Here is a 57,671-nt window from a genome sequence, read left to right as displayed (position 1 = left end):
TTACCAGGCTCTATTGGCAATCTAAGCAAACTTACTAGTATTGAGCTGTATGCCAATGAATCATTGAAGGCTTTACCTGATAGTATTGGAAATTTAACAAACCTTGAAAAACTAGAGATACGTGCTTCTGATCTCAAAACCCTGCCAAGTTCTATAGGCAATCTACATCAATTAAAAAGTCTTGGGCTCTATCATAATGGCCTACAAAGTTTGCCTGATAGTGTTACCAATCTAAAAGCATTGGAAGAAATTGATGTTAAGGGGAATCCTCTTTCAGATGTATCAGAAGCTGTCAGTCGATTTTTGGGTAGTGTGGGTGGTAACTAGCTTGAACTGAGAGAATACGACAATGAAAATATGAAACTACATTCCCGAAATTAAAGAACGCGCCGTTCGCATGTTGATTGAAGCGGCATGCGACTATCCATCCAACTGGTCAGCTATTAAAGCCATCGCCCTAAGATTGGCTGCACACCTGAAACCCTACGATCATGGCATAAAAAGCACATCGATCAAATCATTCCTGCATCGGTATAAGCGCAAAGTAACAAAGAGCGTATCAAAGATGCTTGAACGTGAGAAAAAACAGCTCAAGCAAACCAACGAGATTATACATAAGGCTACCGCTTTTTTCGCCCAGGCAGAGCTCGACCACTGACTAAACCATGATTCAATTCATCGAAGATAACAATCATATTTATGGGGTCGATCTGATCTGCAAATAAAAGTTTATCAAATTGTTTTAGATGTTTACTAATGTTAAAATTCATTACTTATTATTACTGCTATGTAAGTATTAATCAGTACAAAATTTGACGTAAGTAATACCGGCAATTATAAGAATCTAAGCCAATTAATAATCCAATGCTGCTTTATCAAGCCCTATTATTACTAGGGATTCAGGAGAGATATTTTGAAAAAGTTTTTACCTTGGCTAGTTGGGTTATTCGTTATATTTGCAATCTATCTTTATGCATCCCCCTATCTTGTTCTAAATAATATTAAAAATGCTGCTCAACAAGGAGATGCCGATAAACTTTCAGGCTATATTGATTTCCCTAGCGTTAAGCAGAGTATGAAAGATCAAGTCAAGGCCGCTATGGTTAAAGAGCTTGCTTCCAGTAAGGAGCAAGATGGCTTTGAAGCTTTAGGCACCATGTTAGGCGCTGCTATGATAGATCCACTTATTGATGGTTTAGTAACGCCAGATGGTGTAGCACTCATGCTCCAAGGGCAAAAACTAGATTTTGACTTAAATAATGACACGCCTGAAGATAAGCCTAAAGCCAAAAACGAGGATATCGATTATAAAGCCGGCTACCTGTCCTTTAATCGATTCAAAGTTCAGATTATTGATGCAAATGATCCGGATGAATCATTAGATGTGATCATGCATAGAGATTGGCTAAGCTGGAAAGTCACAAGAATTAATTTTTCTTTAGACTCAAAGGATAAAAAATATAACAACAAAGTCGCAGAATCATCTGTCGCTGATTTAGATTGGGCTGAAGAAGAGGATACAAGTGAAACCTACGATGATGTATTCCAAAATCTAGGTGAACAGCAGGATACTGATACTACATCAGATGTAAGTGAAGTTACTTCTGATACTGTGAATGACGAGGACTACTATAATAATGGAACAGGTGCTAATGCTGTAGAAGTAACCGGACCACTAATACCCGCACAAGCAGCACATATTGACTATCTTGTTGACAATGAAATTGAAGCGCCACAATACATGATAGATTTATTGAATGATTTTACACTTGGTGGCGGCACAGAGGCTGATTTACGTAAATTTATTATTGAACGTTCAGGTTATGACGATGGGTATGATGGATTGAAAGACTGTCGTAACCCAGACTTAACCGAAGCACAGTATATGAACAACTGTACTTAGTGAATAGTAGATGGGTCATAGCTCCAGTAAAAAAATCAAGCCACCTTGCCATACGCTAAGGTGGCTTATTTGATTGATAATGGATTATAAGCAATGACTACCCAATCTGACATTAAGAAACTGGCCGAGCAAATGGCTGGTAGCATGAACAGCTTTGATGACATCAAAGACTTTCAAAAGCAGCTCATGCAGTCGTTTATCGACACTGCACTAGAAGCTGAGATGGAAGACCATCTCGGCTATCCTAAGCATGAAAAGAAAGCCTCACTACTCTTTATATGAGCGGTGAGGCTTTTTTTTGTCCAACTTTCAAGGCTTGTAACGTTTTTCAGCATGAGCTATTCAGTCTAATTGCTAAGTTTAACTACTCAATCAAAAAGCTCGTTTTCGGTGCAGTGCCCATTTGGTGCCCAAACCGTGCCCTACTTCTAAAACTAAAAGCTCGTTTCAACCGTTAAAGTTATAGTACTATTAGAGTTGACTGTCACTACAGTCCATTCTAATTAACGACAGATTGAGCCATTCATGAACTTTATAGACGTTGAACCCACGCTAGAAAACTACTGGCGAGCGATTATTTTGTTTGGTAAAAATACAGCTTCTTATAAATTCGCGCTTGCCAAAGCTCTGATCGACGTTAGCTTAGAAAGAGATTCTGATTTAATTTCATTAGAAGACTTGGCACTGCCCTACGCCATGCATCTGTGTGAACATCTAAAACACAGTCCTAAACAAAGCACTTTTGGTAGGGGTAAGTTTATCAATGCTTGCATTCAATTCAACCATCATCAGATTAGCGAAGACGAACTCATTGATATCACGAATAAAGAAGGATTTAAATACGTTTTGGACGCATTTCATGTGGTCAATACTAAAGCGGTGCAAGAACGGTTTTATGATGTGATTGATGAAGAGTTTTTTATTGATGAGCGTAAACATAATAAAGGTATACGTTTAACAGATAACTTATTTAAATTATTCTATGTGTTTGATCACTCGGCTGAAAATTTGAATTTTGAGACAGAATCACGTTGGAATTTGGTGGAAAAAGCATGGGAGCTCAATATTGGTAAAGGTTTAATTGCGGTCGAATTTGACCAAGATACCAAACAGCTATTTACTCAAGATACTAAACATCGCCGCATCGATATCACCAGCTCAAGAGGTGCCCTAAATGGTTATCAAAAGAGCAGATGCTTTTACTGTTTTAAAGAAATCAGTATTGCTTCTAATGACCCGATGCTAGCAGACGTTGACCACTTTTTTCCGCACACTTTAAAACCCCAAGTAGCAACCGCTGGTTGCTGTCGTCCCGTTAATGTCGATGGCGTTTGGAATCTAGTGCTTGCTTGCTCTGATTGCAACCGTGGTATAGACGGTAAATCTGCTCAAGTACCTAATATTGAATTATTAACAAGACTGCACACACGCAACGAATATTTGATTGGCAGTCAACACCCCTTACGTGAGACCTTAATCAATCAAACGGGTAGAAATGAGAAGATGCGTCAACAGTTTTTGCAAAAGTCCTTTAACTTCTCAAAAGAAGGTTTGATTCATGTTTGGCAACCTAAACAACAAGGCTGTAGTCTTTTCTGATAATAAACAGCGATATATAACCTATGATAGATCAATCAAACACCCTAGCCTTTTATAATAGTAATGCACACTCATTCATCGAGCAAACCATCGATGTGAATATGCGTCTGCTATATCAACCCTTTATAGATAATCTACCTGTCAGACCAATAAGCAAGCAAAATATACTAGACTTAGGCTGCGGTTCAGGTCGTGACAGTATGCATTTTGCCAACTTAGGCTTTAATGTTACTGCTATTGATAGTAGCTCGGCATTACTTGACCTTGCAAAAGCGGCTGCTCAAAAGCGCATGGACTATCAAGATACGATTGAGTGGCACTGCGCTACTTTTCAAGATATTATCCAAAAAAACTGGCAACGTCAATTTACCGCTATTTGGGCATGCGCCTCATTACTCCATGTACCTTATAAGGAGCTGCCTGAATTAATAGATGGGTTACTACACATGCTAACAGACGATGGTGTGTTTTATGCATCATTTAAATACGGTAATAGTGAGCGCGTGAAAGATGGTCGCTTTTTTTGTGATATGAATGAAAAATGCTGGGAAGCTATCAAGCAAAAAACCAACCATGAATTCAAAGACGAAATTTGGCTTACCAATGACCAAAGAGTAGATAGAGATGAAAAGTGGTTTAATATTATGATTAAGCGATAACAAACTTAAATTCTCACACAGTCTATTTTTGAATTAGGCTTCTCATTTATTTTGATAGCTTATATAGTGACTATGAGCTTAAAGATTTGCTTATGGACTACTATAGCTATTATCATATAAGTGAAGTATTTTACAAAACAAAAAGACAATAACCTCAATCGGAGTAAATAATGATTACCCATGTACCTGATGTGACTTTTAAAACCCGTGTTCGTGATGAATCTATCGGAGGAGACAACCCATTTAAATGGCAAGACTTAACCACAGATGAGTTATTTGCCAATAAAAAAGTGGTTGTGTTCTCGCTACCAGGTGCCTTTACACCAACGTGTTCGACCAGCCATCTACCTCGCTATGAAGAGCTTTACAATGAGTTTAAGGCGTTAGGCGTAGATGAAATCGTTTGTATTTCTGTCAATGATGCCTTCGTCATGTATCAATGGGGCTTAAAGCAAAACCGTGAAAATGTTTTCTTGCTTCCTGATGGTAATGGTGAGTTCACTCGTAAAATGGGCATGCTGGTTGATAAGAGCAATCTTGGCTTTGGTATGCGCTCATGGCGTTATTCGATGTATGTCGACAATAAAGCAATCAAAAAAGTATTTAAAGAAGCTGGTTTTGACGACAACTGCCCAACAGACCCGTTTGAAGTATCAGATGCAGACACCATGTTAGCGTATTTGAAAAGTAATGCTTAACAGCATTGACGCTTGACTGTTGTCATCAAGTGTTATCGGGCGTCTATAGATGCTCACATACGGATATTTAAAACTGTAGAACTGCTTAGCTCTTAAATATAAGGGCTAAGCAGTTTTTTTATGGTTTTTATAAAAATTTCTATCGCTGAGCGGTGTTGTTTTTAGGGATAGTGATAATGTGAGCATGATTTTTGGCAAACAGATAAGTATTAACCGTAAAAAAAGCCAGACAGCTTAAGTTGTCTGGCTTTTTGTATATCATCTATTAAAAACAGCTCAAAGCTTTTATGCCATTACAGACTCTAACGCTTACGTCCTATAAAGCACTTTAACCACATGCCAGCCAAACTTGGTTTTCACTAAATGTGGGGTGAAGAGTTCACCATTGAAGCAGACTTTATCAAATGCTGGTACCATTTGACCTTGTTTAAACTCACCTAAGCTGCCGCCTTTTTTACCTGATGGGCAGGTTGAGTGTTTCTTAGCCAACACATCAAACTGGGCACCTTTTTTAAGCTTGGCAATAATGTCGTCAGCCACCTCTTTGTCTTTTACTAAAATGTGTAATGCGCTAGCGGTACGAGCCATAATGTAAACCCTTTATAAAATATCGATTATCGGGGCATTATATCACTACTCTCTTTGGTTGCTGGCCTAACTTGACTACGCTACTGCATCAAAAGTCATTATCCACACAGGCGCTACTCTTTGGATGAGAATTGGTGCCTTTTGAGTGGCGCTGCCACTATCTATCAATCTATCGTTTTGAGGACCGCGAAGAACCTCGACCTTTTGCAGGGCGCTTGCCATTTGCAGCAGGTTTGCCTTTGCCAGCAGGCTTCTTGCTATCACCAAAAGGACGCCTGTCTTTACCTTTAGAACCCGCTGGTTTTCTAGCACCATCTTTGGGATGTTTAGCTTTTTCCTTTGCTGCGCCTGTTGGTTTTGAAGATTCTTTTGACTTTGACGAAGTATCTGTACGAGGTTTTTTTCGTGGCGCCTTACGAGATTTCTTAGCAGCAGTACTGTCTTCTGAAGAGGAGTCTTCTATAGATTTCAGTAAAACAGCCATCTCTTTTGGGGTTAAATCTCGCCAGTCTCCAACGGGAAGACCCTTAAGACTCACATTCATAATACGTGTGCGCTCAAGCTTCACGACTTCATAGCCAAAATGCTCACACATACGGCGAATTTGACGGTTTAAACCTTGCACTAGCGTGATGTTAAACACGTTAGGCGACACCTTAGTGACCGGACATTTTTTTGTCATCCTGCCCAAAATAGGTACGCCACCGGCTAAACCTTCAATAAAACTATCCGTTATCGGCTTATTTACCGTCACCACATAATCTTTCTCATGGTTATTACCCGCACGTAACACCTTATTAACCAAATCGCCATTGCTCGTTAAAAAGATTAAACCTTGGGAATCTTTATCCAAACGCCCAATCGGGAAAATACGTACGCTATGTCTCACAAAATCAACGATATTGTTTTTCTCAGAGCTTTCCGTGGTGCTCACAATGCCTACTGGTTTATTCAACGCAATAAAAACGAAATCATCTGCTTCCCGTGGCTCAATAAGCTGGCCATTAACTTTTACTACATCTCCAGCAACTACTTGCACGCCTACTTGAGCACGCTTGCCATTGACGTACACATTACCTTGTTCAATAAAGCGATCAGCGTCGCGCCTGGAGCAAATACCGCTTTCGCTAATGTATTTATTTAAGCGAGTCGAAGAAGCGTTAAACATAAAGCACCGTTTTTACCTAATAAAAAGTCTTTCTTGCTAAGAAAAAGACCTCAACTGAATGGATTATCAACAACGAGATGGCTGACATTATATAGTAAATTCAGTGCCCGTTTCAGGAGAGATGGGCAAAAACCTATTGCTCATTGTTTATTGCTCATTGTTTAAAGTTACAAGTAGTCTCATGGCCGTGACCATTACTTCGCTTAAGTTATAGTAATAAACGTTAATCGATGTCAGTTTAGAGAGATTCTGATTTAATTTCACTAGAAAACTTCGCCCCACCCTACGCCATGCATCTTTGTGAGCATCTAAAACGCAGTTCAAATTTAGTATGACAGTACCCTATCACTTGTTATAGTAATCCTCTAAAATAGATGCCATTTGTGTAAACCATCAATGTATTACCGTTCAGCTTACTGCAAACCCTTATTGCACAACAAGTACTAATTAGATAGCATGTGCTACTTGATACTTATCACACCAGCAGTAAGTGACTGTCCGCCACACCAACGTAAGGCTAATCATAATGACCCCAATAATTAGAGTCGCCATCGCCGGTTACGGCAACCTTGGCCGCGGCGCGCAAGCCGCCATCAAACAAAGCCCAGACATGCAGTTAGTCTGTGTATTCAGCCGCCGAGACCCTGCCTCCGTCACCCTGATTGACGACAGCGTGCCCGTGTACGCCATGGACGATATTGCCCAATATAAAGACGAGATAGATGTGCTGATATTATGTGGCGGCTCTAAGTCTGATTTGCCTGAGCAAGGTCCAGCGTTGGCTGGTTTATTTAATATCGTTGACAGTTTCGATACTCACGCTAAGATTCCTGAGTACTTTGCAGCACTTGATACACCGGCCAAGAAAGCTAACAAAGTTGCTATGCTATCTGTCGGTTGGGATCCCGGTTTGTTTTCCATCAACCGCTTATACGGCGAAGCCATTTTACCGGTTGGCGAAACCTATACCTTTTGGGGCAAGGGCTTAAGTCAGGGCCACTCAGATGCGGTACGCCGCGTAGACGGCGTGAAGTCAGGCGTGCAATATACCATTCCGTCAGAACCTGCCATGGCACGGGTACGAAATGGCGAGCAGCCAACACTAAGCACCCGCGATAAACATACCCGCGAATGCTATATCGTGCTAGCAGATGGCGCAGATGCCGATACCGTACGCAACACCATCGTCACCATGCCGGACTACTTTGCCGACTACGATACCAAGGTGCACTTTATCGACCAACCAACGTTTGAGCGTGAACACCAAAAGATGCCCCACGGCGGTTTCGTGATTCGCAGTGGCGTGAGTGGCATGGATGATGAGCAGAACAATCAAGTATTGGAGTTTTCATTAAAGCTTGGCAGTAACCCTGAATTTACCTCTAGCGTACTCGTAACCTATGCCCGCGCCGCCTATAAAATGAACTTAGCAGGCGAAACTGGTGCGAAAACCGTACTCGACGTCGCACCTAGTTTATTATCACCTAAGTCTCCTGCTCAGCTGCGTAAAGAGCTACTGTAAATGTCTGCGCTAGACTAGAAATAAAAAACTGAGCTCAAAAAAGCACCGAACCTTAATGGCGTGGTGCTTTTTTTATAATCTGGTTTTTGGTGGGCTATGCTTGATAAACAGTAGAAATCTTTCTACGTGATTTCTATATAATTTCTACGTGATTTAAAGCTCATTGACGATGTATAAGGATTTTGCTTTATAAATCATTCAGACCCAACCCTCTTCCAAAAGGTGCTCGGTGTTACTCACTTTAAACTCATGATATAAGTTAAAAAACACCGTTGGATCTTCAACATTATCGAGTAACCCACGTTTATTGAGCGCGACAAACATCGCTAGCGCATAAGCCGCACAATGGATAGATTTCTTAGGATTAAACTCACGATCCGTAAAAGCTTGATATTGCATGACTTCCTCATGCAGATGAGTATTTTGCTTTAGAGCATTCACATACAGCCAGTCATAAAATGTAGTCAACGGCTCTACACTCCACTCCATGCCAAAGTAATTATAGCCAATCAGCTCACCTGAGGTTGTTAAACGCGCGTCTTTTTTGGCTTGTCTTGGCGGGACTGTCAGCAAGTCAGTATAGGAGCCACCATCCTCAAAAATCATGCTGCTCTGAAAGGCATTTTCGACACTATACGCTTGACCATCATACTCATTCGTTAGCTTTAAGCTCAATGGACTGAGTGGAAAACTCAACTTATTGCCAGATTTACTCGATAGCTCTAAGACGTGACTAAAGCCATATTTTTTGCGAATGACTTGATGCATATCATTGATGGATTTTTTCTTTTGTCTACTGGCAAACCCCACGTGCCGCTCAAATCGCACCATGTCCGTCTTGACCAAATTGTCACTATTGACTCTAGGCATAAATACCGGTCTGTGTTCTACCGCGCTTTGCGCTTGTTCCATAGGGTTCTGTGTTTCTTGCATTGCAATATGCCTTATATCTTAATTATCAATAGTCTTGTATAAATGTACTTTTATAACGCGTCTTTTATAGCTGGTGATGTGCAATATAAAGTCGTGCTTCATCGTCGCGGCCATTATTGAATACTACTTTATATCCTTTAATCACCCCAGCAAATGGAATTTTACCCTGCATCGCCTTATAGTGGGCAGTGATGCGCTCATTAATGATGTCTAGCTGCTTTTGACGCGGTAATAGCCTGACTTCATCATCTAATGAGATGCGTTTAAATCTGTCCACCGCCATATATGAATTGAATGACGGTCTAAAGTCTTCATTAAAGGTAATATCAGCATAAACAATCGGTGTGATGGCATTTAATGAATGACTGGCATCGCGCTCTAACTCTGCTAAAAGGGGTTGGTATACCATTTTATCGATGCCCAAAACGCTACATAACTTTTCAACAAATTCCGAGGCAGCATACTTAAAATCGTAGATTTTATTAGTCAGTCCCAACGCAGGGCTAGATAGAACTGTTTGCAAGCGATTAATGGCTTTGTCTGTCGTTTTAGGATGATTATGATACCCCATTAGCGTCAGTATTTCATGATGGGATAGTGTTTTTTGCTCGATGCGTTTTAGAATGATAGATTGTAGTGTCGTTGTCGATTGACTAGAAATAGTCATATGAGGCGCTCCTGTTACTCTGTGTATGCCAAAATGATTCAGCACAGTCGCTTTAACTTTACAGAGAAAAAGGAGTTGTGCGTTTTACCAGTTATTGTTTTTCATCGTGCTGGAAGTAGCGTTAAACCCACGATGTGCTTGTATATTAGCAAGGATAAAAATATTTGTCGAGCTGTACGCTTTCTTCGGCATAGAGGATATGGCTTATCCATGACCAATGACTAAAGAGCGGATAGAAATGAGAAGTGGTTTAATATTATGATTAACAAATAAGAGGTTTTTAGAGTAGGAAAATAAACATCCTAAATGATAGCCTGTCAATAATAATCGACGCGCTATTTAAACCTCAGATTGCAAGTTTACCTTATACTGCCACTCATAAAAAAGACCTCGTCTACAAAATGCAGACGAGGCCGAAAATCTAGATCTAGATTTAAATTATAAAAACAATAGTCCTAAACCAATCACAACGCCACTGACAATCAATACGATAACACAAAAGCCCATAATATCTTTGGCTTTAAGTCCCGCAATTGCTAGTGCTGGCAACGCCCAAAAAGGCTGAATCATATTTGTCCATGCATCACCCCATGCTACTGCCATAGCAACTTTTGCAGGGTCACTGCCTAGCATTTCTGCCGCCTCTAACATAATTGGTGCTTGTACCGCCCACTGCCCGCCACCTGAAGGAACAAAGAAATTGACAAGTCCTGCACTTAGAAAAGCGAAAAGTGGCAACGTCTCTGCTGTCGAAACGTTGACAAACGCTTCTGACATCACCCCTGCCAAACCAGATGCCGTCATCATTCCCATAATACCGGCATAAAACGGGAATTGAACGATAATACCGCCTGCACCTTTGACCGCCTCTTGAATAGCAATCAAATAATTGCGAGGTGTGCCATGGAATATAATGCCAAGGAATAAAAACATAAAGTTAACTAGGTCGAGCGTTAAAGCAAAACCGTTTTGCACGAAATAATAGATAATAAAAGCAATGCCCAAGATGCCGATGACCATTGACAAAATCCAGCTGTTTTCCAATCGCTCTGCTGGTGTCATATCCGATTTGGCTGGCAGCACCTCAATGATAGGATCTACTAAAAGCTTAGGGTCGACCGTAATCGTATCTTCTTTTGTTGGCATCATTATACGATTTAATAAAGGGACAATAATAACCAATGCCGCCACGATAATTAAGTTATAGCTCGCAAAAATAGTGGCACTGGTTGGAATAACGCCAATTTTATCAACAAATGGATGGCCTGCTGTGGCAATGGATAAGGGAATGGAACCCGAAAACCCAGCATGCCAAATAATAAAGCCAGAATAAGCACTGGCAATCAATAAACGATAATCGACATGTTCGACACGCTTTGCCAATTCTTTGGCAAATAATGCCCCAATGACCAGCCCAAATCCCCAGTTGATCCAGCTTGCCGCAAGCGACACTAAGGTTACCAAGATAATCGCGCTGCCTGGCGATTTGGCCAAACTTGCCAGCTTCCCTAAACCTTTTTTAAATATTGGACTGCTTGCCAATACGTAACCCGTGACCAATACCAAGACCATTTGCATGGAGAATGCAAGCAATGCCCAGAACCCTTCACCCCAAAACGCCACCATTTGTACCGGTGAAGAATCGGTTAAACCTAGACCCATGGCAAAAATAACCAAGGTTAAAATAATGACGAACAAAAATGGATCTGGTAGATACTTTTCCATCAAGCTGTTCGAGAAACGTGTGATTCCTTTCATTTTATAACTCCCTTTTGTATATAAGTATCCCCTGAATGTCTAATTCGACTTCACGGTCAAAGATTTCATCTGCTTCAAGATGATAAATAATACTCTATAACGAGTCTTATTTTATGATAAAAAAGCGCAGCAGTGTTAGGCTGGATATTGAGCAAATCTACTACAGTCCCTAGTTCAGCTATATCGTTAGCCCTACAGAAACCAAATAGGCTAAATAGCGAGAGGAAGGCTTGCCTCTAAGCCCTTAGTGAATATTTTTTTGGCTGGAAAAATTGTATACAAGACAATCCAGCTTAGATGTTCATTTACCAACCTTCGAGATTAGATTACCGGAAAAACCACCACCTCATCCTCATCTTGCCACGGCTTAAATTTAGCCATCGCTTGCGAAAAAAGTGGATGCTGAAGCCAATCTTGTAGCCAACGCTGCAAATTTGGATAAGGGAGATTGTAAAAAACATCGCGATTTACATGAGCGAATTGACGGACAAAAGGCATAATCCCAGTATCAGCAAGCGTGATACCCTTCCCTAGCAAATAAGAATTTTTAGTCAGTAACTCCTCTAAAAGCTGTAAAAACTCTTCACCTCGTTGTCGATATTGTGTTTGGGTCATCTCGAGATGACGGTCGGCATATTTATAGCGATCGAGCCAATATTTAAACTCGTTATCGTTTTTATTAATCAATACATTCGCGTCATGTAAAGCTGCATCATGAAGCAATCCTTGCGGATCTTGCTGCTCAAGCGCCCATATCATTATCTCTCTACTCTCTTCAATCACCGTGCCATCTAAAAGCTGCAGCACAGGCACTGTACCTTTTGGGCTAATCGCTAGCATCTGCGGCGGCTTATTTTTTAGCGTTATCTCGCGCAGCTCTAACTGCAGCTCGGCAAACAATATGCCAAGGCGAGCGCGCATGGCATAAGGGCAGCGACGAAAAGAGTACAGACACGGATAAGAGGAAGTCATAGATAGGGTTCGCCGTTAAATTGAAATTTAAATTGAGATTAATAATTTTAAACACAAAAGCTAGCGTTTTATGGCTAAGGTATGTGCGGATTTTAGCTGTGGTCATGGCCATACCCTCACCTACTCATGATAACAATGCCCGTACTTGCCCTCAAGGCTAGGTTTGATGTTTAATAATATAGCGAGCCCGCTTAAAAAACGTTCGCTCAATTTCAAAACAATAGTTACCCAATAAAAAAGCCTCACGACTTTTCATAGTAGTGAGGCTTTTTTTTAATCTGATACTTAACCTAAAACATTGTAAAGGTGATTTCTTAGAACTATAAGATTAATAATGCTTAGGCTATTAAACGCTGCTGGATTTTGGCAATCCATATTCTATCTTATCGACCACTTCATCTTGCTGCTCAACAATCAAGCGATAGCCTTTAATAATCCCATCATAAGGCAGTTGACCATCATGCTGCCGATAATGCTCACTGATACCTTGCTTAATCACGGCCTTACGCGCAGCTTCATCCAACTTAGCAAATCCACTTGGCAAACGTACCTGCTCTAAAAACGAGACTCCCCAACGCGACATCCAATTTGCGCCGCCAGTAAATTTATAATCGACATCGGCTTGTAAGCGATATCGAGGTTGCGGCTGAGGACAATGCGCCAACTCATACTTAATTTGGGCGATATCTTCTGCAAAGCGCTCATAAGGCAGTTCTAGTACCAAAAACAGCTTGGCTAAAAACTCATCGGCGGTAAAGCATTTATCCATATAGCTGCCATCAAGACCAAGATGTTTATTAGACAACACATGACGCAAACGATCACAGGCAGGAATCGTGTACTTAATAGAATAACCCATGGCTTTGACAATATCTTGCGCGCACAGCTCGAGGGTTTCTATTTGAGTGATTGCATATTGTGCTAAAGGATGACGCGGATGATAACGGCGAGTATATTTGGATTGATTGGCAGATTGGCTCATGATAGTGAAGACCTTAGATTCCTATAACTCCGACGAAAAAGTATAAAATCAGGCACAAATGAGGATGTCGGAGTACAGGCTCATGCGCTTTACCAGGATTGTTTTATATCGTGCTGGAAGTTGCAAGGTTTGTACGCCACCACCCATTGCAATCATGATAATTTGCAATAGCAATTGGTAACGACAAAACTGTTAAACCCACGATAAATGATTCGTTTAATAATGATAGCACATCAGCTCATAGAAAATAAATACTGATATCAATGCTTCTTTTTTAAAGAAACATCCTAATCTTCACCATGATACGTCGCTTCATCCATCCAAACAATAGGGTCTTCACACAAATGAACCAAGTGATACCAAATATCACTACTGCGAGCGATACGGTGATGACCGCCTTCGAAATAATCGACTTCCCAGCTTTCAGGCAGATTCACCAGGGTTCGTCTAGCGACCGCCACATCCAAACTTTCATCGTCGACTTCCACCATAACTCGTACCATCTCAGTGTTTGATGTCGGAAAAGACAGTTTCATATCGGCCACTGCCGGAATACGGTCGGCTAAAACGTCACTTGGATAAATACAAGGCGCAATCAAGAGCGCGCGTAAGTTATATTTATGGGCGAAATGATTGGCAAACCAAGCGCCAAGCGAATGCCCTGCCAGCACCACGCGTGGATACTGTGCCATTTTCTCACGAATTAGAGCATCGTAAATCTCAAACATTTCTGCAAAATTTTCGCGGTAATTTACCGTTTGACAATATTTCGGCTCACGTTTGATACAAGTGTATTTACTGGTTTCGCAACTTGAATCAAGACCATGAAAAAACAATAAAAACGTGTCGTTATTTTCGCTAGGAAACATCATAGCTCTCTCCTTTTTTCATTATTATTTAGATTTATTGTTATTAATCTGGTCTGTTATTTAAACCGCTTTTTGATTGGCAATCTGCGCTTGGTATAAACTCAAAATCTCCTCACAAGCCGGCATTGAGATATTTTTTGCAAAACCTTTATTAAACCAAAAATCATAAACGGCTTGGACAATGGCTTTTACCGCCTTAGTATCTTTTGGCTTTTGCTCTGTTAATTTACGCGCAATATCTTTTGCCTGAATATCCGACTCATTGTAGGGCGCACTCCAGCCCACACAATAGCGATAGAGCACATCATTAATGGCCAATATAAATATAGCCTCAGCCACGCCATACTGTTCGATAAATTGTTCTAACATCGAGCAGCGCTCGTCATAGAGTAAAGGCTCTATCGGCATCTCATCACGCTCAGTCACACAATCGCTACTGACCACATTTGAGGGCTTGCTAAAGTCCTGAAAAAGCAATGGGTAAGACCCGCCAATACCGCCCTTCTTGACCACGTTAAAGCGCCAAATGCCATAATGCGTATCAACGCCCTTATAAGGCACATGGATAAACCATTGCATCAGCGCATCGCTATCATAAATGATATGCATACTGCCAATACGCACCCCTTGCTTCGGTAAAACATCCGTGTATAAACGATCCATATCATCGCTATAAAGTTTTACTTTTTCTACGTTTTCAGCACTGACATCACCAAGCTTAGCTCTTGCATCATTTATGTTTCGGCACAGCCTAAACGGCGCGACAAAACTTAAGGTATCATCGGTATTATTGACAAAATACACATCATCTTCATAATTGTTTATCGAAACTGTCTCAAGATAAAACAATGGGCTGTTTCTTACGCGCCCTTTCTCATCACTCGCCAGTGCCGTTATTCCAGACAGTTTTGCGCCATCCGACCACTGCATATTGTCTATCCGCTTTTGCTCAAATTGATAGGTTAACTTTGTCATTGTCATATCCTTATTATTTTGATTTTAGTTTGTTCGTTGCAGTATTTTTCGTATTTTTTTTCGTATTATTTTCTTATTTTTTGGGCTTTCTTAAGCGCAATTTTAAGCCAGCCGAGTCTATTCGCCATTTTGTAAAATGACGTCATTAGCTATAATTTAAGTAAGTTAATCGGTTTTAGAATGTAGGATTCGGTGTTTTTTCTAATTGTTTAGCCGTAGCTGGTCATTATCGTAAAGCTGCTTTTTTTATCGTTATTAGTCTTACAAAGTTAAAATTAACGAGCGTTCTCTGTTTAGTCTTTCTAATTATCAATCAATATGTTTTTTGGGTTTGGATTTGTACAGGCGAAGTAGTTTAGGAGTAAACGAAAATAATACTGTTTAAAAAATACTGTTCAAAGGACATTATTAAAATGCTTGCTAAAGACAACCCAGTTAAAAAGTGAAGCGTTGCGCCCCGAGGGTTAACGGTTTGTCATGTTATTTTTGCCTGACTCAATAACTATAATATAAAACCTTATGAAAATAAAGAGGCTAAAAAAGCTGTGCGACAACTACTGTCGCCCAATCACTTATTACTAGATTTATCACTAAATTTATCATTAAGCTTATTATTTATTGAACCAATTTATATAAAAAAACCCCATAAGCTATATGCAACTTATGGGGTTATCTTTTGCCAAATTGTGAATCAGATATCTAAAATCTAGCACGCCATATACTGGCGTTTGATGAATGATTTAATAAATGAATTAACGTTCTAAATGCAGATACTGCATATGACATTCGTACTGATGCAAGATATCGACCAGCACTTGCTCTTTGGTATAGCCAACCAAGTCATACTCTTGCGAGCCATCACTTAAAAACACCTCAGCGCGGTAATAAAACTCGGCCTGCTTGCTTGAAGTGTTGAGCGTAAAGTTTGGTCGCTCAGCTTTGATGAGATTGACTTCATAAATAAAGTCATCTTCATCACCATGACCGACGCGCAGTTTTACGCCATCTATCTGACCATCATCTTCATCCGTTGCAGCATCTATATTTTTACCAATGCTGGCCAAATTTCGGATATCCAATGATGTCTTAAGACCACCTGCTTTTAGCTCGTTTTCGACCTCAATCATAGCAGGCTTAACCACCGTCTGTAAAAAGCGTTCAACTTGCTTGTGACTGGGGAAACTGACGATACGTTGCAAGCGCGCTTTCCAACCTTTACCACTATCGAGCACGTTTGCCGTGCCAACGGTACTGGCTTTGCGCTTATTGCCTTCTTCTTTTAATGACTTCCACATAGCCATCATGTAAAGCAGCAAAATAAGCGAGAACGGTAAACCGGCAATGACAGAAACTGATTGTAGCGAAGCAAAACCACCTGCAAACAATAAACCCAAAGTAATCAAACCTGTGGCTGCCGCCCAAAAAAGGCGTAGCCAAACAGGTGCGTCGGTATCATTGGTCATACCTTTTGAGCTTAGATTTGCAAGCACTAAAGCACCAGAGTCCGCTGAGGTCACAAAAAATATCAGTCCAATAAACACACCTGCCAATGAGAAAACGTCACTGTAAGGGAAGTATTCAAACAAGGCAAACATACCCATTGCGGCGTCATTAACGGCGATTTCACCGAGTTCAGTGGCACCGTTGGCGACCAAATCTATCGCTGAATTACCAAAGATAGAAAACCATGCAAAGATAAAACCTAGCGGGATAAACATCACGCCAAAGACAAACTCACGCAAAGTACGACCACGGCTAATACGCGCGATAAACAAACCAACAAAGGGTGCCCAAGCGACCCACCATGCCCAGAAAAATATCGTCCAACCTGACTTCCAATCAGCACCAGCCGTACCATCATAAGCATAGACATCAAAGGTTTTAAAAATAATAGTCTGGAAATATTGCCCAATATTTTGAGTAAAGGTATTGAGCAAATAAACGGTATTACCCAATACCAATATGGCTAATAGTAGCAATATCGATGACAGCATATTAAATTCGGATAAACGGCGCACGCCTTTTTCAACGCCTGTCATCGCAGAAATAGCGGCAGCAACAACCACGCCTAAGATAATCAGGCTCTGCACCATTTTGCTCGATTCGATACCGAAAACATGAGTCAAGCCGGCATTAGCCTGTAATACACCGATGCCTAAGCTGGTCGCAATACCCATCAGCGTGCAGACAACGCCAAAGGTATCAATACCATCACCTAGCCAGCCTTTGATTAAGCGCTCGCCAAAAATAGGGGTCAGCGGAGAACGTAGCGCAAGCGGCATGTTTTTACGATACGCAAAGTACGCCAATGCCATACCAATGAGCGCATAAATACCCCAACCATGCAGGCCCCAGTGTAAAAAGGTTTGCGACAGCGCTTCACGCATGGCTTCAGCACTGGCAGGCTCGAGTCCCGTATGCGGCGTTAGATAATGCATCAACGGCTCAGAAGCACCAAAGAACAATAAATCAATGCCGATACCCGCGGAGAACAGCATCGCCGCCCATGCTAAAAAGGGGAACTGGGCTTTTTCGTGGTCTTGCCCAAGCTTGATATCGCCGTATTTAGAAAAACCAACAAACAAAGCAAAAATACTATAAGCGGCAACCACCAGCATATAATACCAGCCAAAACTCTCTGATACCCATGCCATACTGGCGCTTAATAATGCCTCACTATAATCTGGAAACACAATCGTCCAGATGATCAATAAAATAGAAATAATAGCTGAACCTAAAAAAACCGTCTTATTTAGAGTCAGGGGTTTCGTCGCATCTTCTGATGGCGAGCTGTACATAAAAGACCTCAATAGGTAAATGAAACAGGGTCTGATATTGCTTTGTCCGTCATAGTTTTATGACTGATAGCCAGATGAGATATGTATCACCGCATGACGCACAAAGCAGTACCAATTAATAAAAACTGAAAGATAAACTATTAGAAAAACAGCGACGCGAATGCTAAGTAATTTAACCTCACCGGTTTTCATCTCTATAAACATAAGCGCTGATAAAAAAGACCTTTACGGTGAAAGGCCTTCTTTTTTGAAATGGTCTTATATTATTTGCTGTTCAATAATGTAGGCAGGCGTTTAGACAGCCATTTAAACAACAGAACTATAATCACGCAGCGGCTCGGCTCTGAGCGGTGCACCATTGGCGACATAATAGTCAGCCGTCGAGCGTGGCAGCTGTACGCCGCGCATCTTATCAACGATTTTTTCGGCGAGCATAATGGTGGTGGCGTTTAGATTACCACTGATAATATTTGGCATAATCGACGCATCGACCACGCGCAAGCCATCGATACCGTGTACCAGCCCTTCGCCATTGACGACCGAATCATTGCCCTCGCCCATCGCACAAGTACATGAGGGATGATAAGCCGTCTCACTATGGTTACGGACATACTCGTCTAGCTGCGCATCAGTGACCAAATCATCAGTCGGCGCAATGGCGCGACCACGATATGGGTCAAGCGCTGGCTGATGCATAATCTCCCGAGTGATACGCATCGCCGCGCGGAATTCTTGCCAGTCCTGCTCATGCGACATATAGTTAAATAAGATACTCGGATGCGCGCTAGGGTCTTTTGAGGTTAGCTTGACGCGGCCTCGACTTGGGGAACGCAATGAACCGACGTGCGCTTGGAAGCTATGCGATTTCACCGCACTGCGGCCATCGTAACGCACCGCTAATGGCAAGAAGTGATACTGGATATTGGGATGGGTAAATTTTTCATCAGTACGGATAAAGCCGCCGCCTTCGAACTGATTGGAAGCACCAAGTCCGGTGCCATTGAACAACCACTCGGCACCTATGGCTGGCTTATTCCACCATTTATTGGCAGGGGCAATCGAGACGGGTAGCTTACATTCGTACTGCATATACAGCTCTAGATGGTCTTGCAGATTATTACCGACGCCCGGCAAATCAAGAATCTCATTAACGCCCAACCCTTTGAGCCACTGACCAGGACCGATGCCAGAGCGCTGCAATAATTGCGGAGAGGCAATCGCGCCAGAGGATATAATCACTTCACGAGATGCATAGAATTTTTTGGTTTGACCTTGGTGCGCGACTTTGACACCGACCGCACGCTTACCGTCGAATAAAATCACATCGGTCAATGCACCCGTTAAAATGGTAATATTGCTACGCGGTTTTGCACGGTCAAGATAACCGCGCGCTGTGGAAGCACGGCGACCATTAGGTGTCACAAAGCGATCCATTGGCCCAAAGCCTTCTTGTTGATAACCGTTTAGATCCTCTGTACGCGGATAGCCAGCTTGCACGCCCGCTTCAATCATCGCTTCAAATAACGGATTGACGCCTGGTTTTGAAGTAGTCATCTCAACTGGACCACCGACGCCATGATAGTCATTTTCGCCTGCATCGCAGTTTTCTGACTTTTTAAAGTAGGGTAAGCAGTCGAGATACGTCCAGTCCTCTAAGCCTTTGATTTTTGCCCAATCATCAAAATCGAGCGCGTTACCACGGATATAACACATCCCATTAATGAGTGACGAGCCACCAAGTCCTTTGCCGCGACCACAATCCATGACGCGGTTATTCATATACGGCTCGGGATCGGTTTTGTAGCCCCAGTTATAAGTGGTGCCTTGTAGTGGCATGGCGAGCGCCGCTGGCATTTGGGTACGAAAGTCTAAGCGATGGTCTGGACGACCTGCCTCTAACAGCAACGCCTTAATGTTGGCATCTTCGGTCAAGCGCGTGGCCAGCACATTTCCTGCTGAGCCTGCGCCGACGATGATGTAGTCATATTCAGGTGTGGTTGATGTCATAAAACGCTCCATAATATTAAAAAATCTATCATTTCTTATCAGTAAGGCGGCGCGAAAAGGACAAATGAGTCCTCATACGCCAACCTGACTGTTTTAAAAATTTTTACCATACAACTGCTTAAAATACCGATTCAAACTTGCCCAGCTCTACTTGGATAGATTTGGTCTGCGTATAATGCTCAAGGGCTTCAATGCCATTTTCGCGGCCAATACCAGAATGCTTATAACCGCCCACTGGCATTTGCGCGGGTGATTCGCCCCACGTATTTAACCAGCAAATACCCGCTTCAATCTGACCGATTACTCGATGCGCGCGGGTCAAGTCAGCGGTTACCACTCCTGCTGCCAAGCCGTAATCCGTATCATTGGCGCGGCGAATGACTTCTTCTTCGGTCTCGTACGTCAATATCGACATCACGGGACCAAATATTTCCTCACGTACTATGCTCATATCATCGCTGCAATCCGTAAACACGGTTGGCGCAACGAATGCGCCTTTAGCGAGCTCGCCTGCCATGATACGTTCGCCGCCAGTCAATAGACGCGCGCCGCCCGCTTTACCTTGCTCGATATAGCCAAGCACTCTTTCCATATGCGGGAAGCTGACCAATGGACCCATGTTGATGCTATCGTCCAGCGGATTGCCAAGCTTGATACGCTCGACGCGCGTTAAGATGGCCTGTTCAAACTTAGCTTGTAAGGTTTTGGGGATAAAGACGCGCGTGCCATTGGTACAAACCTGACCTGTACTATAGAAGTTCGCCATCATGGCAATATCAGCAGCGGTATCGATGTCTGCATCATCAAATATGATTAATGGCGACTTACCACCAAGCTCTAGAGTCACATCTTTAAGCGACGATGATGCCGCGCTTGCCATGACTTTTTTACCCGTTGGTACACCGCCCGTAAACGATACTTTAGCGATATCAGGATGCTGGGTTAGCGCTTCGCCAACTTTATAATCCCCTTGCACAACGTTAAAGACGCCGTCTGGTAAGCCTGCTTCGGTAAATATTTCTGCCAGTTTTAGTGCCGTTAACGGTGTGACTTCTGAGGGTTTAAAAATCATCGCATTACCAGCGGCCAATGCTGGCGCTGCCTTCCACATCGCGATTTGAATCGGATAATTCCACGCGCCGATACCGGCGACCACGCCAAGCGGCTCGCGGCGGGTATAAACAAAGCTGCTATCACGCAGCGGAATCTGACGACCTTCAAGCATTGGTGCCAGACCGGCATAATACTCAACGACATCGGCACCGGTGACGATATCAACATATTTGGTTTCAGAAAGCGCTTTACCCGTGTCTTTGGTTTCGAGCAATGCCAGCATGTCATTGCGTTCGCGCAATATCACAACCGCCTTTAATAAAATACGACTGCGCTCAACCGCTGTCATCGCTGCCCACACTTTTTGACCTTGTTGCGCCGCTTTTACCGCTTCATTAACCTGCTCATCGGTGGTTTGCTGAATGGTGGCGAGCACCTCACCTGTCGCTGGATTAATATCTTCAAATGTCGCTAATAATTCATCGACCGCCAAATAACGACCGTTAATATAAGCGGTTTGTATTTGCTCTAAATCGATGATGTCTTTTAAGTTGTTTGGGTTGCTTATGTTTGAATCTGTCATAGGTTCTCCTATCGACGACTGGTAAAGGCTTTGTAAGGACGCCAATGGCAAATAATGTCGTCATGGGTTAAGTATTTAAAATAAATTTATATCGTTTATTTCTAAAATTTTTTCTTTAAGCATTTCTTTAATAAACGCTTAAAGCGCTGTGTTTAAAGTATTGTGTTTAAATCAAAGCAAAACTAGCGTTTTATTCATGTTCAGGTTGGGTCATTTTTAGCAAGCGCTCACGTAATGATTTTTTATCGGATATATTAATGCCGGAAAAATCAGAAAGCCAAATACCATCAGCGACCAGACGCACCATGCATAGGGTTTCGGTATTGTCAGTTGGTTTATGCTTGTCTAACTGCTCATTTGACCACTCAGCCCACAGCTTGCGCAGCTCACTGTCCGCCAGCATCAATACATATAAGGTTGCCTGATTATCAAACTCTTCCTGCCCTTTTTCGCCTAAGCTAATCGTGGCATTGATATAGGCACGGGTAAACGAACCATAACGCACTGGGTCTTTGGCCATCGCCGTATCGACCTCTGTTTCGAACTTTTTCATCGCGTCATGGAATACTTCCAAAATCAACGCATTCTTGGTGGTGAAATGATGCATCACCCCGCCTTTGGTCACCCCAACCGCATCAGCGACGGCTTGAAAAGTGACTTTAGACAACCCTTGCTCTAGCGTGATGCGTGCTGCCTGATCAAGCAGCGCACGACGAACGATTTCTGGCTGTTTTTTACGTTTATAAGCATTTTCTGTTTTCATTTTTATCTCGATGTTCATGCACCAAAGAGTTTGAGAATAAGTTTGTCGCCACTATGGCTACTATTGCCGCTTTCTATGCCATCAATAATTCTGACAATTTTGACAATGCTAGTGATGGCAACTACCGCCGTATAACCAGTCTTTACTAAATATCTTACGCCAAGCACTTAAAAATGATGACTCTTGCAAGCTCATCATAAGCTTTCAACCATGATGCTAAGACGCAGATATGAGGTTTCTACCTTAAAGAAGATAGGGATTATTTATTTATCCAAAGCTTAAAAAGCCGTTTTATAAGGATAAAGTTATATATCTCATAGAAGAAACCACACGGTCGGTATTTTATAGAAATAATACAGCAATGTGAAGGGCTAGTATGTATCTGGGTTTTATAGAACATTATTCTAGAGAAGGTTGTTCTAGAAAACTCTATTTTAGAAGAGGCTGATTTAGACCACATTGGCTTAGATAAAGCTGCATGGTCTAAATAGGCAGAGAAATGAATGTTGAAGTTTTAAGTCAAGTAGACTGATGGAGATTATTAAGTATCAATATGGTGGCATTTGATAACAGCAAGCAAGGAAAATTGATACCAGTCGCACATAGCTATAACGTAGCGCTTCTATTTTGAACTGACTATGCTATCGACTCAGGTAAATTTTTAACGCCGATGCTTGCCGCATCGATAGCGCCCGCGATATAACCGGGGAACTGCGCTGACCACTCGCTACCGATACCAGTAAGACTGTTTGCCCAGACGCCAGATAGCGCTTTAGATATAGGGGGTGTGGCATGCTGACCATCACTATTAGCATCAGCAGTGGTTGCCGTAAATGGCTCTTGCGCCCAATCTTTAAGGTACTCAGCCTGAGGTAAGTCTGCTTGTGCCACAAATAACCGCACCAGTTGCGCACGGCAATGCTGCTTTAATACGTCTGCAGAGACAGTTTGACGTGCGGCTGCAGGTACGCCTATAAAACCAAATAGTGCCCCGCTACCCTCTGCCACCGATGCATCATGAATCTCAACCATCGGTCCTTGTCCGCTGCGTGCTGAGCCTGATAATCCTTGTTGTTGCCAAAATGGACTGTCATAAACAGCAAGGTATTTGGCATGCGGCGCCATCCAAGTGGCCGTCCCTCGCCACTGAGTCGTAAGATTGGTCGGTAAAGCAGGCTCGAATATTATGGTTGCTTCTGCCAATCTAGGCGGTAGCGCCAGTAACACATGCTGCGCTTGCCACTGCTGTGTCTGACAAACAGCCTCTTGCCCAGACTCATCTTCGCTAGTGATTTCAATATATTGACCAGTATTATGCAGCTGACGCACTTTTTGATTGGTCAAAATCCGCGTGCTATCTAAACTCTGATAGAGTGCGTCAATCAATGTCGCCATACCACCCTTAAGTCGCATAGACGGCGGCGCACTTTTATAGCCGTGCGTACGCATAGCAGGCTCATTAGGCGAGCGCTCAACCAGCATATCGCCCTCTTCGAATTGCGCAAAACTCTCTAACTGCAATTCATCAATCAAACGCGCCAACTGCTGCTGATACTCTGGCCAAAACCATGATGATCCCAAATCAAAGCCCTTGGTGTTATCTGTTATTTGTGCAGTATTTGGGTCAGTTGCCTTTGCCGTCACAATACGACCACCCAAGGTTGGACGCGCTTCTAACAGCACATAATCAACACCTTTTTTCTCTAATAAATAAGCCGCATACAAGCCACTTAAGCCGCCGCCAATAATCGCTACAGGTACTGTTTGCATATTATGCTCCTTCCACGTCAGCACCGATGATATGAGACAGATGACCAGTTTTAAGATAAACCGTAGCGCCGTACTCGCCTGCCTTTATTGGTGGCAGCGCATCTACTGGCAAGCGTATCCAACCACCGCGAGTATAAATTTGAGCGTTATCTATTATCCTTTCTTCTATTAATTCGACATCTATTAGCTCGCCATCTATCAATTCACCTTCTATCAATTCACCGTCTAGTACCAGTATCTCAGCGCCGCCTTTGACAGCTTCAGTAAATAGCACTTCATTAGCATCTAAGCGTTGTAAGCTGACCTGCTCGCTGGCGTCTGAGAATAAATGACAGACATCACGATTGCCTTGTTTTTGCCAATTTGCCGCATCATTGGTATCGATGGCGACATAACGCGCCTCTGCTGCTGGCATTTGCCAAAGTTTGACAAAAATAACCGCGCCCTCTTTACTATACGGCTGATGCCCAGAGTTTGGTGGATTGCGTAAATACCATCCCGCTGGATAATCGATATTATCTGCCGAAAAAGTACCCGACAACACCAAAATCTCTTCGCCGCCCGGGTGCAAATGATGGGGGAAATAGGAATCAGGGGCATAGCGCACGATACTGGTGGCACGGGCTTTTTCTGCGCCGACGCGGTCAAGCATGACGCGCTCGACGCCATTTTGCGGTGATGACACCCATTGATAGTGTTCGGGCGCTAATGAAGCACGGCAGGTAAAATCTGCATTGATAAGCATAGAATGTTTTCCAAGGATAAGGTTTGATGCCGTCAATTATTCGCTGATTTACATCGGCTGACAAACGAGATAATATTCATCTCTCTAAAAGAAAATGTTTGCCACTATGAAGAAAGCCGTACATTTAAACGCCCTACGTGCCTTGGAAGCAAGCGCCCGTCATCAAAGTTTTTCTGCGGCGGCAGACGAGCTAAACGTGACTCCTGCTGCCGTCGGTCAACTGGTACGTAGCTTAGAGGATGCGGTAGGCTTACCGCTTTTTTATCGCAAACCTAGCGGCAAATCGCGCTTAATTCCCACCAAAACAGTCGAGCTGGCATTGCCTCATATGCGGGCAGGCTTAGACAGCTTGGCACAAGGATTGGCACAGTTACAAGCAGGCTCAAATAGCGGCGTACTCACGGTGACGGTCAGCCCTGCCTTTGCCGCTAAATGGCTGTTACCGCGCATTGATCGATTCCAAAGCCTGCAACCAGATATCAATGTAAGGCTTGACACCAGCGCTAAATCAATCGACTTTGCCGTCCAAGACGTCGATATCGGCGTGCGCTATGGTGCTGGAGTTTGGGCAGGATTAGTTAGCGAAAAGCTGATGGAAGAAGAGATTTATCCGGTTTGCTCGCCGCAATTGTTACAAGGAAAAAACGCGCTTGATTTGACCCAAGAGATGCTCATCCATGATCGCTCCATGGATGGTTTTATCGGCTTTCCTTCGTGGGATGACTGGCTTGCACAAGCAGGTTTAACCAATGCTACGCTCAGCAAAGTAGATACCTCGCGAGGGATGCAAATCAATAACTCAGCAGCGGTGCTCCAAGCGGTCATCAATGGTCATGGGGTTGCGTTGGCGCGTAGTGTGATGGCACGTGATGATGTCGCTGCCGGACGCTTGGTACGATTGTTTCCTGAAATTACCTTTAGCTCGCCATTGGCTTATTACGTCGTTTATCAAGCGGAATCTGCCCATATGGCAACGCTTAAAACCTTTCGTGATTGGCTGTTTGCAGAAGTGTCATCCACTCATGAGAGGAACTTTATTTAGGTATAGTCGGCTCAACATGAAAAAGGAATAGCCGATTCAATTTAAAGAAAAATACTGCCTAAACTGACTTAGCGGTTTAGGCAAAGTTCAACATTTCTATCAGACTAAGGCGTGTCCTTATTCCCTGCCCAAATTCCCTACCCAATGATTCTCAGGCATTGACCCGCATGATATAAAGTCAATCCCAGCTCAGTAAAGCCTGACTTAATGCTTCCAAAAGAAACTTTTGCCTCTTCTAAAGTCTTAAAGGGTAAGGGAATACTGTCTCTATTACCGGTCATTATATAATCGGCAAAGCACTTACCCATTAGTGTGCCTGTGGTAATGCCGCGACCGTTATAGGCCGTTGCGGTCAGCAAACCCTCAGCGGGCTCCATGACTCGAAAAATATGATCTTGCGTAAAGCCAAAGCTACCAGTCCACTCATACTGCCACTTAAATGCTGGCAAATCTGGATAATAGCTTTTTTGCACCGCATTGGCCCATGATTGATAAAAGGATTTTGGTTTAAGCTGCGTACCACCCACCGTTCCCAATAATAGGCGATCATCGTCATCACGGCGAAAGCTAGACAAGGCCAAGCGTGTATCCCATGCCCCTGTTTTGTATGGCAAAATACGATCTGCCGCCTCTCCGCTGAGCGGCTCAGATGCAATCTGATAATAATAAACCAGATAAAAGGTCTTTTTGATTTCTGTCCACTCGCCTTCGGTATAAGCGTTGGTCGCAATAATGACGCGCTCAGATTTCACGCGCGCTTTAGAAGTCCTTGCATACCAATAGCCATCCACCTTTTCTAAGGCTTCTACAGCGGAATGCTCATAGATAGTGACGCCAAGATCTTTTGCCACTTTGGCCAGCCCTCTGACATAAGCCAGCGGGTTTATGGTACCAGCACGGTGATCGAGTAGTGCCTTATTGATATTTTTAGTACCACAATACTCATGGCATTTACTGCCGGTTAATACCTCAACATTCGCACCGCGGCGGCTAAGCTGCTCGTACCTAATATCGACATCGACTTCACCTTTAGCGTTATGTGCCATGTGGATATTACCGGCTTGAGTGGCTTGGGCGTCGATATTATAACGTTTGATTAAGTCAAATACTAAGCTTGGCGCTTGTCCGAGGGCTTCAGTTAGACGCTCACCTGCCGCTTCACCTAGCGCAATATTCAAATCATCAGGGCGCGCCCAAGTACCTGCATTGACGAGCCCTACGCTTTTACCGGAGCCACCACTGCCTATCGTATGGCTCTCAAGTAAGATAACTTTGACGCCTTTTTCTGCCAAATGAATCGCCGCCGATAACCCTGTATAACCGCCGCCTATGATACAAATAGTCGCTTCAGTATCGCTATTCATCTGGCTGTAGGTATCAATAATAGGTGCGGTCATATTCCACAAACATTGCTCTTGCAACATCTTATATTCCTTCTAAATTACACGTTGTCTACAGTGGAGAGCGTGCTTGTGTCGTTATTTACAGTAGGTTCTTCACGGGGAATGAATTTATCTAAGAATACCCATAGCAAGCCAAATAGCGGCGATAACCAGCAGGCAAAAGCAAATGGCGCATAAGTAAGCGTTGCAATACCTAGCGTTGCCGCGACGAAACTACCACCCATGTTCCAAGGAATCAGAGGAGATAACAGGGTGCCGGTATCTTCAATAGAGCGGGTAAGCGTCGTGCGCTTGTAGCCCATTTCTTGATATTTGTCTTTGAGCAGACGGCCTGGTAATACCAGTGTGGTATAGACGTCACCGATGAGCGTACCGACACCAAGCGTGCTGGCATACGTGGTAATTACCAAACCAAATCTTGATTTCACCATCTTATTGATTTTTGCCATGATGGCTTTGAGCGTACCGTAATGCTCAATTGAGCCGACAAAAGCTAAAGCAAAAATGGTCAAGGTCACAACCCATGTCATCGACATGACGCCGCCTTTAGACAGCAGTTGGTCAACGACAGCAAAGCCCGTTTCACTGACAAAGCCATTTTGCAGGACGTTAAAGATGTCGTGCACACCCACGCCTTGCATAAAGAACGCGACCAATCCTGCAACCACTACTCCTGATAATACCGTTGGAATAGCAGGCATTTTCATCACCGCTGCGATGACAACGACAATAGCAGGTAATAAAGTAATGATGCTCAAGTTATAGTTGGCGGCTAGTGAGGCTTGAATGTCTCTGATTGAAGATAAATCGACATTTTCTGCGCCATAGCCCATCCCAATCCAAGCATAGATAATCAATGCAGTCACCATGGCAGGTACGGTAGTTGGCAACATACCGCGGATGTGCTCCCAAAGGTCAATACCGGCAGCGGCTGGGGTTAAGTTCGTGGTGTCAGATAAAGGGGACATTTTGTCGCCGAAAAAAGCACCGGAAACAATGGCGCCGCCTGTTAGTGACGGCGGGATGCCCAAGCCTAGCCCAATACCCATCATGGCAAGACCGACCGTACCAACCGTACCCCAAGAGGTACCGGTTGCAACAGAAATAATGGCGCAAATTAGACAGACAGAGACTAGGAATGATGAAGGAGAAAAAACGCTAAAACCGTAGTATAAAATCGTGGGAACCGTACCAGCGATAATCCAAGCACCGATGAGCATACCAACGCCCATCAAGATAATCATGGCCGGTAGACCAATTTTGACAACCTTTAAAAAGCGTTGTTCCATGCCATCCCAGTCACGGCCACGCAGCTTCATAAACAAGCCGGTGATTAAAATACCGCAAGCTAAGGGAATGTGAGGGGTAAAATCTTTGAATACAAAAAACTGCACCATTAGAATAATGGCAGTCAACACCAGAGGTGCAATATCTAATAAAAAACTAGAAGACGGACCATAGCCATCTTTAGCTTCGTCATAAGGTTTATCATCCATCATAAGATACCTACCTTCCTTAGTAGTGGATACTGCTGTCATAGATATAACAGTAGTGGAAACAACCAATCCATGGCTGCTGATAATGCTGAAAAAAGTGCGAAAAAGGTTACGGCAAAGGGAGTAAAAAGCCTGTTTTTGAAATCATGAATGGTTATTCATCACTTCCGCAGGCTTTCATACTAAAACAATAAATACTTAATAATTGGCGATCAAAATAGCTAATAACTGGCTTGCTAAATAGGCACTGAGCCTACTTAACAAGCATCACGTCACGTCAAATTGTTATTAGCCAAAGTTGATGCCTTGCGCCAGTGGCAGCTCGGTTGAATAGTTGACCGTATTGGTCTGACGACGCATATAAGCTTTCCATGCGTCTGAACCTGATTCACGACCACCGCCGGTTTCTTTTTCGCCGCCAAATGCGCCGCCAATCTCAGCGCCACTAGTACCGATATTGACGTTAGCGATACCGCAATCACTACCACGGTCGCTGAGGAAAGTTTCAGCTTCACGTAAGTCATTGGTAAAGATACAAGATGACAGCCCTTGTGGCACATCGTTTTGCATCGCTAGCGCATCGTCAAATTCTTTATAAGGCATGACATATAGAATCGGTGCAAACGTCTCACTACGTGCCACGTCATTTTGCTCATCAAGCTCAACAATGGCAGGGGTCACATAATAGGCATCGGGGAACTTATCCATCAGCACCCGTTCGCCGCCTGTGACTTTACCGCCAGTATTTCGAGCCTTTTCTAACGCCGCTTGCATGTTATTAAAGCTGTCTTCATCAATCAGTGGACCGACTAGATTGCCTTCGAGCGGGTGGCCGATGCTCACAGTATCGTAGGCAGACTTAACGCGCGGTAAGATATCGTCTTTGACCGACTCATGAACGAACAGACGGCGTAAAGTGGTACAACGCTGTCCTGCCGTTCCTACTGCTGAGAATAAAATGCCACGTAGCGCCAAATCTAAATCAGCCGTCGGTGCCAAAATCATGGCGTTATTGCCACCAAGCTCAAGCAAGCACTTACCAAAACGCTCAGCGACTTTAGGTCCTACTTCTCGGCCCATGCGCGTACTGCCGGTGGCACTGACTAAAGCAATGTCTTTATTCTCAACCAACGCATTACCGATATCGGTTTTACCCAATATAATTTGCGATAGATGTGCGGGTGCTTTACCAAATTTTGCCAAGGCTTTTTCAAATAACGCTTGGCAAGCTAAGGCGACGAGTGGGGTTTTTTCTGAAGGTTTCCAGATGACAGGGTTGCCACAGACGATGGCCAGCGCCGTGTTCCAAGACCAAACGGCAACGGGGAAGTTAAAGGCCGAGATGACGCCGATGACACCCAGTGGATGCCATGTCTCACGCATGTGGTGACCTGGGCGTTCCGAGGCGATGGTTAGACCATAAAGCTGACGCGATACGCCCACGGCAAAGTCACAAATATCAATCATTTCTTGTACTTCGCCAAGGCCTTCTTCTTTAATTTTTCCAGCTTCTAATGATACTAAGACACCTAGGTCTTCTTTGTGCTCACGCAGGACTTCACCCAACAGACGAATCAACTCACCACGTTTAGGAGCAGGAACGACACGCCATTCTTGAAAGGCTTGTTTGGCATTTTGGATTTTAGTATCGACGTCGGCGACTGTATCTAATGTGACTTTACCGATAACTGAGCCATCAATTGGGGTGGTGACTTCAAAGTCGCCATTTTGATAGTGTGCTTCTTCTACGCCCATTGCAGACATATATTGCTTAATCATAATCAATCCCTTGCATATTGGTATAATGGTTTACTACGTCCTTGACTGACTTATAAAATTACCCTGCTACCTACTAAGTTGCAAAATAATAAATTTCTTGCAGGCATTCCTTTTTGGAATGACGCGATAATAAGTCGGCTATACGCTAGACATTTCTAGCCTAAATTTTACTAAATACTGATGCTAGACTGGCACTGCTCAAGGCTTTGAGCTTGCATCGCTTCATACAATGCCATCTCATCGTGAATAGCTGCGCCCAAATCACGCTCAAACTCTTGTTGGCTTGAGTAACCGTCATATTGGCTTGGCTGCGCCTCTTGCAGGTTCGATTGAAAGATACCAGCGGCACTGACGGGCAAAAAGTCCTCATAAACGATGGGTTCAATGCGAAGCACCTCATCATTAATCAGAGCAGTCAGCTTAGCATTAGGCAGTTTATTCAAATCATAAGTGCTTAAGGTGCCGGCCAAAAACGCTTGACCGTCCTCAGAATCAAGGCTGCTATCCGTCAACTGATAATAAAAATACGCCAGCCCCTCATCATGTAGAGTTTGATAGTCATCAGGAAAAGCGGTAAATACCTCGACTAAAATTTGATTGTATTGAGCCGCATTGTCCTCATTTGGGGTAGCACCAAGCTGGCGGCGTGCTTCACTCAGTAGTTCATCATAAAGCGCGCGGCCCTTTGGTGTTAACGCCACACCGCGTTGTTCAATCTCTCCAAAGCGCGCGGTATGATGCCCTTGCTCATACTCTTCATGGCTAGCGTCTGAATTATTAGCAACTTTAAAGCCAACCGCTTCTTGTAGCGCTTTAAAACTGGTTTGCCTTAATAAGATAGGACACGCTCTACGCGGTGGCCCTTCGATAATGGCTTTTGAAGGTATACCGCGGGCTTGCATGCCTTGTTGTACAGCATCAATATCCAAGGTTCTAGGCGTTAAATGATTGATATGCGGACCCTTAAAGCCGACCACATCAGCGACCAGCGGATGCTGATTTAATAGACGCTGATAGAGCGCTTTTGCCACCGGCGTTTTATCATGCCAGCGAAATGTCTCTAGCGCTTCTTGGACAAATTTCTCTGCTTGCGCAGCAGTTAAACCATCTTGCGCCTCAAAAACCTCAATAAGCTCAATAACGCCAGTAGTGAATATCTGACGCTGCGCCAGTGTGGCCGTGGCTTCTTGTCTTAAGGTTTCATCGGCAATCAAATCTAAACGCAATAACGAGGTAAAAACGCGAAAGGGGCTTTTATGCAATGAATGCGAGTCAAGTGCGCGAAAAGCTGTTGAATGCACCGGCACGCCAGCAGGCGCTAAATCGTAGTAGCCGACAGGGTGCATACCCATCACGGCAAAAAGACGGCGCATCATGCTCAGCTCTGCTGCGGTACCCAGTCGAATCGCCCCGTGGCGTTCCATGCTTAGACGTTCAATCTCGCCCGTATGCAGCAGTTGTGATTTAATATCGGGATATGAGGTTAATACTTCGGTATTGACATCACTGACCAAATCAACCAAATCGCCGTATAGCGGCACCTCATCTTGGTACATCGCTGACATGGCCATAGAAAAATGATGGCGGATATCATCGCTGCAGATAAAATCCTTATCTGGACTGACGCTACTATTTTTCACAAATAAACATCCTTGTAATAGAGTTAATAAATTTTTAGCTTAATAATAAGTATTTTATTTCGAGCATTTGGTTATGACGATGCACTATCAATCCTAAGCACGCCTAAACATTCCTAAACATTCCTAAGCATTCCTAAGCATTCCTAAGCATTCCTAAACATTAAGCGGCAGGCAATCCATCAGGAAGCGCGATGAGCACCTCTTTTAGAATATCCAACCCTTCTTTTAGGGTGTCAGGCTCTATGGTAAGTGGCGGTAATAAGCGAATGATATGGCGATATTGCCCACTTGGCATAAGTAATAGACCACGCTCGCGGGCTTTGGTTAATACTTGCGCCATCACACTTGGATGCACATCATGCTCAGGATGGCGTAACTCAATACCACGCATCGCACCGATACCGGTAAGTCCAAATAACCAAGGTGAGATACCTTCTTGCTGCCATTGGCGGATGGTCGTCTCAATCGTCTGGGCATAATGCTTGGCTGACTGCCAAACGTCATCGGCTTGCATGATATCAAGCGTGGCATTGGCAGCGGCGCAAGCAACTGGATTGCCAGAATAAGTACCGCCCAAACTGCCTTTAGGCAAACCATTGACCACATTAGCCTTTCCTATGACCGCACCTAATGGCAAGCCACCTGCGATACTTTTGCCAAGTAAAATAAGGTCAGGCTCAATCCCTAAATGAGTAAAAGCAAACGGCGTACCCGTACGACCATAACCGGATTGAATTTCGTCCATGATAAGTAACATGCCGTGCTCATCACAAAACTTACGTAGATATTGCGCAAAGGTGGGCGACAACAACTGAAAGCCGCCTTCCCCTTGTACGGGTTCGACGATAATGGCACCGATATTATCGATATCGGTTTCTACCATAAATAAACGCTGGAGCGCGTCAATCGCTTGCTCGTCGCCGATATTGTTATCGGGGCTGGGAAAAGGAATATGATAAACGCCGCTGGCCAATGCACCAAGCCCGCGCTTATAAGGCGCGACCTTACCATTGAGATTGACGGCAGCCAGTGTGCGCCCATGAAAGCCACCATCAAATGCAATGACGCCTGTGCGGCCAGTTTTCATGCGTGCTATCTTGATGGCGTTTTCGGTTGCTTCTGCACCGCAGTTGGTGAGCATTCCTGCCAGCTCGCCGCTGATAGGTACAAGCTCACACAATCGCGGCATAAAGCTTTGATACGGCTGATGCGCTGCCGCATTGTAGGCATAGTGAATCAGCGCCTGGGCTTGCTGAATGATGGCGTCAACGATGTGAGGATGGCAGTGACCAAAGTTTAAAACGCCGATACCGCCGACAAAATCGATATAGCTTCGGTCATTGTCGTCCCAAACTCTGGCATTTTTGCCTTTGACGAGCGTGAGCGGATGCACCATCGTAAAGGCATCGGTCACGTTATAAAGCTTGTCCATGATGAATCTCTATCTCTTCCTTGAGTTAGACTCATTTCAACAAAACATCATTCCGGCAGCAAACGAATAATAGTTGTGGTGGCATTCCTTTTTGTCATTACCAGTAAATTAACTCCCTAAACGAATCCTTTAAAAACAAAAAAACTGCGTATCAAGGCAGTTTTTTTGTTTTTTTAGCTTGTTAAATTCTCACAGCAAATAACTTTGCAGGATAAAAATAACAAGACAAGTGCTATAAAAAATACTTTAGGTTATAAAGAAACGTAAGTGACATTATAAAACCAACCCTAACGCCTTTTCACGCTCATCTGAGATTGCTAAATAAGCCGTAATCCATTCTAAAACCGCTTTGACCTTATGCGATTGTCCTGAAGAGACAGGATAAGTCACATAATAGCTGCCGCGACCCTTTGCCGCATAATCCCACGCCAGCACTAAAGCGCCTGATTGTAGCTCAGGCTCTACCAAGCGTAACGGCACTAAGGCAATACCATAGCCAAGTAAGGCGGCAGAAATGCAAGCATGAAAAGTCTCAAAACGTGGACCTACAAAGGTGCCATCAACGCTGATATCTTGTTGCTTAAAATACTCGTACCACGCACTTAGGCGCGAGCTTATTTGCAATAACACATAATCATTTAGACACTCAGTACTCAGTGTTTTATCTCGCAAATACTGCGGCTGACAGACCGCAACGCAGTATTCATCGAACAGTTTTATAGACTCCATATTGCTCCACATGCCATCACCATATAAAAAAGCAATATCGACATTTTGGTCTTCAGAAAAAAACGGCCCCGCCAGCTCTTTAATATCCAAGTTAATAAGGGGATATTCTTGACTAAAGCCACTGAGTGCTGGAATCAACCAACGGGCGCAAAATGTGGGATGCGAGACGATTTTTAGCAGCTCGGTATTACTGCTATGCGACATCAAATTGGTGGTCGCCACCTCGATATGTTTTAAAATCTCTAACACTTCAAGATAATATGACTTGCCAGCAGGGGTCAGTGAAATCCGGTGCGGCGTCCGATAAAACAAAGACAGGTTTAGCATCTCCTCTAATTGCGCCACTTGCTTACTGATGGCGCTTTGGGTCATGTGCATCTCTTGCGCGGCATTGGTAAAACTCAAATGACGAGCAGCGGTCTCAAAACATTGCAGCGCCGTCGTCGATGGATATCTTCTAAAGGCTAATGGTTTATTGGTGTCGGTTTTCATAGATTGCTTTTCTTTTATTCCATCTTAGTAAAATATCAATGATTATTTAAAATCACGTTATCAGGCATTCCTAGCCTATGGCGTCATCATACCTATATTCAAGCGTAAATAGCGATACCTCACTATAAACACTATGTAACTGACACTGATGCCATGATCGGATTTACTTAACCATTCAACCAATTATTCGGTCGCTAATTTTAAAGACTCTCCTACAAAAAACACCGTCGATTCCTGATAAAATAGTAGGGTCTGATGATAGGCTCTGACATACCGCAACTGATTTGCTATCTTGCCCTCCTCTTTTTCATCATTACGACCTATGCCGCCGTTATTCTTAAACTCATGAATTATTTTTCAGCTAATTTGCACTATTAGCGCCTTCTTTATTTGTATTGGATCATATGAAACATAACCTTGAGGTGAGCGCAAATGCTCGCCGAACTCAGTATTTCCAAGTATTCTTAATGGGCGTCAGCGCTTTTATTATGAATACTACCGAATTTGTCCCCGTTGCCCTATTAAGTGACATCGCCCAAGATTTTTCCATCACTACGGCTGAGACTGGCTGGATGTTAACACTGTATGCGTGGATTGTCGCGGCCATGTCATTACCATTGATGCTACTCACCAGCCGCTTTGAGCGTAAAAGCTTACTCTTGGGCTTGTTTGTGGTTTTTATTGCCAGCCACGTATTGTCCGTATTCGCATGGAGCTTTGATGTATTACTGATTAGCCGTGTTGGTATTGCGCTATCACACGCGATATTTTGGTCAATCACCGCAGCGATTGCGATACGCGTAGCACCAGAAGGCAAAAAAGCACTGGCACTTAGTGTACTTGCGACCGGTACTTCATTGGCGATGGTGCTTGGCGTGCCACTAGGGCGCTTAGTCGGTCAATGGTTTGGCTGGCGGGCAACCTTTGGCGGTATTGGCGTGATTGCTTTTATCGTCTTTATCCTACAAGCAAGACTATTACCAACGCTACCAAGTATGTTTGAAGGCTCGTTTAGAAAAATTCCAGAATTGCTTAAAAATCCCTTATTGGTCTGTTTGTATCTGCTTATTTTACTGGTCTTTACCGCGCACTATACCGCTTATTCTTATATCGAACCCTTTATGCGGCAGGTTGGCGCTATAAGTGAAAACGCCGCGACGGTTGTCTTGCTACTGTTTGGGGTGGCAGGGATTGCGGGCAGTGTGATATTCAGCCGTTGGGGCGATCGTTTTAATACCAGATTGATGCTGATATCGATCATATTAATGCTGATATCTATGCTGGTACTATTGTTTGCCGTGACTTCTATCTGGGCGCTGAGTTTCATTGCGTTACTGTGGGGCGCGGCGCTGATGCTGCTGATTATCTCTATGCAAGCCAAAGTCATCATGGTCGATGTCACGGCGCAAGACATGCTGATGTCGATGTTCTCAGGGATTATTAATTTAGGCATTGGTGCCGGTGCGCTGTTTGGGGGTTATGCGGTGACGCATATTTCAATATCAAGCGTGGGCTATGTTGGTGCCGCTATCGCCAGTGTGTCACTGCTACTGATGTTATTTATGATAAAGCGCTTTCCTGAATTAAGCAGAAGACTTGGTTAGCTAAAAATCTGATAGTAAATAAGCATAAAAAATGCCACCCCCTTAAATGGGCTGGCATTTTGCTGTTTGGTTTATTAAAAAATTAAGCCGCTTATTTAAAAATCCACCTTACCGCGTAAAGCTTTGGTCTTACCGCGTTGGGTCTTTGCATCCACGCGTTTACGTTTGGCGTTCCGGCTAGGTTTGGTCGCTTTGCGGGTTTTATTGACATGAGTGGCTTGAATAATAAAGCTTTGCAGCCGCTCCAAGGCATCAATTCGATTGCGTTCTTGGGTACGAAATTGCTGCGCTTTAATAATAAGCACACCTTCTTTGGTGATTCGACTGTCTTTGCTGTCCAATAAGCGCTGCTTAATGACATCGCTTAAGCTTGAGGCATGAATATCAAAACGCAAATGAATCGCAGAAGAGACTTTATTGACGTTTTGCCCGCCTGCCCCTTGCGCGCGTATGGCGCTAATCTCTACTTCACTGTCATTCAGGCTGATGGTATTGCTGATAAAAATCATAGAATGCTTTTATAAATGATTGATAGATAAGGTTAATGATAAAGCATTCTCAATTAACGCGCCACTTGCCCGCTTAATAGCGTTCAAAACGCCGTATCTCTTAACCTCTATAATCTGCAATTTATAGGGTAAACCTTATAAATGTTATCGTTTGACGTTGCTGTGTCTATCCTCTGTATATAAAGCGTAAGCCTGCGCAGTGATTTGATTTTAAGGTGGTAGGATGACTTTAAGCAGATACGATATTAAAAGAACACAGTATCAAACAGATAGGGTATTGTTGAATCAAAGCGTTAATAAGCCGATTTTAGTCAAAGGAATAAGCGTTGTATGACAACCAATAATAAGAAATCTAATCATAAAAAATCTAACACTTCTCTCAAAAATCACAACCTTACCGCTGCACAAAGCATTCAGGTCAGGGGCGCGCGGGTGCACAATCTCAAAAATGTCGATGTAGATTTACCGCGTAATGCGTTGGTCGTTTTTACCGGTATATCAGGCTCAGGCAAATCGTCACTGGCATTTGGTACCTTGTTTGCTGAGTCGCAACGCCGCTACCTTGATTCGGTATCGCCTTATGCGCGGCGCTTGATTGACCAAGTTGGCGAGCCTGATGTCGATTCGATAGAAGGCTTACCGCCTGCGGTCGCCTTGCAACAGCAGCGCGGTACGCCGTCGGTACGTTCATCGGTTGGTAGCGTGACGACGATTTCAAATGGTCTACGCATGCTGTACTCGCGAGCAGGCGAATATCCTGCTGGGCAAGACATGCTATATGCCGATGCCTTTTCGCCAAATACGCCAGAAGGTGCTTGCCCTACTTGCTCAGGTATTGGTCGCGTGTTTGAGGTCACAGAAGATTTGCTCGTGCCTGACAAGACGAAAACCATTCGAGAACGCGCCATTGCTGCTTGGCCACCAGCATGGCAAGGGCAGAATCTGAGCCGGATATTGACCACACTGGGCTACGATATCGACAAACCTTGGAACACCTTATCCAAGGAAACCCGTGATTGGATTTTATTTACTGATGACACGCCAGAAGTCCCCGTTTACCCAGAATACAATCTCGAGCAAGTACGCGAGGCGATCAAAAAAGGAGAGAAACCCAATTATAAAGGCACCTATGCCAGTGCAAAAAATTTCGTCTTGCATTCTTTTGCCAGTACGCAAAGTCCGCGTACCAAAAAACGCGTGGCGCAGTTTATGCAAATTTCAGAATGCCCAAGCTGCCATGGCAAAAAGTTAAAACAAGAATCGCTGTCGGTTAAATTTGCAGGGCTTGATATTGGCGAGTTGTCACAATTAACCTTAACTGAACTGGCGCTAAAACTTCACGACGCTGCCAATAAAAAACTCAGCGATGATATGGCCGACCGTGAAAAAGCCATCGTCGCCAAGCGTATTACCAGCGATATCTTATCGCGTGTAGAAGCGTTAACCAGACTTGGGCTAGGTTACTTATCTCTTGAACGCACTACACCTACCTTATCGCCTGGTGAGCTACAGCGCCTAAGACTTGGCACCCAAATTCGCTCTAAACTATTTGGCGTGGTTTATGTGCTCGATGAACCATCCGCTGGCCTGCATCCTGCCGATACTCAGGCGCTATTAGGTGTTCTAGATGAACTGGTAGCGGCGGGTAATTCATTATTCATTGTCGAGCATGATGTCAGCGTCATTCGCCACGCCGATTGGATCGTCGATGTCGGACCAAAAGCAGGCAGTCATGGCGGTGAAATCATCTATAGCGGCCCTGTCGCAGGCTTGCAAGATATCTCTGATTCCTATACTGGACAATATCTTTTTCATGGGGATTTTAAAAATAAAAAATCAAAAGCCCAGCAATTAACAAGCCAGCAGCCAAGACAACCTAATCATTGGCTAAAACTTGTCAATATCGAGCGTAATAACTTACAAGGGCTAGATGTGGCATTTCCTTTAGCGGTATTAACCACAGTGACGGGCGTTTCAGGTTCGGGAAAATCAAGCTTGGTCAGTCAAGCGTTGGTTGAACTGGTCTACAATGCGTTTGGGCAAAAAACCGTGATTGAAGCGCCCACCGATGAGGCGGCTTTACTGGAGCAAGAACAAGAAACGCCAATAGGCGGTGAGATAGTCAGTGGTATGGAGCATATAAAGCGCTTAGTCACCGTTGACCAAAAAGCCATCGGGCGCACGCCGCGCTCAAACCTTGCCACTTATACCGGACTGTTCGATCATGTGCGCAAATTATTTGCTGCCACCAAAGAAGCAAAAGCAAGGCACTATGATGCCGGACGTTTCTCATTTAACGTAAAAAAAGGCCGTTGCCCAAATTGCGAAGGCGTCGGTTTTGTCAGCGTTGAGCTGCTATTTCTGCCGAGTGTTTACTCGCCTTGCCAAGTGTGCCACGGTCAACGCTATAACGATGAAACCCTAGAGATTACTTATCACGGTAAGAATATCGCTGAAGTGCTCGATTTAACAGTTGAAGCGGCTGCTGAATTTTTCGTTGATGATGCCCCAATAATGCGCGCCTTAGACGCCTTGCTAAAAGTTGGGCTTGGTTATCTAAGACTTGGGCAACCAGCGACCGAGTTGTCTGGTGGCGAAGCACAGCGCATCAAGCTTGCTACCGAACTGCAGCGTACCCAGCGCGGCGATACGCTGTATGTGCTCGATGAACCAACGACTGGCCTCCATCCTTCTGATGTCGCGCTGCTGATGGCGCAGTTAAATGGGCTTGTCGCAACCGGTAATACGGTGATTATGGTTGAGCATGATATGCAAGTCGCGAGCAACAGCGATTGGATTATCGATATGGGCCCAGGTGCTGGCGATGAAGGTGGTCTTATTGTCGCAGAAGGTACGCCTAAAGAGGTGGCGAAATCCAAAGAGAGTCGTACTGCGCCTTTTTTATTGACTTAGTATTGATATAAAAAACAGTACACTAACTAAAAAATGGAAATATGTAATAAGAAAAACCGCACGATTTTAATATCATGCGGTTTTTCTATGTTAAGTGCTGTCTTTATCTTTCAAACTACTCATTGATAACTAGGCAAGCATACCGCCATCGACGACCACGGTCGCACCCGTGGTATAACTTGAGGCGTCAGAGACTAGGTACAATACCGTGCCTGCCATCTCGTCAGGATTAGCCACGCGCCCTAGCGGAATGGCATGTAGTGCCATTTTTAAGACTTTATCATTGGTCGTCAAAGCAGAGGCAAATTTGGTATCGGTCAGACCCGGTAATAACGCATTAACGCGAATATTTAGTGGGCCACATTCTTTGGCAAAGGCTTTAGTCATGCTAATCACTGCCGCTTTAGTAATTGAATAGATACCTTGCTTGTCACCTGCGACCAAGCCATTGACCGAGGCAGTATTTAAAATCACCCCGCCGCCCTGCTCGCGCATCATCTTACCCGCAGCCGTCGACATAAAGAAATAACCACGAATATTGACTTCAACGGTCTTATCAAAAGCCGCTAAATCCGTATCTAAGATATGCCCGTAGTAAGGGTTTGCCGCGGCGTTATTGACCAAGATATCAATTTGACCAAATTCGCTTTTGATATGCTCAAAAATCGCTTCAATCTGATCCATATCGCCCACATGACAAGCAAAGGCGCTGGCTTTATGACCATCAGCGATGATGCTATCCGCGACCGCTTGGCAAGCATCAATCTTACGACTAGAGACAATCACATGCGCGCCTCTTGACGCCAATAAGCGGGCGATAGATTCGCCAATACCGCGGCTCGCACCCGTAACCAAAGCAATCTTACCCGTTAAATCAAATAAATCTTTCATAATTATTCCTTATATTTTACATATATTATTTATACATTTTTACCAGTTCTGAGATACTTAGCTTAGAAATTTAAATTAGAAACTTCATATCAATCGTTTTAATAAAATATATTAAGTTAACTAAGCCAACATGCCACCATCAAGGGTAAAGGCATGACCATTCATAAAGCTGCTTTCATCACTCGCCAGCCAAGCAATCGCGCCAGATACTTCATCGACATCTCCCAAACGCCGCATTGGGCTAGCTTTGATGGTTGCTTGCTGGGCACGCTCGTCCATTTTTGCCATGGTATTACGCACCATTGGCGTATCGATAAAGCTTGGACATACCGCATTAAAGCGGATATTGACACGGGCATATTCATGAGCAGCAGATTTGGTCAGCCCCATCACTCCATGCTTGGCCGCGCTATAAGCTGTCAGCAGTGGTGCTGAACGTAAACCTGCGATAGAGGCGACATTAATCACATGACCGCCGCCATTGGGCGCCATACAAGTAACAGCAGCGCGCATACAATGCCAGACGCCTTTTAAATTAACGGCGATATTACGATCAAAATCATCATCACTTAGCTCATGCATCGGTGCCGGTTTATGGTCGATACCCGCATTATTTATCACCACATCAAGACCGCCAAGCGTTTCCATAGCAAAAGCAAATAGCGTCCGCACTTCATCGCCACTGGTCACATCGACTTTTTTAAAGACGATGCTATTACCAGCATCTTGCCCTTGCTGAGCAACAGTAGCGCCCATCTCTTCCGCTAAATCACCAATGACAACTTTCGCACCGCGACTGGCTAACAATAGCGCACTGGCAGCGCCAATGCCAGATGCACCGCCGGTGATTAAAATGCGTTTACCAGTGACGTCTGATGCAATTCCATTTGTATTCAGTGTCATGATTTATCCCTCTACCTTAAGTACCAGCTTGCCGAAATTTTCACCTTTAAATAGCATCATCAAGGTATCAGGGAAAGTCTCAATACCCTCAACGATATGGTCTTTCACTTTAATGTCGCCCGCTTGAATCCAGCCTGCGATGTCTTTCATCGCCGTCGGATATTCTTTGATATTATCAAAGACGACGATGCCTTCCATACGGGCACGATTGACCAATAATGACAAATAATTTGATGGCCCTTTGACTTCTGTAGTGTTGTTATATTGGCTAATCGCACCGCAAATGACGATACGGGCATGCAGATTAATTTGCGTGAGGACGTCATTTAAGATATCGCCGCCGACGTTGTCAAAGAAGACATCGACGCCATCTGGACACGCTTGTTTTAAGCCCTTTTTGACATTTTCATTTTTATAATCTATAGCCGCATCAAAACCCAGCTCATCGACTAAGAATTTACATTTCTCGCTACCACCTGCGATACCGACGACGCGGCAGCCTTTGAGCTTGGCAATTTGCCCAACCAAGCTACCAACCGCACCAGCGGCACCAGAAACGACGACGGTCTCGCCCGCTTTTGGCGCGCCTGTTTTTAGCAGGCCAAAGTAACCGGTCATACCCGGCATACCGAGTACACCTAAGTAATAAGATAGCGGCGCAAGTTTTGGATCGACTTTATGTAGCCCTGTGCCATCGCTGACCGCATACGATTGCACGCCGTTATGACCTACAACATAATCGCCAACGGCAAATTTCTCATGCTTACTTTCAATCACTTCACCCACGGTACCTGCACGCATTACCTCGCCAATCTGTACTGGTTCAATATAAGATTTGGCGTCGTTTAACCAGCCACGCATCGCTGGATCCATCGAGATATATTCAATTTTTATCAGTAACTGACCGTCTGTGATAGTCGGTCGTTCTGACTCGGTATAATCCCAAGTCTCCGCACTCGGCGCGCCAACAGGTCGTTCTTTTAAGCGCCACTGTTTATTGATTGTTGTCATTATTTATTCCTTTAAAGTTGTATTTATTATTAATACAAAATATGATTCAAAATCCCTTAAAACCACTCTGCTTGCATATCGGTACATACCGTATTGTCGTTATTTAACAGCTCAATATCGCGCTTGATTAACGGTAATTCCCAATCGATAAAGTATTTTGCTGCTTGTAGTTTGCCGTGATAGAAGTTTTGCTTATCAACATCTGTTGTTTCGCTGTCGTTAATTTTGCTTAGCAATTGCTCAGCTTTGCTGGCTTGGCGAATCCAAATCCAACTGACCACGATAGAGGCAAAAATATTCATCAATGCTTGCGCATTACCAGTCAACGTGATGGCTTTTTCTGTTTGCAGAACTTTACTTAAATGCACCAAGACTTCATGCAGATGACCCATATAAGGCATCAATTTACCGGCAAGTTTTGCGGTTTCTGGCGTAGTAATACTCTCTAGGTCTTGAGTGATTTCACGTTTTAGAATTTGGATACCAAGACACTTGTTTTGCCATAACTTACGAAATGACAAATCTAACGCTTGCACACCATTTGTGCCTTCATGAATGGGATTAAGACGATTGTCACGCCAAAACTGCTCGGCTTGATATTCACGCGTATAACCTGCGCCGCCCAATACTTGAATACCCAAATCATTGGCTTTTGGACCGTATTCAGACGGCCATGCTTTTAACACTGGGGTTAATAAATCCAGCAGTTCTGATAGCTCAGCTTTTAGTGTTGCATCTTCACAAGTATTGATACGGTCAATCAGGTTTGAGCCGTATAAACAGAGTGATATGCCGCCCTCGCTATAGGCTTTTTGCGCAAGTAACATACGTTTGACATCACCATGATTAATAATCGCCGTTGCCGCATCTTCAGGCTTATTATTTGGGGCGATTCTGCCCTGCGTTCTGTCTTTGGCATAATCGAGCGAATACTGATAACCACGATAGCCAATCATCGCTGCGCCAAAGCCAACCGCGATACGCGCTTCATTCATCATCTTAAACATGTAGCGCAAGCCGAAATGCTCTTCGCCGATAAGATAGCCATAACACTCGCCTGCATCACCGAAGCTTAACGCCGTAGAAGTCGCGCCTCGATAACCCAGCTTATGAATGAGACCCGTTAAATGGACATCATTGCGCTCGCCGACCGATAAATCATCATTCAGACGATACTTAGGCACGGCAAATAAAGAAATGCCTTTGACACCACCAGGACCGCCCGGCACTTTGGCTAAGACCAAATGCACAATATTATCAGACAATTCGTGATCGCCTGCTGAAATATAAATCTTGCTGCCTTTGACGCGATAGCTGCCGTCGTCTTGTTTGACGGCGGTAGTTTTGATATCGGCAAGCGATGAGCCAGCATGCGGTTCCGTTAACGCCATGGTGCCAGTAAATTCACCCGTTAGCATGCGCGGCATAAAGGCCTGTTTAATCTCATCACTGGCGAAATGTGAGATAACATTAATGGCGGCAGTAGTCAAAAACGGATAAGCGGTGGTTGATGGGTTGGCTGCCATAAAATAGCCTGCTACCGCCGTCATAACCGTTTCAGGTAATTGCATCCCGCCATCGTCAAAGCTATAACGACCCGCGATAAAGCCTGACTCACGAAATGCATCAAAGGCGACTTTTACATCGTCTATCATGCTGACTTTTTTGCCATCGAATTGTGGCTCGTTTTTATCCGCCACATGGTTGTGCGGTAAGAATAACTGAGTCGCTATTTTATTGGCGGTGTCTAATACCGCATCAAAGGTTTCGCGGCTATGTTCTGCAAATTTTGGATGCTCGGTTAAATGTTCAGTGCCCAATACATCATATAATTGAAACGGTAATTCAAAGTCATTGATAAGCGTATCTGCTGCCATAGTATTCTCGTTAACTCATTAAATTTGGTGATGCATTGATATTAATCTAATTTAACGCCTTGCCGTATTGTCATTTATGACATAATTATGGTCAAATAAGACAAAACTGATATGCAAATTTAGGAAAAACTGACATTTTGAATAAGTATTTAATAGGAAGCTAAACACTTATGCCCTACTTCAAACCTTTTAAAGTCATCATTATCGGCTTCGATGGCGTACTTGGCAGCGCTTTGACAGGAGCGCTAGATTTATTTTCATTTACTGGCGTCAGCTGGCAGCGCTTTTTGGATGAAGAAGTAGAGCCTAGGTTTAATGTGCAGATTGCTAGTCTGGACGGCGTAGATATCAGATGTAGCAATCGCTTAATCATGCAAGCGCATTGCGATATTCGGCAGGTGACGGAATGCGATTTATTGTTAATCCCAACGATTGGCGATTCAATCGATAAAGTATTGAGCCAAAACAGTGACTTAATTGCGCATATAAAGCGACTGGCGAATACCAAAGCGGATATCGCCAGCAATTGTAGCGGGGCTTTCTTTTTAGCAAAAGCAGGCTTGCTCGATGGCAAAGTAGCGACAACCCATTGGGGCTATGCCAGTAAGTTTAAGGCAGATTTTCCACTGGTTGATTTGCAAGAAAACCAATTTGTCACTCACTCAAAAAGCCAGTCAAAAGACCAATCTGGCAATATATTCTGTGCAGCAGGAGGCAGCGCCTTTTATGACTTGGGACTATTATTAATTGAGCGGTATTGCGGCCGTGAGATTTCTACCCAAGTGGCAAAAACTCAAATTATTGATAGTAAACGCGGCAATCAAAACAGCTATACCAATGTAACCTTGCATAAACCGCATTCAGACCAGCTGGTTAAGCAAGTACAGGAATTTATCGAGGAGAATTTTAGGCAATCTATGCAGGTGAGCAATTTGGCGACTATGGTGAATATCACACCGCGCACCTTAAATAGACGCTTTCAATCCTGCGTTGCTATGCGGCCGATTGAGTATATTCAAGCGGTGAGAATTGAGCAGGCAAAGCGTTTGTTAGAATTAGGAGATGTGACGATTAAATCACTCGCTGAGCAAGTTGGCTACGATGATATTTCATCATTCACACGCTTGTTTAAACGCGCTACTGAACTGACGCCGAAAGAATATCAGGATAAATTTTCGCGCTTGGCGATTTAACTTTACAGTAGATTTTTTAGAAGTAATACGTTGCTGAAGCAAAATTATCACAGCAAAAATTTTATATAGTTAATTCGATATAAAAATGATAAAGTGAGATGAAAAGTTGTTTTGCGCAGCATCTGTCGGCGTAGGCACAGCACGCAAGAAAAACAACTTTTCATTGAGCGATTTGATAGCTACGTTTCTGATTTATTTGGATTCGACTATAGACCTAAACTTTATTGCCACAAGCCTTCGACACGAATGGCATCGGACTTAATAATTGGATAACCACTAAATGCTAACTGATAGCCACCGAATTTATTGGCGCTAAGCTGGCACGTCGCACCTAATGGAAAACTGTGCTTTTGTCCAATATGACCAAAGCGCATGCCATTATAAATCGGCAATCCTGTCAGCTTATGCAATTGACGAATTACAGTAGCGACATCATAACGCTTGTCATAACTGTCCTCACCGCTACCTGATAACGCGCCAAACACAATCGCTTGCTGATTCTTAAACACCCCTGCTAAATACAAATCATATAGCATGCGCTCGATGCGGTAAGCTTGCTCGCCGACATCTTCTAAAAATACAATACCGCCGTCAATACGAGGCAAATAGTCACTACCTGCCAACGCTGACACCACACTTAGATTGCCGCCCCAAATAGTGCCCGTTAAAGTTTTTGGCTCAGAAGTTGCCAAGATACTTGGTAAATTTGGACTGGTTAACGACGCATCTTGTATATTGATAGCCAAATTGGGATTGGTTAATGCTTCTGCAAACTGTCGGCAGCTGACTTGGTCGGGTTTGTTTTTACCAAACTCACTATAGAGCATCGGCGCGGCAAGCGAGCTCATCTCTCCTTTTGCCAATAATGCGCACTGTATGGCGGTCACATCACTAAAGCCTGCGAGTATCGTACCACGCTCCTTCATAATGCGCCCCAACGTCGCCCAATCAACCATTGGTAATAGACGCACAGCACCATAGCCACCGCGCACCCCGAGCAGTAATTTTGGCGCGGTAATAGCACCCGTAGCAATGTTTTGCAAATCACTCGCGCGCTGCGAATCCGTACCCGCAAAGCGCAAATACTGCCGTTTGGTAATCGCAGAATTATCCACCTTAAAACCCGCACAGGCCAAGCGCTCTAACGCTAATTCATTACGCTCGTCACTACCACCGACATTGGAGCTGGCAAAAAGCCGCGTCTCTATACTTGGCGTAATACAGCGGGTATTCGGTTGCAATATTTCGGGCGCTGCTTGTTGTGATGGCAGGCGCTCATCCATCAATGCCGTTGGCAGATCATCTTTGGTAAGCTGCGTGCTTTTATCTTGCTGAATAGTATTGGCAGCTAGCGCCTGTGTCATGCTTTGAGTTGCCAATAGTCCTGCCCCGGCACTGATTCCCACTTGACGTAAAAACTGGCGACGATTCAAGCCAGACGTCGTTTCATTCGCTGTATGAGCATCTTTACTTTTATCATTTTTTAATAACTGACTCTTGGAAACCATCGCTCGCTACTACCTTATCGTTTTTTATATTAATCTACTTTTGAATCATCTTTATCTTTGCAATCTATTTGCTTAGACATCACAGCTGCGTATTGTAAACGGTTTGCAAGTGAAAATAGTTGCCTAACCCTTGCCCATATTTACTTTTTCGCTACTCTATACACTAAAAACTCAAGCAAATTAAACCTATCCATAATACGCAATATTGGCGCATGCCACGACTTTGTTGTAGTATGAAGACATCACATAAAGACATCAATTGCGCTTAAATAAGGATAATAATAATGGCTGACAAAGCGACTGATAAGCAGGAAAAAGATGACATCTTAGATGCCGATTTAGAGTACCTCATTCATGAGGAAGAAAAACTGCAAGAAAAGCTAAAAGATAGCAGCCATCTTGAGCGTTTTGCCAAGGATTTGATGCTATTTATGAGCTTGATTAAAGATTATTACAAAGGCAATTATCGCGATATTCCCTACAAGACCATTTCAGCGGGCGTCGTCGGGCTGCTTTATACTCTCAACCCGATTGATATTATCCCAGACTTTATCCCTTTTATCGGTCATATCGACGATGCGCTGGTACTCACCTTTTGCTTAAAACTTATCGAAAAAGATTTGCAGAAATATCAAACGTGGAAGCAAAGCCAAACAGCGGTTAAAACTGCTACCAACTTAAAGAAAAAGAATTAACTGCTGATAAGCTATGCTACTGAAAAGATAAATGAGAAAAAGCCACGACCGATAATCCATTTATCAGCCTTGGCTTTTTATTAACCGCTAGCAATTTATCTATACGAGTTAATCTGGCACTTCATAATTGGCTTTTTCTGGATTCAAACCAAATGAATACACAAAGGTAGCAACCAAGCTATTCACAATAATAAAAGGCAAGTCAACGGCAACGTGTCCAAGCAAATAGCGACCGATAAGCCATGAAATAATCAGCATAACAATAAAAAATCCGCCAAGATAGGCTAAGATTGCTGGATGCTTAAGATTATAAGGCTGCTCAGGTTTTGGCTGTTTATCTAGGATATAGGTTCTGACTGCCCAACCCGCCGCATAAGAAAATCCGCCTAACACCACATAACTAAAAAAATTCATATTGCCCGACTCTAATGACGTATTTGTTGATTACCGAAAGCTTTAATGGTTTAGAAATAGCTTTGTTCGCTTATTATCATACCCGATCATGAGATATTTATATAAAGGCTTCTCTATAGTTTTACTGGCTGCTCTCATTCACATTATCAATCACAATGTTTGAATGAGGATTGGCTAAAATATCCGTATTAACCTCGTCACACTCGACACGATAAATGGTATTGGCACCGCGATAAATATAGGATAAATACTCACTATCAAGTAGCGGATCGATATTGGCATAGACAGGCTTCACATGCGCCAGTACCAACACTCTGTCTGGACGCCCAATGACCGCATCGACATTGTCAGGGTCAATAGAGAAATACGTGGGTATATCGCTATTTGCAATCACCTCTAACGGCTCAGCATCATCCCAAACGCGCTTAGCGCTTGCCGGCTCTTTCATCTGCATCACCCACGCGCCGCCCTGTTGGCTGACTTTTATCTGCGCAGGCTCATCATGACTGACGGTATAGCAGCCTTCAAATATGGATAAATCCGCTGCCGTCTGCATCTGTTTAGTATCAGTTGGCGTATTGCTATCATTGCAAGCACTTAAAAACAGTGCGCTACTGATTGTGATAGCGACCATCAAGGGCGACCATTTTTTATAAAAAACGTTTGGGCGTACGGACATCATAGGGTTATCCTGCATTTGCATATAAAAAGCTGATATTGAGCGTCTGACTGTTAAAAATAATCAAAAAGAAAACAATCAAATCGTGCCATCGCACTACAATCGCAGCCATTTTAACAGAAAACCACCGCGTTATTATTATCATCACTACTATCATCTGTGCTTTTACGATTTTGTGCATGCCAGCTGCCCATAGCTGGAATAGATTTGCTATACTCAAACCTAAAATATATCGTGCTAGCTGGTGTAAAAATAGCACTACCGAAACCGCCCTGCTCCACGTTTACCATTTATTAGGTCAATACGCTTTTATGTCAGACACTTCTACTTCAGCGCAGTCATTTAATATTAATAACGCCATAAATCCGTTGGCCGCAAAACCCAATACGACAGTTGCTTATACCGACGGTGCTTGTAAAGGCAATCCGGGTGCTGGCGGCTGGGGCGCGCACCTGATATTTAGCGATGGTTGTACGCAGGATTTATATGGTGGTGATAAAGAAACGACCAATAATCGCATGGAGCTGATGGGCGCGATACAAGCACTGACCCACAGTCCGCATGAGCACAAACTTGAGATTTGGACAGATTCAAGCTATGTCAAAAAAGGCATTACCGAATGGATTGAGGGTTGGAAAAAAAGAGGTTGGAAAACGGCAAGTAAAAAGCCCGTCGCCAACCAAGACCTTTGGCAGCGACTAGATGAGCTCTGCCAACAACGCGATGTTGATTGGCATTGGGTCAAGGGTCACGCCGGACACGCGGGCAACGAAAAAGCAGATGAGCTAGCAAATTTAGGCGTGACATCTAACAGTGAAAGTGCTGCCCTAATCAACTCGCAAGAGACTGCTAAAAAAAAAGAGCAAATAGTGACCGATAATACCCAGAACGCTAGCGATGATTGGCTAAAATTTGATCCATTAGGGTTTGATATGATGGATGATGAGCTTGATGCAGAGTTATTAGACAGTCAAACAGACAGTCAAAACCATCATGATACGATGATAACTACAGATGCTTTAGCTGCAGAAAATAGCAATGAGCACCATGCTACCAAAACAATAAGCGATACAGTGATGCCAGACACCAGCACAAATAACCAAATAGCAGATATAACAGCTGATATAGAGACCAGTAGCGAAGCCGATACGCCAAAATTTGATGGTGATACCAGCCGTGCCAACCCGTATTTTATACCGCTGCTGCCAAAACCCATCCATCGTCATGAATCTGACCGCCAGCTTATTATGGATACCGAGACCACAGGTCTTGACCCAATGAAGGGTGACCGTATTATTGAAGTCGGTATTGTAGAGATGGTCGGGCGTAAATTTACCGGCGAAAAGCTCCACGTCTATATCAACCCGCAGCGCGGTATGGATGAAGAAGTTATCCGCATTCATGGTATCTCTGAGGCATTTTTAACCGATAAGCCAACCTTTGATCAAGTCGCTCAGGCGCTGTATGATTTTATGGACGGTGCCGAAATCATCGCTCATAACGCCACCTTTGATATGAACTTCTTAAATATGGAGTTCGCCAAAGTTGGCATGCATGACTTTGCGGAGCGCGTCCAAGTGACCGACTCGCTGGTGATGGCCAAGCAGCAATATCCGGGGCAAAAAAACACCCTAGATGCCCTCGTGCGCCGCCTAGATGTCGGTAAGCAAGACCGTACTTTCCACGGCGCATTACTTGACTCAGAGATTTTAGCTGAAGTTTATTTGGCAATGACCGGCGGCCAAGTCACCCTTGCTATCGAGGACGACACCCAAGCCGATGGCGGACATACCGCCCATGCAAGCTTTGCTGATTTGGCCAGTTTATTAATGACCTCAAGTAACAATGAGAGCGCCAATCAAAGCTGGTATGCGGCGCTTGCAGAGGATTATCCTGCGCTTAAAGATAAAATGTAGCCGTCATAATCCCCATCATTAAAATCGTTTTTATTATTAAATAACCTCTTATACTGGCGGTTAAGTAAGTTAGTCTTGATTATTATGACAATAAGCGTTAAAACCTTATTGATATTATTTTTAATTGATCATAAACCATTGCTATTTTCATCAGTACGTCATGGAAAAAAACAACTATGAACCATTCTACGCAAATGAAATTAACCGCCCCAACCTTGAGTGTGACTGACTTTAACCTGCCATCACTGCATTTATTGCACGATGAAATTAAAGTCATATTAAAAGATACTGAGATTCATTTGGGCGAATTTAATGATGATAATAGCCAAGCGCCTTTATTATTAGACTCTATTATTGTGTTAAAACAGCTGTCTTGCATTTTTGAGCTGATTGCTTTGGCAGGTGCAGAGGCGCTCAACACCGCAATCGCGCATGGTTTACAGCAGCTTTATGATAGCGGTGATAATAGCGATACGGCTTTGATTATGGACTTATCAGAAGCCATTATGACGCTTGATCGTTATATTGAGTTTGTCTTATTGACTGAGTCAGTAGAGCCGACTTTACTACTGCCTATTATTAATAAGCTCAATGCTCACGGGCAAGAAGCCCCAATCGCCGCTGATTATTTTTCAACCTTTGGTAGCAGCAGCGTCATTATTGCCAATCCTGAAAACAACTTTCAACCGCTGCACGAGCTCAATCTTGATAGCGAATTATTGACTTACGCTTATCGTAGTGGACTTGGGGTTGCTTTGTTAAATCAAGATGGCAACGTGAGCGACGACGAGCAGAAAAAACTCGATGCCATGTCAGCAGCTTGCGCTTTGATAGCCGCAAACTCTAACCGTTTGTTTTGGCAAGCAGCAACTGCCGCCGTGGCGGATATTGCCAGCATTTTACCGCTGAACTTAAGCCAAAAACACACGCTTATTTACTTAGAGCAGCAGTTCCAAAGCTATCTGCCCGTAATGGACACACGCTTTGCAGACTTGGTCAGCTTTGCTTGCCAGCGCGATACAGCAGAGGCCAAAATTTTGCGTGAACAATATGCTGCCAATCAGTTAGAGACGCCGCAACTTGAGCAAATGGCACGCTTCTTATTTGGTCCTAACCGTGCTTTGACGGACACTTTAAACACCATTATTCAAGCACAAATCAATAATATCAAAGAGAATGTCGATAGCTACGCACGCGGTGACTCTATCAATCCTGCCGATATGCAAACCTCGCAAATCACTGAGCAGCTAACTGAGCTGAGTTCAGCGTTCCGCTTATTAGGCTTAGCAAATGCTGCAAACAGCTTGAGTACCGCAGCAGAGGCGGTGAGCAAATGGCGCGCGCCTACGCCAGAAGATTTTGACCATTTATTATTGGCATTGATGCACGCTGAAAATGCCACTATCGCCATGGCAGAAATGCACACCCCAGGGGCTATTTATTTGCCTTTAAACAATCCACATATCTCATTACATCAGCTGAATACCGCCTATGATACGCTGATACAAGAGAGCCGTACCGCCATTGCCAGTGCCGAACAAGCTATCAATGACTATTTGGCTGAACCTGAGCGTGATATCCTTAATATTCAAAACATTCCTGAAATGCTGCGTCAAGTGTCAGGTGCGGTGCGCTTTTTACAATTGCCAACCCCTGCTAGCATGCTCGGCCAATTAGCGAGTTATTTGCAGCAGCGTATTGATAGTGGCGCACGGATTGATGATGGCACCTTGGCTTATATCGCCGATGTCATCATGGCCGTTGACCATCATTTAGATGGCTTTGAGAACAATCGTCCCGTGAGTAAACAGGCGCTAGATGTCGGGCAACAAAGCTTAAGCCAGTTGCTTGCTGCCTAATTGCTAGTTTATTTACTTACTGATTTATCATTTAACTGTCCACTTTAAACAGACTCATATCGATGCGGATATGAGTCTGTCTTTGATTGTTTGGAAACTTATCCTATGACCCACGCCTTTATACTTCGTGACGAGACGGTTTTATGTCGTCAAACGCCCAATGGCTGGTGGCCTGTACAGGTTCAGTTACCAGATTCGGTTAATGATACAGCGTTAAACACTCATGACATTCATGATATCCATAACATTCAGCCAGCTTATCAAGTTGGACGAGTCACGCTCCTTGAAAGCTTAGCGCCGACTCATTGGTTACCTAATAACGATATAAAAAGCAGCACGCTCAGCATTGATAGTGCAGATAGCGCTAGTTTGGCTGATTTTGAAACCGATACTGCCAATACTTTTACATCACAAGCGGCCATTGCCATTACTTATGACTATGCCACAGGCCATCATATTGATTTACCGAGAATTTTAGAAAGTCATGATTTAGAAAGTAACGCTCTAAAGAATAACGATTTAACAAGTAATAGCGACGAGAAAATTAGTCCAGACACCGATACTTGCGCTTTTATTGCGTATCGTCTGCTTATCACGCAGCTGCCATTCGCGTTATCTGACCAGCTTAGCCAAGCCATACAGTTATTACGTTGGCAAGCAGATACGCAGTTTTGTAGTCGCTGCGCCGCTCCCGTGGTACATGCCGCAAGCGCTGAGCGTGCGATGGTCTGCCAAATTTGCCGCTTACGCCAGTATCCACGTGTGCAGCCGTGTGTTATTACCGCCATTACCCGACCGAATCCGCAAACGGGTAAAATGCAAATATTATTGGCGCACCATCACCGTTATGGGCAGCAAAAAACGCCTCAGCAAGCGCTACAATATGGTTTGATTGCCGGTTTTGTAGAAGTCGGTGAAAGCTTAGAGCATGCGGTGGTACGCGAAGTGGCAGAAGAGGTGAATATCAGCCTCAAAGATATTCGCTATGTCAGCAGTCAACCTTGGCCGTTTCCGTCTAATTTAATGCTTGGTTTTCGAGCCTCTCATGCTGGCGGTGACATTGTGATACAAGAAGATGAGCTGTCACATGCAGATTTTTTTGATCTGTCAGATTTGCCAAAAATACCGTCAAAAGGCAGCATTGCTTATGCGCTGATTGCCCAAATTGCTCATGAACAAGGCATCTCACTTTAATGGATATTTAATTCATAAGGGCAAGATGTCTTTTTATAAATATAGATGTTCTTAATAAATAGCGCTATTACCCTATTTATTTTAATATCAGCATCTAGCATTGATATAAAGGTTTTACATTAAATGCAAAGCACCATGAATAAAAACAGCAGTCATATCCGTCTCACCAATCTACCTATCTTGTTCGATAGCTTGAACATAGAGAGCTTGCCTGTCGCCACCCAAGCAAAGATTGCGCGCATTGACGCCTGCTTGCCGCAAACCCAATGCGGACTTTGCGACCATGCTGATGGCTGCTTGCCGTATGCGGTGGCGATTGTTATCGACAATGAGCCTTATAATAAATGTGTGCCCGGTGGTCAGCCGGTGACCGATGCGATTGCACAAATCATCAATCAAGATAGTAGCGATACACAAACCTTTAGCGCTGAACCGTCAAAATGGCCAATAGATGTAAGCTCGCAGCGTCCAGTAGAAGTGCGCGCGGTGATTCGAGAAGATGATTGTATCGGCTGTACCAAATGCATCCCTGCTTGCCCTGTTGATGCCATCGTCGGTACTGGCAAGCATATGCATACTATTTTTACGGATTTATGCACAGGCTGTGAGCTATGTATCGCGCCCTGCCCGGTTGATTGCATTGACTTGGTCACCGTTGAGCGTACCCTATCAACAGCTGAGCGCACGCTTGAACAAGAGGATTTACGCCAGCGTTATCATACCCATTTAAGACGCGTCAGTGAGCAATTGGCAGATAGCAGCAATAGCAAACCTGTGGTCAGCATGGTGGAGGCAAAACTGAATAATGCCGCCAGTCAATCGTTGAATATCAGTGAAGCACAAGCAAAAAACACCATTGCAGCGGCAAAGCTACGCAGTAAAATTAAGAAGTTAGAAAAGCAGCTTAGCGTACGGCCTAATGAGAGCAAACAACTGGAACTTGAAGGGTTACAAGCTGAGCTTGCACAACTTTAATAGCCAATATCTACTCCTGAATAACCAATGAATAAAATAATGGTAACAATACCATGAGTAAAACCGTTAAACATAAAACTGCCGATACACCGCCATCGAGGCGTATGCCCAATCGTGATGTGCGTCCGTTTTTTGAGAAGTTGGCTGCGACGATTGATGAGCCAGTAACTGAGCTCAATTATAACAGTAACTTTGAGCTGCTTATCGCGGTCATATTATCGGCACAGGCGACCGATGTCAGCGTCAATATTGCCACCAATCAGCTTTATCCGGTGGCGAATACGCCTGAGTCCATTTTGGCATTAGGCGAAGAAGGACTGAAAGCATATATTAAGAATATCGGCTTATTTAATGCCAAGGCCAAAAACGTTATTAAAACCTGCCGTGACTTGATTGAGAAATTTGATAGCACCGTCCCTGATAACCGTAAAGACTTAGAGTCTCTAGCGGGTGTCGGACGGAAGACGGCGAATGTGGTGTTAAATACCGCCTTTGGGCAGCCGACGATGGCGGTCGATACCCATATCTTTCGCGTCGGCAACCGTACGGGACTTGCCACGGGTAAAAACGTCTTAATCGTTGAGAAAAAACTGCTCGAACGTATCCCCGATGATTTTATCGTTGATGCTCACCATTACTTGATTTTGCATGGGCGCTATACTTGTCAAGCTCGCACCCCAAAATGCGGCGCTTGTCCTGTTTATGAAGAATGTATGTTTAAGGATAAAGCGGCATTTTTAGAGCTTTAAAGGCTTTTAAATATTTAGAGCTTTAAAGACTTTTAGAGCCTTAAAAACTTTTAAACATCTCCTTTCTAAATACTTCGACTTAATACTTTAATTTAAGGAAGCAGAATGCAGACCCTGACCGCACTCGTATTTGACGACTTTGAAACCTTGGACTTATTTGGGCCTATTGAGCTATTTGGTAGCTTACCTAACGATTTTCGCATTCAGTTTGCGTCAATGAAAGGTGGTATCATTCATAACCATCATGGTGTTGCCTTGCAAACTGTCGCAGTAGCAGAATTAGCCCATCAAACGAATATATTATTGGTCGTCGGCGGTAAAGGTACACGCCCACTCATCAATGATAGTAGTTTTTTGCATACCCTGACTACGCTCGCTGATAACGCCGACTGGGTACTTAGCGTCTGTACGGGTAGTGCTTTATTGGCGAAGGCAGGTATTTTAGACCATAAACGAGCCACGTCAAACAAGCGTGCTTGGCAATGGGTAACCGAACAATCAGATCAGGTTGATTGGATAAAGCAGGCGCGCTGGGTCGTAGACGGCAAGTTTTATACTTCTTCAGGTGTCACGGCTGGCATGGATATGGCGCTTGGTTTTATTGCTGATAGACAAGGTCGCGATAGCGCAAAAGAAGTCGCTGACTATACAGAATACCGCTGGCAAGAAGACAGCCGCCTCGATGATTTCTACAATTGTTAGCCGTCATGGCTGACACTAGAGTTTTACCTCGATTCACGGTAAAATATCATAATTTTTTGATTCACTTTTACCTTCTATTTTCCGTTAACATTTAATAATGACTGATTTTATATATTACAGTCCCTGCAATTAAGCGATCCCACTATGCGCGAATATAATTTATTTACCTCAGAGTCTGTGAGCGAAGGCCATCCAGATAAAATGGCTGACCAAATCTCAGATGCTATCCTTGATGCCATTTTACGCCAAGATTTACATGCCCGTGTGGCGTGTGAAACGCTGGTTAAGACAGGTGCGGTCATACTGGCAGGCGAAGTCACCACGACTGCCAATATCGACGTTGAACGTATCGTCCGTGATACGGTAAATGGCATAGGTTATCATCACTCAGACTTGGGCTTTGATGGCGAGACCTGCGCCGTTATTAATATGCTGGGTAAGCAATCTCCTGAAATTGCTCAAGGTGTCGATCGTAGCGATCCTGAAGAACAAGGTGCCGGCGACCAAGGCTTAATGTTTGGTTATGCCAGCAATGAGACCGAAGTATTGATGCCAGCGCCTATCGAATATGCCCATCGCTTGATGGAGCGTCAATCTGAACTGCGCCGTGGCGGTGAGCTGCCTTGGTTACGTCCAGATGCCAAAGCCCAAGTGACTCTCAAATACGACGGTAATAAACCGGTTGCCATTGATGCCGTGGTTTTATCAACGCAACATGACCCAAGCATCTCTCAAGCAGACCTGCAAGAAGCGGTAATGGAATCCATTATTAAGCAAGTATTGCCAGCAGAGTTATTGCATGCCGGTACGCGCTATCATATCAATCCAACGGGCAAATTTGTCATTGGTGGTCCTGTCGGTGATGCTGGTCTTACCGGTCGTAAAATTATCGTTGATACTTACGGCGGTATGGCGCGTCATGGTGGCGGTGCATTTAGTGGTAAAGATCCTTCAAAAGTCGATCGCAGCGCTGCCTATGCAGTACGTTATGTGGCCAAAAACATCGTCGCTGCTGGTATTGCAGATCGCTGTGAGTTGCAAGTGAGCTATGCGA

The 57,671-nt window shown here is 43.9% G+C and carries 48 protein-coding genes and 2 pseudogenes (2 of these 50 running past the window's edge); 20 read left to right on the top strand and 30 right to left on the bottom strand.

Features of this window, described 5'->3' with window-relative positions; all coding sequences use genetic code 11:
- From B3Q63_RS08645 to B3Q63_RS08615, 7 genes and pseudogenes are all read left to right on the top strand, one after another.
- Window positions 1–327, top strand: partial view of a leucine-rich repeat domain-containing protein gene (locus B3Q63_RS08645; protein WP_296175756.1) — the final stretch only. Its footprint begins 531 nt before the window's first position; only the last 327 of its 858 coding nucleotides appear in the window; its start codon lies off the left edge, out of view; it ends in the stop codon at window positions 325–327.
- Window positions 328–397: 70 nt separating this feature from the next.
- Entirely contained in the window at window positions 398–658 is a 261-nt protein-coding gene (locus B3Q63_RS08640; protein ID WP_296175754.1) for a hypothetical protein, read from the top strand.
- A 255-nt stretch (window positions 659–913) separates the two neighbouring features.
- Complete coding sequence (locus tag B3Q63_RS08635) at window positions 914–1,903, top strand: DUF2939 domain-containing protein (protein ID WP_296175752.1); 990 nt, start codon at window positions 914–916, stop codon at window positions 1,901–1,903.
- 93 nt (window positions 1,904–1,996) lie between these two features.
- Window positions 1,997–2,161 (top strand): annotated as a pseudogene (locus tag B3Q63_RS08630) (IS256 family transposase); the annotation flags it as partial.
- A gap of 267 nt (window positions 2,162–2,428) precedes the next feature.
- On the top strand, window positions 2,429–3,502 hold the full coding sequence (locus B3Q63_RS08625) for an HNH endonuclease domain-containing protein (RefSeq protein WP_296175749.1): 1,074 nt from the start codon (window positions 2,429–2,431) through the stop codon (window positions 3,500–3,502).
- A 23-nt stretch (window positions 3,503–3,525) separates the two neighbouring features.
- Window positions 3,526–4,161 (top strand): class I SAM-dependent methyltransferase, encoded by a 636-nt coding sequence (locus tag B3Q63_RS08620; RefSeq protein ID WP_296175747.1) that lies wholly within the window; start codon window positions 3,526–3,528, stop codon window positions 4,159–4,161.
- Window positions 4,162–4,331: 170 nt separating this feature from the next.
- Window positions 4,332–4,859: a peroxiredoxin gene (locus tag B3Q63_RS08615; RefSeq protein WP_201624549.1), complete on the top strand. Its 528-nt coding sequence runs from the start codon at window positions 4,332–4,334 to the stop codon at window positions 4,857–4,859.
- 309 nt (window positions 4,860–5,168) lie between these two features.
- Here the strand turns inward: B3Q63_RS08615 and ppiC are convergent, their stop codons facing one another.
- Both ppiC and rluF read right to left on the bottom strand, forming a co-directional pair.
- A complete protein-coding gene (ppiC, locus tag B3Q63_RS08610) occupies window positions 5,169–5,447 on the bottom strand; it encodes a peptidylprolyl isomerase PpiC (RefSeq protein WP_296175744.1) in 279 nt (92 codons plus the stop codon).
- Window positions 5,448–5,616: 169 nt separating this feature from the next.
- Window positions 5,617–6,615 (bottom strand): 23S rRNA pseudouridine(2604) synthase RluF, encoded by a 999-nt coding sequence (gene rluF, locus B3Q63_RS08605; protein WP_296175742.1) that lies wholly within the window; start codon window positions 6,613–6,615, stop codon window positions 5,617–5,619.
- 526 nt (window positions 6,616–7,141) lie between these two features.
- Here rluF and B3Q63_RS08600 point away from each other — a divergent pair.
- Complete coding sequence (locus B3Q63_RS08600; RefSeq protein WP_296175740.1) at window positions 7,142–8,137, top strand: diaminopimelate dehydrogenase; 996 nt, start codon at window positions 7,142–7,144, stop codon at window positions 8,135–8,137.
- A gap of 198 nt (window positions 8,138–8,335) precedes the next feature.
- Here the strand turns inward: B3Q63_RS08600 and B3Q63_RS08595 are convergent, their stop codons facing one another.
- The 14 genes and pseudogenes from B3Q63_RS08595 to B3Q63_RS08535 form a co-directional block, all read right to left on the bottom strand.
- Entirely contained in the window at window positions 8,336–9,049 is a 714-nt protein-coding gene (locus tag B3Q63_RS08595; protein WP_296175767.1) for a DarT1-associated NADAR antitoxin family protein, read from the bottom strand.
- Window positions 9,050–9,134: 85 nt separating this feature from the next.
- The gene (locus tag B3Q63_RS08590) at window positions 9,135–9,737 is read right to left on the bottom strand and encodes a hypothetical protein (protein ID WP_296175738.1); all 603 of its coding nucleotides are present in this window, start codon (window positions 9,735–9,737) and stop codon (window positions 9,135–9,137) included.
- 438 nt (window positions 9,738–10,175) lie between these two features.
- On the bottom strand, window positions 10,176–11,495 hold the full coding sequence (locus B3Q63_RS08585; protein WP_296175737.1) for a short-chain fatty acid transporter: 1,320 nt from the start codon (window positions 11,493–11,495) through the stop codon (window positions 10,176–10,178).
- 37 nt (window positions 11,496–11,532) lie between these two features.
- Window positions 11,533–11,662 (bottom strand): annotated as a pseudogene (locus B3Q63_RS13100) (IS1595 family transposase); the annotation flags it as partial.
- Between the two features lie 154 nt (window positions 11,663–11,816).
- Window positions 11,817–12,467, bottom strand: coding sequence for a glutathione S-transferase (locus B3Q63_RS08580; RefSeq protein WP_296175735.1), 651 nt, complete (start codon window positions 12,465–12,467; stop codon window positions 11,817–11,819).
- A gap of 346 nt (window positions 12,468–12,813) precedes the next feature.
- Window positions 12,814–13,449, bottom strand: a complete 636-nt coding sequence (locus tag B3Q63_RS08575; RefSeq protein ID WP_296175733.1) for a hypothetical protein — start codon at window positions 13,447–13,449, stop codon at window positions 12,814–12,816.
- Between the two features lie 287 nt (window positions 13,450–13,736).
- Entirely contained in the window at window positions 13,737–14,321 is a 585-nt protein-coding gene (locus B3Q63_RS08570; RefSeq protein ID WP_296175732.1) for an alpha/beta hydrolase, read from the bottom strand.
- A 57-nt stretch (window positions 14,322–14,378) separates the two neighbouring features.
- A complete protein-coding gene (locus tag B3Q63_RS08565; RefSeq protein WP_296175730.1) occupies window positions 14,379–15,293 on the bottom strand; it encodes a hypothetical protein in 915 nt (304 codons plus the stop codon).
- Between the two features lie 752 nt (window positions 15,294–16,045).
- Window positions 16,046–18,091: a choline BCCT transporter BetT gene (betT, locus tag B3Q63_RS08560; RefSeq protein WP_296175728.1), complete on the bottom strand. Its 2,046-nt coding sequence runs from the start codon at window positions 18,089–18,091 to the stop codon at window positions 16,046–16,048.
- Window positions 18,092–18,397: 306 nt separating this feature from the next.
- Window positions 18,398–20,098, bottom strand: a complete 1,701-nt coding sequence (gene betA / locus B3Q63_RS08555; protein WP_296175725.1) for a choline dehydrogenase — start codon at window positions 20,096–20,098, stop codon at window positions 18,398–18,400.
- A gap of 118 nt (window positions 20,099–20,216) precedes the next feature.
- Window positions 20,217–21,734, bottom strand: coding sequence for a betaine-aldehyde dehydrogenase (gene betB / locus B3Q63_RS08550; protein WP_296175724.1), 1,518 nt, complete (start codon window positions 21,732–21,734; stop codon window positions 20,217–20,219).
- A 190-nt stretch (window positions 21,735–21,924) separates the two neighbouring features.
- Window positions 21,925–22,497, bottom strand: coding sequence for a TetR/AcrR family transcriptional regulator (locus B3Q63_RS08545; RefSeq protein WP_201624570.1), 573 nt, complete (start codon window positions 22,495–22,497; stop codon window positions 21,925–21,927).
- A 636-nt stretch (window positions 22,498–23,133) separates the two neighbouring features.
- A complete protein-coding gene (locus B3Q63_RS08540; RefSeq protein WP_296175721.1) occupies window positions 23,134–24,267 on the bottom strand; it encodes a flavin monoamine oxidase family protein in 1,134 nt (377 codons plus the stop codon).
- Between the two features lies 1 nt (window position 24,268).
- Window positions 24,269–25,012: a cupin domain-containing protein gene (locus B3Q63_RS08535; protein WP_296175719.1), complete on the bottom strand. Its 744-nt coding sequence runs from the start codon at window positions 25,010–25,012 to the stop codon at window positions 24,269–24,271.
- A gap of 106 nt (window positions 25,013–25,118) precedes the next feature.
- Between B3Q63_RS08535 and B3Q63_RS08530 the strand changes: the two genes are divergently transcribed.
- The gene (locus tag B3Q63_RS08530; protein ID WP_296175717.1) at window positions 25,119–26,054 is read left to right on the top strand and encodes a LysR substrate-binding domain-containing protein; all 936 of its coding nucleotides are present in this window, start codon (window positions 25,119–25,121) and stop codon (window positions 26,052–26,054) included.
- Window positions 26,055–26,191: 137 nt separating this feature from the next.
- Here B3Q63_RS08530 and B3Q63_RS08525 read toward each other — a convergent pair whose 3' ends face one another.
- From B3Q63_RS08525 to B3Q63_RS08500, 6 genes are all read right to left on the bottom strand, one after another.
- Entirely contained in the window at window positions 26,192–27,478 is a 1,287-nt protein-coding gene (locus B3Q63_RS08525; protein ID WP_201543901.1) for an NAD(P)/FAD-dependent oxidoreductase, read from the bottom strand.
- A 17-nt stretch (window positions 27,479–27,495) separates the two neighbouring features.
- Window positions 27,496–28,956, bottom strand: coding sequence for a Na+/H+ antiporter NhaC (gene nhaC / locus B3Q63_RS08520; protein WP_296175710.1), 1,461 nt, complete (start codon window positions 28,954–28,956; stop codon window positions 27,496–27,498).
- A 285-nt stretch (window positions 28,957–29,241) separates the two neighbouring features.
- Window positions 29,242–30,732, bottom strand: a complete 1,491-nt coding sequence (locus B3Q63_RS08515; protein WP_296175708.1) for an aldehyde dehydrogenase family protein — start codon at window positions 30,730–30,732, stop codon at window positions 29,242–29,244.
- Between the two features lie 170 nt (window positions 30,733–30,902).
- Window positions 30,903–32,303 (bottom strand): 2-oxoadipate dioxygenase/decarboxylase HglS, encoded by a 1,401-nt coding sequence (locus B3Q63_RS08510; RefSeq protein ID WP_414706334.1) that lies wholly within the window; start codon window positions 32,301–32,303, stop codon window positions 30,903–30,905.
- Between the two features lie 229 nt (window positions 32,304–32,532).
- The gene (locus B3Q63_RS08505) at window positions 32,533–33,804 is read right to left on the bottom strand and encodes a 2-aminoadipate transaminase (RefSeq protein ID WP_296175703.1); all 1,272 of its coding nucleotides are present in this window, start codon (window positions 33,802–33,804) and stop codon (window positions 32,533–32,535) included.
- Between the two features lie 273 nt (window positions 33,805–34,077).
- The gene (locus B3Q63_RS08500; protein ID WP_296175701.1) at window positions 34,078–35,025 is read right to left on the bottom strand and encodes a LysR substrate-binding domain-containing protein; all 948 of its coding nucleotides are present in this window, start codon (window positions 35,023–35,025) and stop codon (window positions 34,078–34,080) included.
- Between the two features lie 404 nt (window positions 35,026–35,429).
- Between B3Q63_RS08500 and B3Q63_RS08495 the strand changes: the two genes are divergently transcribed.
- A complete protein-coding gene (locus B3Q63_RS08495) occupies window positions 35,430–36,629 on the top strand; it encodes a sugar transporter (protein ID WP_201565330.1) in 1,200 nt (399 codons plus the stop codon).
- 95 nt (window positions 36,630–36,724) lie between these two features.
- Here the strand turns inward: B3Q63_RS08495 and arfB are convergent, their stop codons facing one another.
- Window positions 36,725–37,138: an alternative ribosome rescue aminoacyl-tRNA hydrolase ArfB gene (gene arfB / locus B3Q63_RS08490; protein ID WP_296175698.1), complete on the bottom strand. Its 414-nt coding sequence runs from the start codon at window positions 37,136–37,138 to the stop codon at window positions 36,725–36,727.
- A 330-nt stretch (window positions 37,139–37,468) separates the two neighbouring features.
- On the opposite strand from arfB, the gene uvrA reads away from it, so the two are divergent.
- Window positions 37,469–40,051: an excinuclease ABC subunit UvrA gene (uvrA, locus tag B3Q63_RS08485; protein ID WP_296175696.1), complete on the top strand. Its 2,583-nt coding sequence runs from the start codon at window positions 37,469–37,471 to the stop codon at window positions 40,049–40,051.
- Between the two features lie 129 nt (window positions 40,052–40,180).
- Here the strand turns inward: uvrA and B3Q63_RS08480 are convergent, their stop codons facing one another.
- The 4 genes from B3Q63_RS08480 to B3Q63_RS08465 all read right to left on the bottom strand — a co-directional run bounded on the left by B3Q63_RS08480 (window position 40,181) and on the right by B3Q63_RS08465 (window position 44,733).
- Complete coding sequence (locus B3Q63_RS08480; RefSeq protein ID WP_198328034.1) at window positions 40,181–40,942, bottom strand: SDR family oxidoreductase; 762 nt, start codon at window positions 40,940–40,942, stop codon at window positions 40,181–40,183.
- A gap of 120 nt (window positions 40,943–41,062) precedes the next feature.
- Window positions 41,063–41,845 (bottom strand): SDR family NAD(P)-dependent oxidoreductase, encoded by a 783-nt coding sequence (locus tag B3Q63_RS08475; protein WP_296175694.1) that lies wholly within the window; start codon window positions 41,843–41,845, stop codon window positions 41,063–41,065.
- 3 nt (window positions 41,846–41,848) lie between these two features.
- Window positions 41,849–42,856, bottom strand: coding sequence for an NADP-dependent oxidoreductase (locus B3Q63_RS08470; protein ID WP_296175691.1), 1,008 nt, complete (start codon window positions 42,854–42,856; stop codon window positions 41,849–41,851).
- Between the two features lie 56 nt (window positions 42,857–42,912).
- Complete coding sequence (locus B3Q63_RS08465; protein ID WP_296175690.1) at window positions 42,913–44,733, bottom strand: acyl-CoA dehydrogenase; 1,821 nt, start codon at window positions 44,731–44,733, stop codon at window positions 42,913–42,915.
- 170 nt (window positions 44,734–44,903) lie between these two features.
- Here B3Q63_RS08465 and B3Q63_RS08460 point away from each other — a divergent pair, with 170 nt between their 5' ends.
- Window positions 44,904–45,926 carry a GlxA family transcriptional regulator gene (locus B3Q63_RS08460; RefSeq protein ID WP_296175688.1) on the top strand — a complete coding sequence of 341 codons (1,023 nt, stop codon included), beginning with the start codon at window positions 44,904–44,906 and terminating at the stop codon, window positions 45,924–45,926.
- 221 nt (window positions 45,927–46,147) lie between these two features.
- On the opposite strand, the gene B3Q63_RS08455 is transcribed toward B3Q63_RS08460, so the two are convergent.
- Complete coding sequence (locus tag B3Q63_RS08455; protein WP_296175686.1) at window positions 46,148–47,434, bottom strand: LD-carboxypeptidase; 1,287 nt, start codon at window positions 47,432–47,434, stop codon at window positions 46,148–46,150.
- A 284-nt stretch (window positions 47,435–47,718) separates the two neighbouring features.
- Here B3Q63_RS08455 and B3Q63_RS08450 point away from each other — a divergent pair, with 284 nt between their 5' ends.
- Window positions 47,719–48,129 carry a YkvA family protein gene (locus B3Q63_RS08450; RefSeq protein WP_201565337.1) on the top strand — a complete coding sequence of 137 codons (411 nt, stop codon included), beginning with the start codon at window positions 47,719–47,721 and terminating at the stop codon, window positions 48,127–48,129.
- Window positions 48,130–48,237: 108 nt separating this feature from the next.
- On the opposite strand, the gene B3Q63_RS08445 is transcribed toward B3Q63_RS08450, so the two are convergent.
- Together B3Q63_RS08445 and B3Q63_RS08440 are read right to left on the bottom strand one after the other, a co-directional pair.
- Window positions 48,238–48,543: a hypothetical protein gene (locus tag B3Q63_RS08445; RefSeq protein WP_271133906.1), complete on the bottom strand. Its 306-nt coding sequence runs from the start codon at window positions 48,541–48,543 to the stop codon at window positions 48,238–48,240.
- A 121-nt stretch (window positions 48,544–48,664) separates the two neighbouring features.
- Window positions 48,665–49,225, bottom strand: a complete 561-nt coding sequence (locus B3Q63_RS08440; protein ID WP_296175682.1) for a hypothetical protein — start codon at window positions 49,223–49,225, stop codon at window positions 48,665–48,667.
- Between the two features lie 308 nt (window positions 49,226–49,533).
- Between B3Q63_RS08440 and dnaQ the strand changes: the two genes are divergently transcribed.
- The 7 genes from dnaQ to metK all read left to right on the top strand — a co-directional run.
- The gene (dnaQ, locus tag B3Q63_RS08435; protein ID WP_296175680.1) at window positions 49,534–51,138 is read left to right on the top strand and encodes a DNA polymerase III subunit epsilon; all 1,605 of its coding nucleotides are present in this window, start codon (window positions 49,534–49,536) and stop codon (window positions 51,136–51,138) included.
- 176 nt (window positions 51,139–51,314) lie between these two features.
- Complete coding sequence (locus B3Q63_RS08430) at window positions 51,315–52,997, top strand: hypothetical protein (RefSeq protein ID WP_296175678.1); 1,683 nt, start codon at window positions 51,315–51,317, stop codon at window positions 52,995–52,997.
- Window positions 52,998–53,102: 105 nt separating this feature from the next.
- Window positions 53,103–54,191 carry an NAD(+) diphosphatase gene (gene nudC, locus B3Q63_RS08425; RefSeq protein ID WP_296175677.1) on the top strand — a complete coding sequence of 363 codons (1,089 nt, stop codon included), beginning with the start codon at window positions 53,103–53,105 and terminating at the stop codon, window positions 54,189–54,191.
- 123 nt (window positions 54,192–54,314) lie between these two features.
- On the top strand, window positions 54,315–55,166 hold the full coding sequence (locus B3Q63_RS08420; RefSeq protein WP_227673514.1) for an RnfABCDGE type electron transport complex subunit B: 852 nt from the start codon (window positions 54,315–54,317) through the stop codon (window positions 55,164–55,166).
- Window positions 55,167–55,219: 53 nt separating this feature from the next.
- Window positions 55,220–55,915: an endonuclease III gene (gene nth, locus B3Q63_RS08415; RefSeq protein ID WP_296175675.1), complete on the top strand. Its 696-nt coding sequence runs from the start codon at window positions 55,220–55,222 to the stop codon at window positions 55,913–55,915.
- Between the two features lie 105 nt (window positions 55,916–56,020).
- Window positions 56,021–56,617 (top strand): DJ-1/PfpI family protein, encoded by a 597-nt coding sequence (locus tag B3Q63_RS08410; protein ID WP_296175673.1) that lies wholly within the window; start codon window positions 56,021–56,023, stop codon window positions 56,615–56,617.
- Between the two features lie 144 nt (window positions 56,618–56,761).
- Window positions 56,762–57,671, top strand: the 5' portion of a protein-coding gene (metK, locus tag B3Q63_RS08405; protein ID WP_201624619.1) for a methionine adenosyltransferase. It continues 257 nt past the right edge of the window; 910 of the gene's 1,167 nt are visible here — the first part of the coding sequence; the start codon lies at window positions 56,762–56,764; its stop codon lies off the right edge, out of view.

Origin of the sequence: Psychrobacter sp. UBA2769 (genome assembly GCF_002352555.1) — a bacterium.
Taxonomy (GTDB): domain Bacteria; phylum Pseudomonadota; class Gammaproteobacteria; order Pseudomonadales; family Moraxellaceae; genus Psychrobacter; species Psychrobacter maritimus.
The sequence above is the reverse complement of the archived record's forward strand: the minus strand, read 5'-3'. Positions and strand labels throughout refer to the sequence as shown.

Coding starts and splice junctions, on each gene's coding strand:
- arfB (WP_296175698.1), bottom strand. CDS start 37,138: ATGATTTTTATCAGCAATACCATCAGCCTGAATGACAGTGAAGTAGAG.
- B3Q63_RS08495 (WP_201565330.1), top strand. CDS start 35,430: ATGAAACATAACCTTGAGGTGAGCGCAAATGCTCGCCGAACTCAGTAT.
- B3Q63_RS08475 (WP_296175694.1), bottom strand. CDS start 41,845: ATGACACTGAATACAAATGGAATTGCATCAGACGTCACTGGTAAACGC.
- B3Q63_RS08535 (WP_296175719.1), bottom strand. CDS start 25,012: ATGCTTATCAATGCAGATTTTACCTGCCGTGCTTCATTAGCGCCCGAA.
- B3Q63_RS08575 (WP_296175733.1), bottom strand. CDS start 13,449: ATGAGCCAATCTGCCAATCAATCCAAATATACTCGCCGTTATCATCCG.
- B3Q63_RS08440 (WP_296175682.1), bottom strand. CDS start 49,225: ATGATGTCCGTACGCCCAAACGTTTTTTATAAAAAATGGTCGCCCTTG.
- B3Q63_RS08480 (WP_198328034.1), bottom strand. CDS start 40,942: ATGAAAGATTTATTTGATTTAACGGGTAAGATTGCTTTGGTTACGGGT.
- B3Q63_RS08510 (WP_414706334.1), bottom strand. CDS start 32,303: ATGGCCATGTCAGCGATGTACCAAGATGAGGTGCCGCTATACGGCGAT.
- B3Q63_RS08595 (WP_296175767.1), bottom strand. CDS start 9,049: ATGGAACAAGCGCAAAGCGCGGTAGAACACAGACCGGTATTTATGCCT.
- B3Q63_RS08410 (WP_296175673.1), top strand. CDS start 56,021: ATGCAGACCCTGACCGCACTCGTATTTGACGACTTTGAAACCTTGGAC.
- ppiC (WP_296175744.1), bottom strand. CDS start 5,447: ATGGCTCGTACCGCTAGCGCATTACACATTTTAGTAAAAGACAAAGAG.
- uvrA (WP_296175696.1), top strand. CDS start 37,469: ATGACAACCAATAATAAGAAATCTAATCATAAAAAATCTAACACTTCT.
- B3Q63_RS08525 (WP_201543901.1), bottom strand. CDS start 27,478: ATGTTGCAAGAGCAATGTTTGTGGAATATGACCGCACCTATTATTGAT.
- B3Q63_RS08505 (WP_296175703.1), bottom strand. CDS start 33,804: ATGGACAAGCTTTATAACGTGACCGATGCCTTTACGATGGTGCATCCG.
- B3Q63_RS08465 (WP_296175690.1), bottom strand. CDS start 44,733: ATGGCAGCAGATACGCTTATCAATGACTTTGAATTACCGTTTCAATTA.
- B3Q63_RS08420 (WP_227673514.1), top strand. CDS start 54,315: ATGCAAAGCACCATGAATAAAAACAGCAGTCATATCCGTCTCACCAAT.
- B3Q63_RS08615 (WP_201624549.1), top strand. CDS start 4,332: ATGATTACCCATGTACCTGATGTGACTTTTAAAACCCGTGTTCGTGAT.
- B3Q63_RS08540 (WP_296175721.1), bottom strand. CDS start 24,267: ATGCAAACAGTACCTGTAGCGATTATTGGCGGCGGCTTAAGTGGCTTG.
- B3Q63_RS08580 (WP_296175735.1), bottom strand. CDS start 12,467: ATGACTTCCTCTTATCCGTGTCTGTACTCTTTTCGTCGCTGCCCTTAT.
- betT (WP_296175728.1), bottom strand. CDS start 18,091: ATGTACAGCTCGCCATCAGAAGATGCGACGAAACCCCTGACTCTAAAT.
- B3Q63_RS08445 (WP_271133906.1), bottom strand. CDS start 48,543: ATGAATTTTTTTAGTTATGTGGTGTTAGGCGGATTTTCTTATGCGGCG.
- B3Q63_RS08565 (WP_296175730.1), bottom strand. CDS start 15,293: ATGACAAAGTTAACCTATCAATTTGAGCAAAAGCGGATAGACAATATG.
- B3Q63_RS08620 (WP_296175747.1), top strand. CDS start 3,526: ATGATAGATCAATCAAACACCCTAGCCTTTTATAATAGTAATGCACAC.
- B3Q63_RS08570 (WP_296175732.1), bottom strand. CDS start 14,321: ATGATGTTTCCTAGCGAAAATAACGACACGTTTTTATTGTTTTTTCAT.
- B3Q63_RS08585 (WP_296175737.1), bottom strand. CDS start 11,495: ATGAAAGGAATCACACGTTTCTCGAACAGCTTGATGGAAAAGTATCTA.
- B3Q63_RS08590 (WP_296175738.1), bottom strand. CDS start 9,737: ATGACTATTTCTAGTCAATCGACAACGACACTACAATCTATCATTCTA.
- B3Q63_RS08430 (WP_296175678.1), top strand. CDS start 51,315: ATGAACCATTCTACGCAAATGAAATTAACCGCCCCAACCTTGAGTGTG.
- rluF (WP_296175742.1), bottom strand. CDS start 6,615: ATGTTTAACGCTTCTTCGACTCGCTTAAATAAATACATTAGCGAAAGC.
- B3Q63_RS08455 (WP_296175686.1), bottom strand. CDS start 47,434: ATGGTTTCCAAGAGTCAGTTATTAAAAAATGATAAAAGTAAAGATGCT.
- B3Q63_RS08640 (WP_296175754.1), top strand. CDS start 398: ATGTTGATTGAAGCGGCATGCGACTATCCATCCAACTGGTCAGCTATT.
- nudC (WP_296175677.1), top strand. CDS start 53,103: ATGACCCACGCCTTTATACTTCGTGACGAGACGGTTTTATGTCGTCAA.
- nth (WP_296175675.1), top strand. CDS start 55,220: ATGAGTAAAACCGTTAAACATAAAACTGCCGATACACCGCCATCGAGG.
- B3Q63_RS08625 (WP_296175749.1), top strand. CDS start 2,429: ATGAACTTTATAGACGTTGAACCCACGCTAGAAAACTACTGGCGAGCG.
- dnaQ (WP_296175680.1), top strand. CDS start 49,534: ATGTCAGACACTTCTACTTCAGCGCAGTCATTTAATATTAATAACGCC.
- B3Q63_RS08450 (WP_201565337.1), top strand. CDS start 47,719: ATGGCTGACAAAGCGACTGATAAGCAGGAAAAAGATGACATCTTAGAT.
- B3Q63_RS08500 (WP_296175701.1), bottom strand. CDS start 35,025: ATGAAAACCGACACCAATAAACCATTAGCCTTTAGAAGATATCCATCG.
- betA (WP_296175725.1), bottom strand. CDS start 20,098: ATGACATCAACCACACCTGAATATGACTACATCATCGTCGGCGCAGGC.
- B3Q63_RS08545 (WP_201624570.1), bottom strand. CDS start 22,497: ATGAAAACAGAAAATGCTTATAAACGTAAAAAACAGCCAGAAATCGTT.
- nhaC (WP_296175710.1), bottom strand. CDS start 28,956: ATGATGGATGATAAACCTTATGACGAAGCTAAAGATGGCTATGGTCCG.
- B3Q63_RS08530 (WP_296175717.1), top strand. CDS start 25,119: ATGAAGAAAGCCGTACATTTAAACGCCCTACGTGCCTTGGAAGCAAGC.
- B3Q63_RS08470 (WP_296175691.1), bottom strand. CDS start 42,856: ATGACAACAATCAATAAACAGTGGCGCTTAAAAGAACGACCTGTTGGC.
- B3Q63_RS08600 (WP_296175740.1), top strand. CDS start 7,142: ATGACCCCAATAATTAGAGTCGCCATCGCCGGTTACGGCAACCTTGGC.
- betB (WP_296175724.1), bottom strand. CDS start 21,734: ATGACAGATTCAAACATAAGCAACCCAAACAACTTAAAAGACATCATC.
- B3Q63_RS08460 (WP_296175688.1), top strand. CDS start 44,904: ATGCCCTACTTCAAACCTTTTAAAGTCATCATTATCGGCTTCGATGGC.
- B3Q63_RS08515 (WP_296175708.1), bottom strand. CDS start 30,732: ATGATTAAGCAATATATGTCTGCAATGGGCGTAGAAGAAGCACACTAT.